This is a genomic window from Pseudomonas sp. GD03842 (assembly GCF_029841165.1).
Classification (GTDB): Bacteria; Pseudomonadota; Gammaproteobacteria; order Pseudomonadales; family Pseudomonadaceae; genus Aquipseudomonas.
In genome coordinates this window covers 1-56,072 of record NZ_JAOCEA010000011.1, presented here as the reverse complement: position 1 = coordinate 56,072, position 56,072 = coordinate 1, and the positions used below count along the sequence as shown (strand labels likewise).

The following is a 56,072-nucleotide window of genomic DNA, read 5'->3' as shown; positions in this document are numbered from 1 at the left end:
TGGCCGGGAAGAATTTGGTGGTCAGAGATATCTGATCGTAGGAGCGCGCTTGCCCGGGATAGCGTTGTGTCAGCCATGAATGCGTTGCTGACACAACGCTATCGCGGGCAAGCGCGCTCTTACAACCAGCAAATCGGATGCGTCAAACAGGCTCGATCCAGACCAACGAGGCAAACCGCCCGGTGCGTGCTCCACGGCGATAGGAGAAGAAACGCTCATCGTTGTAGGTCGACCAGCCGCCGCCGTACACCTCGGTGACGCCATGGGCAGCCAAGCGCAAGCGCGCCAAGCGGTAGATGTCAGCCATGAACTTGCCGTCATTGGCGCTGGGCACAAAGGCATCGGCAGTTTCAGGGTGCGTGCGGAGGAACGCGTCGCGCACCTCAGGCCCCACTTCGAACGCTTGCGGCCCGATGGCCGGCCCCAGCCAGACAAGCAGTTCTGAGGGTGCATCGGCAAAACTGTCGGCTGCCGCTTCAAGCACGCCTGCCGCCAGGCCCCGCCAACCCGCATGGGCCGCAGCCACCTGGGTGCCTTGACGGTTGCAGAACAACGCAGGGAGGCAGTCGGCGGTCATGATGGTGCAGGCGACGCCCGGCGTCTTGCTCCAACTGGCATCGGCCTGCATGACCTGCGCGGGCGAGGCCTCCACGACCTCTACACCGTGCACCTGCTTGAGCCAAGCGGGCCGAACGTTCAGGGCCGTCGTCAGCTTCGAACGATTTTGCGCAACCGCCCGCGGGTCGTCATCGACATGGTCGCCGAGGTTGAAACTTTCGAACGGGGCAGCGCTGACGCCCCCCGCCCGGGTGGTGACGCACGCCTTGACGCCGACCGGTGCTGGCCAGTCGGGGATCAGCCAATCCGCCACCCGCTCGCTCATCCGACGAAGGCCTCGCGGTCCTGCTTGAGCAGCGACAACAGCCACACAAAATCATCGGGCAACGGCGATTCCCAGCTCATGCGTTGGCCAGTGGTCGGATGGTCCAGCTCAAGGAAGCGCGCATGCAAGGCCTGACGCGGGAAGTGTTTCAGCGATTCAACCATGGTCGGACTCGCCGCTGGCGGAATGCGGAAGCGCCCACCGTAGGCCGGGTCGCCCACCAGCGGAAAATTGATGTGCGCCATGTGCACGCGAATCTGGTGGGTACGGCCGGTTTCCAGCTTGACCCGCACATGGGTATGAGAGCGGAAGCGCTCGAGCACACGGTAATGACTGACGGCAGGCTTGCCACCCTCCATCACTGCCATGCGCTGACGCTGCTGGCCATGACGACCGATGGGGGCGTTGATCTTGCCGCCTGCCGTCACCACGCCGATCACGATGCATTCATAGATGCGGCTGACCGTGCGTTTCTGCAGCTGGGCAACGAGCTGAGTCTGCGCCTGAATGGTTTTGGCCACCACCATCAACCCGGTGGTGTCCTTGTCCAGCCGATGGACGATGCCGGCACGCGGCACGTTCACGATATCGGGCACGTGGTGCAGCAGGGCATTGAGCAGCGTGCCATCCGCATGCCCTGCGGCGGGGTGCACCACCAGCCCCGCCGGCTTGTTGATCACCAGGATCTGGTCGTCTTCATAGACGATATCCAGCTCGATATCCTGGGCGACCCATTCACCTTGCGCCTCCTGTTCCGCCTTGAGGACCAGTTCGGCCCCGCCGTGCACGATGTCACGCGGACGCAGCACGCCGCCGTCCACCGTCAGGCGGCCGTCCTTGATCCAGGCGGAGAGGCGCGAGCGGGAGTGCTCGGCGAAGAGTTGGGCGGCGACCTGGTCGAGGCGTTGACCGCCCAATTCGGACGGCACCTCTGCGCGAAGTTCAATGATCTCAGACATGCTCAAACTAGGAGGTGGCACGGGCCTTTGGTTTCGGCTGTGCGCTTGTGGTTAAATACGGCGTCTTTTGTCCCGGGGGTTCCACGGGGCGCCCATCATAACAGGACGGTCCTGCGCAAGACAGCAGGCCGTTATAGGGACGCAAGCCGCCATGCAAGTGAAACACCTGCTGCTGATAGCCATCCTCGGACTTACCGCTGCCTGTTCTTCGAAGAAAGAAGTCATCGACGAAAACCTCAGTGAAGTCGAGCTGTACCAGCAGGCGCAGGCCGATCTGGACAACAACAGCTACAACAGCGCAACCGAAAAACTGAAGGCGCTGGAGTCCCGCTACCCGTTCGGTCGCTACGCCGATCAGGCGCAGCTGGAACTGATCTATGCCAACTACAAGAATGGCGAGCCTGAAGCGGCCAAGTCCGCTGCCGAGCGCTTCATTCGTCTGCACCCTCAGCACCCTAACGTCGACTACGCCTACTACCTCAAAGGCTTGACGTCGTTCGATCAGGACGTAGGCATCATCGCGCGCTTCCTGCCGCTGGATCAGACCAAGCGCGACCCGGGCGCCGCTCGTGACTCCTACAACGAATTCGCACAACTGACCAGCCGCTTCCCGAACAGCCGCTACGCGCCGGATGCCAAGCAGCGGATGATCTACCTGCGCAACCTGCTCGCTGCCTATGAAATTCACGTGGCTGACTATTACCTGACCCGTCAGGCCTATGTCGCTGCCGTCAACCGTGGCCGCTACGTGGTGGAAAACTTCCAGGAAACTCCATCGGTCGGCGACGGACTGGCCGTGATGGTCGAAGGCTATCAGCGTCTGCACCTGGACGATCTCGCGGACACCAGCCTTGAAGTGCTCAAAGCCAACTACCCGGATCACCCGCAACTGGCCGACGGCAAGTTCACTGCCCGCACACCTGACCCGGACAACCGCTCGTGGCTGTCGAAAGCGACACTGGGCCTGATCGAAAGCCGCCCACCGTTGCCGCCAGGAGAAACCCGCGCCAACCAGGACGTGATCAAGCAGTACCAGGACGCCAAGGAAGCCATCCCTGCTGATCTGCTGCCGGAAAACCAAAAAGAAGAAGAGAAGAACACCGACGACGACGGCACGCCGAAAAGCCGTTCGATCTTCAGTTACATGACGTTTGGTTTGTTTGACTGATTTCAAATATCGCGGTGTAAACGAAGAGAGGTCCTACGGGGCCTCTTTTTCATTTCATACGGTTTATAACCGTTCTCACGACTGTGCGCCCGACGGCCCGTTGGCTACACTGCGGCATCTTCACTCACTAAGCTGACATCCATGATTCGCTTGATTATGTGGATCGCCCTCATCGTGGCGGTGGTCTGGTTCTTCAAACGCGTAACCAAACGCCCTGCCCCATCCGCCAAGGCCGCCGCGCCTGACACCGACGCAGCTCCCATGGTCCGCTGTGCCCACTGTGGCGTGCATGTGCCCCGAGATCGCGCCTTGAGCGCGGGACAGCAGTGGTACTGCACTGAAGCGCATCGTCTCCAGGGCCCGGCTGCACGTGACCGCTGAGACCCTCTCGCTGGCGACGCCTCAGGCCCAGCGCATCCTGCGGTTGTATCACCTGTACCGTCTAAGCATCGGGATCCTGCTGGTGCTGTTGATTTCCACCAGCCTGGACGCCGAACTGCTGGAACTGGCCGACATTGAACTGTTCAGGACCGGGTGCTGGCTGTATTTGGTATTAAATATTCTGGTGGTCGTGCTGCTCGAGCGCCCTCGCCGACAGGGCCAGTTGTTCACACTGGCCCTGTCCGACGCAGTGATGCTGTGTGCATTGTTTTACGCGGGCGGGGGTGCACCCAGCGGGTTGGGCAACCTCATCGTGGCGTCCGTAGCGATCAGCAATGTACTGCTGCGTCGCAAGACGGGCTTGCTGATCGCCGCCATCTCGGCCATTGGCATCATCTACCTGACGTTCTACATCAGTTACAACAAACCCGTTGCAGTCAACCACTTCGTCCAGGCCGGTTTGCTCGGCGCGCTGTGCTTCGCGGCAGCGCTGCTGGTGCAGACCCTTGCCCGGCGGTTGCAAGCCAGTGAGGACATCGCGGAACAGCGCGCAGCCGATGTCGACAACCTTGAAGAGCTCAACGCGTTGATCCTAGAGCGCATGCGCACCGGGATTCTGGTACTGGACGCCCACCATCGCGTGTTGCTGGCCAATCACAGCGCGCTGACCCTGCTAGGTCATGAGCGCCTGCTCGGTGAGGTTATCGATCCCTATTCACCGCAACTGATCGAGCGCCTGCGGCAGTGGCAAATCAACTCCTCGATGGCGCCGCGCAGCATTACCACATCAGCCATAGGCCCCGTATTACGCCCAGGCTTCATCGCACTGACCCGGGGCAATCAGCGTCATACCCTCGTGTTCCTCGACGATCTGTCGCAGATATCGCAGCAGGCCCAGCAACTCAAACTGGCCGCTCTGGGGAGGTTGACCGCCGGCATCGCGCATGAGATCCGCAACCCCCTGGGCGCCATCAGTCATGCCGCCCAGTTGTTGCACGAATCCGAGGAACTGACCGGCGCAGACCGGCGTCTGAGTCAGATCATTCAAGATCAATCACGACGGATGAATCTGGTGATCGAGAACGTCTTGCAGTTGTCCCGCCGACGTCAGACCGAACCCCATCTGCTCGACCTGCGCCAGTGGCTCGAACAGTTCGTCCGCGACCTGCGCAGTAATCTTCCCGTCGACCAGTCCGTGCATCTGGAAATGGGCTTTGGCACATTGACCACGCGCATGGATGCCGAACAACTGCAGCAAGTGCTGACCAATCTGGTTCAGAACGGACTACGCTACAGCGGTCAATTGCACGAGCGGGCTCAAGTCTGGCTTCGGCTGTTCCATGACGCTCAGAGTGATTTGCCCAGCCTCGAAGTGCTGGATGACGGCCCGGGCGTACCTGCCGAGCACCTGACCAAAATCTTCGAGCCCTTTTTCACCACTGAAAGCAAAGGAACGGGACTGGGCTTGTACCTCTCGCGTGAGTTGTGCGAAAGCAATCAGGCGAACCTGGACCATTCTCCGCGTGAAGGTGGTGGCTGTTGCATGCGGATCACTTTCGCCCATCCGTTCAAGTTGAGTTGAAGATGAGCCAACGGCAAAAAATCCTGATCGTCGACGACGAGCCCGATATTCGCGAGTTGCTGGAAATCACGCTAGGGCGCATGCGGCTGGACACGCGCAGCGCCCGCAACGTGAAGGAAGCCGAAGAGTGGCTGGCGCGCGAGCCTTTTGACCTGTGCCTTACAGACATGCGCCTGCCCGACGGCAATGGCCTGGAGCTGGTGCAGCATATTCAGAAGCGCCACACCCAGGTGCCCGTCGCGATGATCACCGCCCACGGCAACCTGGACACGGCCATCCATGCGCTGAAGGCCGGTGCCTTCGACTTTCTGACCAAACCTGTGGACTTGGGCCGCCTGCGAGAATTGGTCGGCAGCGCCCTGCGCCTGCACCAGTCGTCCTCCAATGACAACAGCATCGACCACCGCCTGCTCGGAAAGTCGCCCCCCATGCAGGCGCTGCGCAAGCAGATCGGCAAGCTCGCCCGCAGCCAAGCCCCCATCTACATCAGCGGTGAGTCTGGGAGCGGTAAGGAACTGGTCGCTCGGCTCATTCACGAGCAAGGGCCACGCGCCGACAAGCCGTTTATTCCGGTGAACTGTGGCGCCATTCCAAATGAATTGATGGAAAGCGAATTCTTCGGCCACCGCAAAGGCAGCTTCACCGGAGCCCATGAGGACAAGCCTGGCCTGTTTCATGCGGCGAATGGGGGCACGTTGTTTCTGGACGAGGTGGCGGATCTGCCACTGGCGATGCAAGTGAAACTGCTTCGGGCGATACAGGAAAAATCCGTGCGCGCTGTCGGTGGTCAGCAGGAACAGGTGGTGGACGTTCGCGTGCTCTGCGCGACCCACAAAGACCTGAGTGTGGAAGTCGCCGCCGAACGCTTCCGGCAGGATCTCTACTACCGCCTCAACGTGATCGAACTGCGCGTCCCGCCTTTACGCGAGCGCGGCGAAGACATCGAGGAAATCGCCAACAGCGTCCTTCGTCGTCTGGCAGAAGGCAGTGGCCAGCCCCCAGCCCGTCTTACCCCTCCCGCGCTGGCCGCCCTGAAGGGCTATCGCTTCCCCGGCAACGTTCGGGAACTGGAGAACATGCTCGAGCGGGCCTACACCCTGTGCGAAAACGACCAGATCCATGGGGACGATCTGCGCTTGGTCGACCCCGTTGCGGCCAACGAGTCGGGCGGCCCGCGTCTCGCGGACATCAACAACCTGGAGGACTATCTCGAGAACATCGAGCGCAAACTGATCCTTCAGGCCCTCGAAGAAACCCGGTGGAACCGAACCGCAGCGGCGCAGCGGTTGAACCTGACGTTCAGGTCGATGCGGTATCGATTGAAAAAGTTGGGCCTGGAATAGCGGGCAGGTGACGCCCGCTCAGCCCCTTAAGCAGCCCCCCATCTACTTCGTCAATCGTCCCCGCGGGGCGTATGGCGCTGGATCGATGATCGGCGAATCCCCCACAAGCAAATCCGTCAGCAACTGGCACGACGCCGGCGCCAGCACCAGGCCATTGCGAAAATGCCCGCAGTTCAGCCACAGCCCATCGTGCCCCGGCACTGGGCCGATGTAGGGAATGCCCTCCGGGGAGCCAGGGCGCAGCCCCGCCCAGTGCGCCACGACTTCGGCGTCCGCCAACGCCGGGATCAGTTCGATCGCCGACGCTTTCAGGCTCTCCAGCGCGCTGTCGGTTGGCGTCTTGTCGTAGCCTTGGTGCTCGAGCGTGCTGCCGATCAGGATATGGCCGTCGCGCCGTGGGATGGCGTAACGGCCCTTGGCGAGAATCATGCTCGGTAAGAAATCCGACGAGCATTTGTAAAGGATCATCTGCCCTTTTACTGGCTCCACGGGTAATTCCATTTCGAGCTTCCCAAGCAGATCACCGCTCCACGCACCGGCGGCCAGCACGACGCTGTCCCCGAGCAGCTCACCCGCCGAGGTCCGTACCCCGATAATGGCGTTTCCCCTGCGCACAAAATCGTTGACCTCACAGTGTTCGTGCAGCGTCACGTTGGGCATCGCCAGCAAGGCCGCCTTGAGTGATTTGACCAACCGCGGATTGCGCACGTTAGCGACGTCAGCCATGTGAATCGCGCGCTTGTATCCCGCCCCCATGACCGGGACTGCGTCGTACACAGCGGAGATGTCCACCGAAGACAACGGCCGTTGGAAGCGCGTTGCCCACTCGAGCGCTTGGCGTTCGTCGTCGAGGTCCAGCCAGTACAGTCCGGTTTTGTGAACCTCGGGGTCGATGCCGGTTTCGGCGAACAAGCGCTCGGCCAGCTGTGGATAAAAATCCTGAGACCAATGCGCCAGCGCTGTCACTGCCGGGCTGTAGCGCCATGGGTATAACGGCGAGACAATCCCTCCCCCTGCCCATGACGACTCTTGTCCAACGCCCGACCGGTCGATCAGAACGACCCTCTGCACCTTCGGCGCGAGATTGAAGGCCGTCAATAGACCAATGACGCCACCACCGATGATCACCACCTGTTGCCTGGACATGCAAAACCCGATCATTTGATGAAAAAACCACACGCCGGAGGTGCGCGAAGGCGTCGCAAACACCCGACTCAGGAAGCTGAAAACCACGCCGATGCCGCTGATCCGGCGAATATCTCCGGACATCTACTACAGCGCGACTTTGAACCTGAGTAGTATCACCATATTTCTAACGAAAAATGGAATTTCCTTGATGGATTTCAGCTCTGGCCTTACGCGTCCGGTTTCGCGTCGCAGCTGGCAAAGTCCTATGAGGGGCAACAGCCACGGATTCACCCTGATCGAATTGATCGTGGTGGTCGTGATCGTGGGCATTTTTGCGGCGATGGCGGTACCGAACTTTACCGGCTTGATCCACCGGATGAACGTTCGGGCAGCGGCTGATGAGTTTTATGACCTGATGCAGTATGCGCGAGCGGAGGCGGTGACGCGGGGGACGACCGTGAATATCAGCGCACCGATGAACACGACCAATATCGTCGTGGCACTGGGTGCAGATGGAAAGGGAGCCCAGCTAAGACAGATTGGTGCTAACGGACTCCAGACGGGTGTCAGCATCAACTCCTCCGTGAACAGCATCAACTTCTCACCGACCGGTACGGCGTCAACAGCTGCCTGCTTTCAGGTGCTCTATCCGACGGACACGAACGTTGCCTCGCAGTACGTCACACTGCTGACCAGTGGGCGGGTCTCTGCACCTAACGCCACAAAACCGAGTGGATGCTGATGAACGTATCCGCACCGAGCACCACCCGAGGCTTCAGCATGATCGAAGTGCTGGTCAGCCTGATCATCATCGCAATTGGCGTGTTAGGCATGGTCGCGTTACAGAGCAAGGCCATTCCGTACACACAAGATTCCACGCAACGAAACACTGCCATCATGCTCGCGGACGACCTGATTGACATCATTCGTACCGCAGGCAGTTGTACCACGGCGAACGGGTGCGTTGTTGCGCCCGGGGCAAGCTTTCCAAACCCGCCCGACAACTGCAGCCCCTCACCGGCAACGCTTTCCGGCCAGATCGGTTGCTGGGCCGATCAAGCGGCTCGGGCTCTGCCGGGGGCCAAGAGCTTGCTCAGCAGCTCCTTTTACATTTGCCGCAGTGTTACGCCGGGCGACGTGACCACATCAGCCTGCGGCACGAGCAGTGCAACGAATTCGGAAATTGAAATCCAGATTGCCTGGACAGTGAAAACAGCGGCCGATTGCATGGACGCTAACGTTACAGGGACGGGCACAACGTGTACCTATCGCATCCGGACGCGCCTGCCATGAACAGTCCTTTGCGCAGCATTCATTCATCGAAACACCAGCGCGGGTTGTCGCTGATCGAGCTGATGGTGGCGATGCTGATCGGCTTGTTTCTGATTCTGGGGGTGACGCAAATCTTCATCAACAACCAGAAAAGTTACTTGTTCCAGCAGGGCCAAGTCGGCAATCAGGAGAATGGTCGCTTCGCGCTGGCAATCCTCAATCAGGAACTGTCGAAAGCGGGTTATCGCAGCAATCCGATCAAGGCATTTCCAGCAGGCACGGGTCAGGGATGTACGTTTTCGGAAGGGACTTCCGTCATTGCAGCATCAAGCACGTCGGTCTGTATCCGGTATCAGGCCGCCAACAAAGCGGACGCGAACTGTCTGGGCGGGTCATTGGCCAGCGCCGACCAAGACTCCATCGTCACGCCCTACCGTCAGACCAACCCCATCGTCGTAGAGAAAATCTGGTTTGACGCCAACTCCAGCTCGATCACTTGCAGCACCGGATCGACATCACAGCAATTGGTGACTGGAGTGGCCGCGCTCACCTTCGACTACGGCTCAGGGCCGGCCGACTCCAAGTCCGTGACCAACTTCAGCACCAGCCCGACGGGCACCGTCGGGTCGGTGCGCTACACCATCCTCATGAAAAGCCCTGGAACGGCGTCGATCAGGGATACAGACAGCACGTCGGCAGCGCTGGCGGAATGGAAAAGACGGTTTGGCACCGGCCCCGATGACAGTAATCAGATTTATCAGTTGGTGCAGGGGACCACGATGATCAGGAACCAGATGCAATGAGCGTCCTCATGCCACGTTCCTTCTCCGCTCAACATCGGCCCCAAAAAGGCGCCACACTGCTTGTGGCGATCATGATGTTGCTCGTCATAACGCTGCTTGCGCTGTCGAGCATGCGCGGCGTTTCGCTGGAGTCGCGCATTACCGGCAACCTTAAATCGCAAAAGACGTTGTTCAACGCGGCCGAGGGAGGTTTGCGAATTGCGGAGAACAGCATCAGTACCACCAAAGCCGCTTCACTCGACAGCACCTGCATCGCAACGTCATGCCTGCGCTGGGGGTTATCCGACCTGGCGACCACTGCCACCCGAGACACACCGCAACGGTTTACGACGGCCGACGGCAACAATGTCGCCAACCTGACGACCAATTACAACGTCAAGGTTCAGTGGTACGTGGTTGACCTGGGCAACCTCGTGGGCTCCAGCCAAGGTAACTGTGCTGCGACAGGGTGCGGCCCCCACCACTATGAAGTCAACGCGTGTGCATCGACCGTGCTCTGCACAAGCGATACCACCACTCCTCGCATCATTCTGCGCACCGTCATTGCCCGGTATTACTAATGAATATTTGCCAGTGCAGGAACGCTTTTCGAGCGCTCGTCATCGTAAGACGGATTGCAACCGTATCGCTCGCCTTATGCGCGTCGACACCGTTGGCGCAGGCTGCCGTAAGCCAAGTCCCCACTCAGGCCCCGTTGTTCGTCAACAACTCGGTGCCGCCGCTGAACATGCTCATCGTGGGGCGTGACCATAAGCTGTTTTTCCCCGCCTACAACGATGCTTCCGATCTGGATGGAGACGGGTCGATCGAGATCCGCTACAAACCGTCGCTGACCTATTTGGGATATTTCGATTCCAACGTGTGCTACAGCTATACCGGTTCTTATTTTGCAGCAGCCGACACTGTGCTGGCGGATACCGTTGGCAACACCAAGAAATGTACGTCGCAAGCCGGTCGATGGAGCGGTAACTACCTCAATTACCTCACGACGTCGCGAGCGGATGCATTGCGCAAGGTGCTTTACGGCGGTTATCGGAGCACCGATACCGCAACACAGACCATCCTCGAACGCGCTTATATCCCCACAGACGCTCACACTTGGGGCAAGGAGTACAACGGCCCCGGGACCGACGCCGACGGTTACAGCCTGTCGGACTACACCCCGTTCTCGAGCCCGGCCAGCGGCAACCGCGCACTCTTCGCTAACAACACCCAATCCAGTGCTCCCCTCCTGCGTGTAGTGCCCAGCATTGCCAACGTGCGCATCTACGGATGGGTTTCCCGGGAGGTAACTCAGGGCGGAGCGAAAGCCAACGACACCAGCTTCAAGGAGGTCGACCTGACCTCTCAAATCCAGGATTTCAACGTCCGGGTCGAAGTCTGTAAAAAAGATGCCAACATCCCGCTGGAGAGCAACTGCAAGCTCTATCCCAATGGCAACTACAAGCCCACTGGCATCCTTCACGACTATGGCGAAGGCAACCAGATGTACTTCGGCCTGATGACTGGCACCTACGCAAACAACCTTCAGGGCGGAGCCATTCGCAAAGCGATCAGCAGCTTTACCAACGAAGTGGATACGTCCACTGGCATATTCGGCACGAAGAACGCGACCGGCTCCGGCTACACCAAGGGCGGTATCATCGGCAGTCTCGATAGTCTGAAAATTTCCCGCGGCGCTTGCTCTACGCAAGGTAACTCGATCACGAACGGGACGTGTGCGGATTGGGGCAACCCACTGGCTGAAATGATGTTCGAGACCCTGCGCTATTTCAGTGGAGCGAACAGCGATGGCAGTAACGTGGCGCCCACCACTGCCTACCTCTCCGGAACCAGCGATACGGCATTGGGGCTTTCAGGACTCACGACTTGGACCAACCCTTATTCTTCGTCCCCAAACCCTGATGCGACCAACCCGACGTATCCCAGTTGCTCCAAGCCGTTTCAGACGCTATTCAGTGATATCAACCCAACTTATGACTCAGACCTCCCAGGCAGTGCCTATCCCACGATCAGCACCCCCACCGCGACCCCGGCACTGAAAGACTTCAACGCGGGGACGATTGGGCAAAAAATATGGACCAACGACGTTGGCTCGGGAAGTAAAAACATCAACATCGGGCAAACGCCTGCCAGTTGGAACGGCGGGGTCACTCCCAGCTACGATGATCTGGCTCCCACTGCGAAGAGCGCCTCCAGCTTCGGCAACATTCGGGGCCTACCGGAGGAGCCGGCGAAGCAAGGCACCTTTAACGCGGCCTCCGTTGCCTATTTCGGGAACACTTATCCCATTACATCGCTCGGCAGCCAGAGAGTTCAGACCTTCTCCATTGCGCTGTCCTCGACGCTTCCTCGCATTCAGATGCCTGTCGGGAGCGGCACCATCACGCTTTTGCCCTACGGCAAAGTGGTCAATACCAACGGCGTGACCGAACAGATCACGGGCTTTTACATCGATTCGCTGTACAACCTACCCGGTCAGCCTGCCAACCCCAACGTTAACAATGGGCGACCTCAGGCCGTATTCCGTGTCGTGTTCGACGACAGTGGACAGGGCGGCGATTACGACATGGACGCCATCGTGCTCTATACCGTGTCGGTGGTGAGGAAGGACGGGGTCGACACCCTGGACGTGCGTCTTGAAACGACCTACGCACAGGCGGGTTATGAATCGCACATGGGTTACACCATATCCGGTACCACTGCGGACGGCATCTATCTAGAGGTGACCGGAGGTGGTAACGGCAACCAGCACTACGCCCTTGACACACCCGGCAACCAACTTCCTAACTCCTGTAAGGACGGGTGTACAGGAAGCAGCACGTTGCTTCCGGGCATGCGCTCAGGCAGCACGGTGGTCAACGGCTCGACGTTCAAGACACGTAATTTCACGCCCTCCTCCGCGCGCTCGGTGACCAACCTTCAGGACCCACTGTGGTACGCCGCCAAATGGGGCGGTTTCGGCAACTCGAGCAACACGTCCAATAGCCTCCCTGTCAGCGGGCAATGGGATTCCAATGTTTCGGGCACGCCTGACAATTATTTTCTCGTCAGCAGTGCCTCTACGCTGAAGGCGCAACTGCAGGCTGCTTTTAGCCAGATTCTGCAGAAAAACACATCGGTTGCCGCCCCATCCGCGTCCCCGACGCCCAACACCTCCCAGTCGACGACCACCTACACCAGCAGCTTCAACGTCACGCAATGGAGCGGCGACCTCACCAAAGCCACTGAAAGTTATGACACGACAGGGACAAGCAAATCCACCACGGTCAACTGGACGGCATCCACGAACATTCCGGAGCCGGGCCGGCGAAACATCCAGATGGCAAACGCAGCGGGCAATGGGCTGCAGGATTTCACCTACGCCAATCTGAGCAACAAGACCTACGGGGGCGTCAATCTGCAGACGACACTCACCGCTGATCAAGTGGCCTTCATTCGAGGAGTGCGCTCGCTGGAGGGCACCACCTTCCGCAGACGCCTTTCCCCACTTGGAGACATCGTCGACGCTCAACCTGTACTCGTTGACTCAGCCACCTTTATTACGTCAGTAGCAGACTCGTTGAGCGGTGCGAACAAGTATGCAGAGTTCAAAACATCCGCTGCCGCACGTACTCCACTTGTGTATGTTGGCGCGAACGACGGGATGTTTCATGCGTTCGATGCAGGCACAGGTGTGGAGAAGTTCGCTTTCGTGCCCACGGCGGTCATCCCATCTCTCGCCACGTTGTCCAGTAAAACCTACAACACTGACTCGAGCCTGCATCGTTTCTACGTGGACGGCACAGCGGCGGTGTCGGATGTGTATTTCAGCAGCGATAACTTATGGCATACCGTCTTGATCGGTACGTTGGGGGCGGGAGGTAAAGAACTTTTTGCCTTGGACGTGACCAACCCGAACAGCATAAAACTGCTGTGGGAATTCACGTCGCAAACCGATACCGACTTAGGCTATACCTTTTCCACTCCTTACATCTCCAAGCTCCATTCCGGTGAATGGGGCGTGATAGTGGGGAGCGGCTATAACGGCAACAATGGTAATGCAACCCTGTTCGTCATCAACGCCGAAACGGGCGCCACCATTGCCAAACTCAAAACGCCCGATAGCAACCCCAAGGTCGACAACGGCCTTTCCACACCAGTGATTCTGGACTCAAACGCCGACGGGATAGCTGATTACGTCTACGCGGGCGACTTGCTGGGCAACCTCTGGCGCTTCGACCTCATAGGTCCAGGATCGCTGACGGCCACGGCCACGGCGAGCAATTATAAGGTTTCATTTGGCGGTAAACCGCTGTTCACGGCCACCGCACCTACCAGTGGTGCGGCCGCCCAGTCCATCACGATTTCGCCGTTGGTCATACCCCACCCAACTGGCACTGGCACACTGGTGATCTTTGGTACGGGCCGCTATTTCGCGTCTGCAGACAAGTCCAGCACGGATTTGCAGTCCTTGTATGGCATCTGGGACCCCCTTACCGCCGCGCAAACGGCGACCACACCCGCAGGCACGACAACGTCGACATCATTGAGCAGAACCAACCTGCAATCTCAAACCCTCTCAACCGTAGGTGGCAGCATTGGCACGAGCACCGGTCTCAGGACAGTGACACGAAACCCGGTCGACTGGACATCCAAGTACGGTTGGTACCTTGACCTCACCACGGGCACACCGTTGACCGGAGAGCGGGTGGTCGACGCACTGGATATTCAGGGCAGTGTTTTGGCAGTGGCAACCCGAACGCCTATCACGGGAGTATGCGAGGCAGGCGTCCAGGGCAAGCGGCTGGCATTGGACCCAAATACCGGCGGGGGCACGGCCTTCCCTGTTTTCGATTTCTCTCGAAACGGCGTAGTGGGCAGTGAGGACAATTTGAATGGCACCACGATCATCAGTGGTTTCGACTCAGTCGCCGGCGGTTTTGTGATAGTGCCGGGCAACAGCCCTTCGGGGCTTTCCACGATGTACGGAAGCGACGGCGCCAACAGTGCGATGAATATGTTTACGGGCTTCCAGTACAATGGCCGCCAGACGTGGCGCGTCATCCCCACACAATGAACGCAGAGTTGAATATGTACACTCGACCCCAACAACAACGTGGCTTCACCCTGATCGAACTGATGATCACCGTTGCCATTGTCGCGATTCTGGCAGCGATCGCGTACCCGAGTTATACCAAATACGTCCAGCGCGGCTATCGCTCGGAAGGGCTTGCGCTGTTGAATGACGCAGTCGCCCGGACCGAACGCTATTACGCACAAAACAACAGCTACAAGGTAACCCTCAAATCGATAGGCTTGGTTTCCGACGATAATGTCGCCACGGTGAACTCGGCGAATGGCAAGTACCAGTTAAGCCTCGTATCCTCGACCGACACTACATATACCTGGAAAGTTACGCCTCTGGGAGCTCAGCAAAATGATGCCTGTGGCACGTTGAGCATCGCCCAGGATGGAACGAAAACGACTTCCACCAATGCCACGGACTGCTTTAAGTAATCGATCATCGCCCCCAACACCACTCCACACTGGCATCACCCGCCATCCCTTGGTTGTCACGCCTGCCAGTATGATCGATCACAAACCCACCGCATCGGTCGCCACTCATCGATGTGCCGGCCCGGGGGAGCGCGGTCAGTGAAAACGCGCGCTGCGAACGCTCAGCCTCGATCACATAGAACGCGTTCCCCTCAGACACCTCATGCTGGCGAACAGGAGGGCCTTGGCTGTCCGAGTACTGCCCTGCTTTTGAATAAAAGCGCTCCAATCGATGGGCCTCGTCGATCAACAGCGCGGCGATCTCGGCGCGACGGACTTTGCGCACATGCTCGCTGTACGCCGGATAGGCGATGCTCGCGAGGATTGCGGCAACAGCGATGGCTATCAGCAACTCGACCAGCGTGAAGCCTCGTCCTTTCATGTGCAGCCCCTCACAAACGCTGGCGCCACATGATGCGTTGCGCTTCGGTGTGGAGGCTTTCGAGCACCGTCCGGCTCGTCCCCTGAAGGCCAATGGCAGTGACGCGATAAAGTTTCTGCGGCCGTTCCAGAGCCTGACCGCCAACGACATCTTCGATCTCGCCCAGGTATTGAATGCCTAACAAGCCGTTGGAGCGAGCAGCCCACACCACCCCGGAAGCGCCGCGCGCTGCTTCGGTCAATGTCATGGCTTCCGGTGGCGGGAGACACGCGACAGGGCTTGGACATCGCGCCTGTGAAAAGCCAGGAGATTGCACCTGCGCCTCACCCAGACGCAACGTCGACTCGGCGGCTTGGAACGTGGCGTCCCGCGCTGCCTGGCTCCCTGCCATCTTTTCCTGGAGTGTGGCGTTCTGCATCGAGGACGTGGCGAGCAAGGTCAACAGCAATAAAAAAACCAGACCGACGATCAATACGGCTCCTCGCTGCGTTGCCACTGCCCGCCCTCCTCAATGCAATCGGTTGCGAATGGCCGCAACGGCGTGAAAGGTCTGTTCCCGCGCGTGATCCATCGGGTCGAACAACACCAGGCTCATGCGCACACTTCGAACCCGTGCGGGATCAGGTTGCGAGGTGTAACGCGCGACCCTGGGGACATCGGGCCCAACCGCTTCACCGAACAACACAGTGAAGTTCCGAACATGGCTCAACAACGGCTGACCATCGAGCGTGAGTTCGTTGCGCTGCGCATTGAAGCGGTAGACATGCTGTTGAATGGGCATCGCAATTTGACCAGGCAACAGTGACGGCGCGCGTCCTCGTGACCAGGCCACCGCCGAAGAGGTGCAATCGGTGTGGATGACCCAGTCGTGCCACGTTCGGGCGGGGTCGACTGAGGCTGTGATCAGTGTCAACGATCGCTGTGCGGCGTCCCACTTCAACGGTGCGTTGAACGCCGTGGAGAAGCGCCCGGCCTGGCTCTCGTCGCGAATGCTCCGCAGGCAGCCGAACATGCCCACCAGGCGTATGTCCTCCGCCATTTTGCTCAGCACAAAGCGGGCATCTTCCTGCAGGGCCGCCGAAGCGGCCTGGCTGAGGTACGTGCGTTTCGAACCGATGAACAGTTGCGTCAACGCCAGTGTGATCACGAGCCCAAGCACCAATGCCAGCAGCGCTTCGATCAACCCGAACCCGACCATCCGGCGCATCATGGCCAATGCTCCGGCCCAATGTGGCTGCTCACCGTCAGCCGTTGCCGAGGCTGACTTTCGAGGGCGTGGGCGCGGCTGTCGTCCCACTCCAACGTAATCGTGGCCTGACTGCCCGTTAGCTGAACGGACGCCTCTACATCCTCGCCCACGGCTCGTTTCAACTGGTCCGCAAAATCGAAAAGGTCCTGATTGCGGGGCTGGTCCAGCTGCCCTACTGCAGGGGCCTGGTCCAGGGACGAGAGGGCGTAACGGGGATCTGGATTGGCGCGCATGCGCTCCAGCAAATCGTGGGCGATAAAACTCACCTGCGTGCTGCGCAACGCGCTGTCGGTCTGCTTCAATGCATTGGCCTGCAGAAGCGACACCCCCAAAACACCCACCGCCAACACCAGCACCGCCAGCAACACTTCGATCAAGGTGACGCCAGACTGCCTTGCCATCATCCGCAATTACCTTTGCGATTACCGTGCAGACACCATTGAAGACGAGGGTGAGCGCTTCGTCGGGGGTGTTGTGTTACTGGAGCTTGCGGACATATCGGCTGACAATCGGCGCCCTTGTCAGCCGTGCCGTTGAAGGGTTTGCTGATGCACTGCGATGCAGGGAAAAGGGCAAATCATGCAGAAAGGGCTGACGCTGATCGAATTGCTGATGGGGTTGGTCGTGGTCGGTATCCTGGCAGTGCTCGCCACGCCCGCCTTTCACTCACTGATCGAATCCCAACGGCGACACGACGCGGCCCGGCAACTGACCACCGGGTTGCGGATGGCGAGAGTCGAGGCGATCCAGCGTGGTTACCCTGTGATCGTGCAGGCGTCGGGTGGGCGCTGGAGTGACGGCTGGAGCGTGTTCGTTGACACCAATCGCAATCGATACAGGGATGAGAATGAAACGACACTGGCCGAGCGTAACGGGCATCGGCGCGTGAAGGTGATCGGCAACGGCGGGGTGTCCAGCCAGGTCGGCTTCGACAGCAGCGGGAGGCTGCTGAACAACGCGAACGGCACGCTGGCCGTCTGCCACAAGGACTCACCCGCCAGTCATTTTCAGATTGCGATCGCCGTGACCGGGAGGGTGACTCTGCGCAGCGAAGGATTCAGCACCGAACCCTGCGCCTGACCCGCGTTACTGAACCTGCTTGACCCGCAACTCTTTGGGCATCGAGAACGTGATGTTCTCCTCGCGACCGGCAAGTTCATCCGCCCCCGTCGCGCCCCACGCCTGCAATTGCTGAATCACACCCCGCACCAGAACTTCCGGGGCGGACGCACCCGCCGTGATGCCGATGCGCTCGACGCCATCGAACCAACTGCGCTGCATGTCTTCAGCACCATCGATCAGGTAGGCGGGGGTCGACATACGCTCGGCGAGCTCCCGCAGTCGGTTGGAGTTGGAGCTGTTGGGGCTGCCCACTACCAGCACCACATCGCACTCATCGGCAAGCTGCTTGACCGCGTCCTGGCGGTTCTGGGTGGCGTAACAGATATCATCCTTGCGCGGGCCGCCGATCGCTGGGAAACGCAGGCGCAGCGCATCGATCACCCGGCTGGTGTCATCCATCGACAGCGTCGTCTGTGTGACGAAAGCGAGCTTCTCCGGATTTTGGACCTGAAGGTTCGCAACATCCTCCTCATCCTCGACCAGATAGATCGCACCGCCATTGCTGGCGTCGTACTGCCCCATGGTGCCTTCGACTTCAGGGTGCCCCTCATGACCGATAAGAATGCACTCGCGCCCATCGCGGCTGTAACGGGCCACTTCGATATGCACCTTGGTCACCAGCGGACACGTAGCGTCGAAGACTTTAAGGCCACGGCCAGCGGCTTCGCTGCGCACTGCTTGCGAGACGCCGTGAGCGCTGAAGATCACGATGACATCGTCGGGGACCTGATCCAGCTCCTCGACGAAGACGGCGCCGCGGCTGCGCAAATCCTCGACGACGAATTTGTTATGAACCACTTCATGGCGCACGTAGATGGGCGGGCCAAACACTTCCAGCGCGCGATTGACGATTTCGATCGCGCGGTCTACCCCAGCACAGAAGCCGCGTGGGTTGGCGAGTTTGATTTGCATGATGTGCCTCGTATCTTGCGCGCAAGAAATAGCGAAAACGGTAAAGCCCGTCGTGGGCGCTGGCTCGCTCGCGATGGGGCTTGATCCTCGACAGCGTCGTCGATCGTAGCTCCCTCACCAGCAGCCGAGCGCCTACCTGTGACCCTGCTCGGTCATTTACAGCGGTTTGACCTCGAAAATCTCCACCTCGAAAGTCAATGTCTTGCCTGAAAGCGGGTGATTGAAATCGACCGTCACCTGCTCGTCGTCAAACGCTTTCACCACACCGGGCAGCTCAGTGTTGGCCGCATCGTTGAAGATCACCAGCAACCCTTCGGCCAGTTCCATACCCTGGAATTGCGAGCGGGGCATGATCTGCACGTTTTGCGGGTTGGGCTGACCGAAGGCATTCTCCGGCGGCACTTCGATCTTGCGCTTATCACCTGCCTTCAGGCCGAAGATCATCGACTCGAAGCCAGGCAGCAGGTTGCCGTCGCCGACCTTGAAGGTGGCCGGCGCCTTGTCGAAGGTGCTGTCGACCGTGTCACCGTTTTCCAGGTGCAAGGCGAAATGCAGCGTGACTTCCGTGTTCTGACCGATGCGTGTTTCCTGAGTGGCGTGTTCAGTCATGAACGGGCTCTCCGGTTTTCTTGCTCTTGAACATGTCCAACGCAAGCATGATGGCACCAACGGTGATCGCACTGTCGGCAAAGTTGAAGGCCGGGAAATACCAGCGGGTGTCCCAGTGCACCAACACGAAGTCGATGACGTGGCCGATGACGATACGGTCATACAGGTTACCCAGCGCTCCGCCCAACACCAGCGCCAATGCGATGGCGAGCCAGGTCTCGTTGCGCCCCAGACGCTTGAGCCAGACCACCAGAACCGCACTGACCACCACGGCGATCAGGGCGAACAGCCAGCGCTGCCAGCCTGAACTGTCGGCCAGGAAACTGAAGGCGGCACCGGTGTTGTAGGCCAGCGTCCAGCTGAAATAGCTGGGAATCACCACGATCTGCTGATACAGGCTCAGCGAGTGCTCGAAGTAGTACTTGCTGGCCTGATCGACGATCAAGACCAGCACGCTCAACCACAGCCAGCTCAAACGGCCCATGCGGCCAGCCGACGCGTTAGGCATAGTGACGAACCTCGCCCGCACCGCTGATGTTGGCGACGCAACGCCCGCAGATTTCCGGGTGTTCGGCATTCGCGCCGACGTCTTCGCGGAAATGCCAGCAACGACCGCACTTCGCATAGCCAGACTTGACCACTTTCAGTTTCAGTCCCGCCACTTCGGTGACGACTGCATCGGCAGGCGCGCTGGCGAATGGGGCGACATTGGCCTTGGAGGTGATCAGTACAAAACGCAGCTCGTCGCCCAGCTTGCTCAGGTCGCCGGTCAGTGCGTCTTCGGCATACAGCGTCACTTCGGCTTGCAGGTTGCCACCAATGGCCTTCTGGGTACGCTGGTTCTCCAGCTCCTTGTTGACGGCGGCCTTGACCGCCATGACCCGCTCCCAGTAGGCGCGATCCAGCTCGAAGCCTTCGGGCAGCTCACTCAGGCCGGCATACCAGGTATTGAGCATGACCGACTCGTTGCGCTCGCCCGGCATGTACTGCCACAGCTCGTCGGCGGTGAACGCCAGGATCGGTGCGATCCAGCGGACCAGCGCTTCGGAGATATGAAACAGAGCCGTCTGACACGAACGACGAGCCTTGCTGTTGGCACCCGTGGTGTACTGGCGGTCCTTGATGATGTCCAGATAGAACCCGCCCAGTTCCTGCACACAGAAGTTGTGCACTTTGGAGTAGACGTTCCAGAACCGGTATTCGCTGTAATGCTCTTCCAGCTCGCGCTGCAACAGCAGCGCGCGGTCGACGGCCCAGCGATCCAGCGCCAGCATGTCTTCGGCAGGCAACAAATCGGTGGCCGGGTTGAAACCACTGAGGTTGGAAAGCAGGAAGCGGGCGGTGTTGCGAATGCGGCGGTACGCATCGGCGCTGCGCTGCAGGATAGTTTCCGAAACGGCCATCTCACCCGAATAATCGGTCGCCGAAACCCATAGACGCAGGATATCCGCGCCCAGGGTGTCGTTGACTTTTTGCGGTGCGATGACATTGCCCAGCGATTTGGACATCTTGCGGCCGTTCTCGTCCACGGTGAAGCCATGGGTGAGCAGCTCGCGATAAGGGGCGTTGCCATCGATGGCGCACCCCGTCAGCAGCGAGGAGTGGAACCAGCCACGGTGCTGGTCCGAACCTTCCAGGTACAGGTCGGCACGAGGCCCGGCCTGATGGCCCATGGGGTGGGAACCGCGCAGCACATGCCAATGCGTGGTGCCCGAATCGAACCAGACGTCGAGCGTGTCGGTGATCTTGTCGTACTGCGAGGCTTCATCGCCCAGCAGCTCGGCAGCGTCCATCTTGAACCAGGCTTCGATACCTTCCTGCTCGACGCGTTGAGCGACGGCTTCCATCAATTCGACGGTGCGTGGGTGCAGCTCGCCGCTTTCCTTGTTCAGGAAAAACGGGATCGGCACGCCCCAGTTGCGTTGCCGCGAAATACACCAGTCGGGGCGGTTGGCGATCATCGAATGCAGACGCGCCTGGCCCCAGGCCGGTACGAACTTGGTCTCTTCGATGGCTTTGACGGCGCGCTCACGCAGGGTGTCGCCCGATGCAGGTTGCTTGTCCATGCCGACGAACCACTGGGCGGTAGCGCGGTAGATCAGCGGGGTCTTGTGACGCCAGCAATGCATGTAGCTGTGGGTGATGGTTTCGGTGTGCAGCAGCGCACCGACTTCCTGCAGCTTCTCGATGATCGCCGGGTTGGCTTTCCAGATGAACTGGCCGCCGAAGAACTCCAGCGACTGCGCGTAGACGCCGTTGCTCTGGACCGGGGTCAGGATGTCGTCGTTTTTCATGCCGTACTGTTTGCACGTCACGAAGTCGTCCTCGCCGTAGGCCGGTGCGGAGTGAACCACCCCGGTGCCTGCGCCCAGCTCGACGTACTCCGCCAGGTAGACGGGCGACAATCGGTCGTAGAAGGGATGGCGGAAGTCGATGCGTTCCAACGCTGCACCCGGCGCCGTGGCAATCACCGAACCCTCGAGGCTCCAGCGTTTAAGGCAGGCCTCGACCAGTTCTTCAGCCAATACCAGCAGGCGCGCGCCCGTGTCGACCAGCGCGTAGCTGATTTCAGGGTGAACGTTGAGTGCCTGGTTGGCCGGAATGGTCCATGGCGTGGTGGTCCAGATCACGATGGCAGCCGGTTTGTTCAGGCTCGGCACACCGAACGCCGCTGCCAGCTTGTCGGCATCGGCAATCGGGAACGCCACGTCGATGGTCGACGACTTCTTGTCCTGGTATTCGACCTCCGCCTCAGCCAGTGCCGAGCCACAATCAAAGCACCAGTTCACCGGTTTCAGGCCCTTGAACACGAAGCCGTTCTTGACCATTTCTGCCAGCGCACGGATTTCCCCGGCTTCGTTGGCGAAATCCATGGTGCGATACGGGTTGGCCCAGTCACCGAGAACACCCAGGCGAATGAACTCGGCCTTCTGGCCTTCGATCTGCTCGGCGGCGTAGGCGCGGCACAGCTCTCGGGTCTTGTCCGCAGGCAGGTTCTTGCCATGGGTGACCTCGACCTTGTGCTCGATCGGCAGGCCATGGCAATCCCAGCCCGGCACGTAAGGGGCGTCGAACCCGGCAAGGGTCTTCGAACGGACGATCATGTCCTTGAGAATCTTGTTGACCGCATGACCGATGTGAATATTGCCGTTGGCGTAGGGAGGGCCGTCGTGCAGGACGAACTTGGGACGGTCCTTGCCAATTTCACGCAGCTTCTGGTACAGGCCAATGCTGTCCCAGCGCTGCAGAGTTTGCGGCTCGCGCTGGGGCAGGCCGGCCTTCATCGGGAAGGCGGTGTCCGGAAGATTAAGCGTGGCTTTGTAGTCGGTCATTTCAGGCTCTGTAAATAGCGGTTAGCCATGCCAATGGGCACGGGCGGCAGCGACATCCGCATCGATCGCCGTCTTGAGTGCCTCGAGTGAGGCAAAACGCTGCTCATCACGCAGCTTTTGGTGGAAGACCACCGTCAGTCGCCGGCCGTAGATATCACCGGCAAAATCTAGAAGATGTATCTCGAGGTGAGGGCGTCCGTCCCCCGCCACCGTCGGGCGCACACCGATGTTCGCGACGCCCGGCCAGACCTTGCCGTCGATTTCGGCACTCACAAGGTACACACCACTGAGCGGTACGCGGCGACGCTTGAGCTGCACGTTGGCGGTGGGCGTGCCTAACTGGCGAGCCAGCTTCTGGCCATGCAACACCCGCCCAGTGATTTCGAACGGGCGGCCCAGCAGACGCTCGGCCAGCTTGAAATCGCCTGCGGCCAGCGCGTTGCGCACCTGCGTGCTGCTGACCCGCACGCCGTCGATTTCCACGGTCTGCGCCGCTTCGACGGTAAAGCCCTTCTCCGCGCCGACCCGTTGCAGGAAGTCGAAATCGCCGATCCTGTCACAGCCGAAACGGAAGTCGTCGCCGACTTCCAGATGCTTCACGCCCAGGCCATCGATCAATACCGTGTCGACGAACTCCGTCGCGCGCAGCTTGCTGAGCTGATGGTTGAACGTGAGGCAGAGCACCCTGTCGATGCCCTCGGCGGCCAGCAGGTCGAGCTTGTCGCGCAGGCGGGCCAGCCGGGCCGGAGCAGTATCCGGTGCAAAGAACTCACGGGGCTGGGGCTCGAAAATCACGACACAACTGGGCAGGCCCAATTCGAGGGCGCGCTCGCGCAACCTTGCCAGGATAGCCTGGTGGCCGCGGTGAACACCGTCGAAATTGCCAATGGTGGCGACGCACCCTCTCTGGTGGGAGTGCAGGTTGTGAAGGCCTCGAACCAGCTGCATAACGCGCTTCTTGCTCATAAAGTGGCCGATTATAACCATACACTGACGCCAACGACAGGCGACACATTCAGGCAAACCTCAACAATCGGCTTTAACCGGCAAAAACCGACGACTGATCCTACATGATTGCTTTGCGAGCGAAGTGCCGTAGGCGGAAGCCCAGCAGTATCAGCATCCCGAAATAGGCGAGCACGCCAGCGGCGACCAGCCCACCCAGGCGCAGGAAGCGCGCCAGCATCTGCCCCTCCGACCACGCAGGCATGACCTGCATCAGGCCCAGCAACACCGCAGACATGACAGCCACGGCAAGCGACAGTTTGAGCAGAAACATCGGCCACCCGGCCTGCGGCTGGTAGAGCTTCTGTTTACGTAATTGCCAGTACAGCAACAGCGCGTTCAGGCATGCCCCTACGCTGATCGCCAAGGCCAACCCGGCATGGGCCAGATGCACGCCATAAACGAACACGACGTTGAAGGCTTGGGTCACGACCAGCGTAAACATCGCGATCTTCACAGGCGTGCGAATGTTTTGCTGGGCGTAGAAGCCCGGTGCCAGGACTTTCACCACAATGATCCCCAGCAGCCCGACGGCATAGCCGATCAGCGCGCGTTGCGTCATGAGGGCATCGTGATCGTCGAACCGGCCGTATTGAAACAGCGAAACCGTCAGCGGCTCGGCCAACAGCCCAAGCGCCAGGGTGCAAGGCAGTACCAGCACGAAACACAGACGCAGCCCCCAGTCGAGGATCCTCGAATACTCCTGACGATCCTTGCTGGCGTACGTCTTGGAGAGTATGGGCAGCAGAATGGTGCCCAATGCTACCCCGAGCACACCCGACGGGAGCTCCATCAGGCGGTCGGCGTAGTACATCCAGGAAACGGAGCCAGCGACAAGAAAGGAGGCGAAGATGGTGTTGATGATCAGGGAAATCTGACTGACCGACACCCCTAGCATGGCCGGCACCATTTGCTTCATGACACGCCAGACGCCGGTGTCCTTGAGGTTCAGCCGAGGGAGCACCAGCATGCCGATTTTCTTCAAGTGCGGCAGCTGATACAGCAACTGCAACAGCCCTCCCACCAGCACTGCCCACCCCAACGCCATCACGGGCGGATGAAAATACGGGGTCAGAAACAGTGCGAAGAAAATCATCGCCAGGTTCAACAACGTGGGCACGAAGGCAGGTACCGAAAAACGGTTCCAGGTATTGAGGATGGCGCCAGCCAGCGAGGAGAGCGAGATCAGCAATATATAAGGAAAGGTCACCCGCAGAAGATCCGAGGTGAGCTGGAACTTCTCGGGCGTATCGGCGAAGCCCGGCGCGGTGGCCCAGATTACCCATGGCGCGAAGACGATGCCCAGCACCGTGACCAGTGCCAGTGCCAGGGTCAGTAGCCCCGTCACATACGCAACGAATGTGCGCGTCGCCTCCTCCCCTTGCTGGCTTTTATATTCCGCCAGGATGGGTACGAAGGCCTGAGAGAAGGCTCCCTCGGCGAAGATGCGCCGCAGCAGGTTAGGCAGTTTGAACGCGATGAAAAAGGCGTCCGTTGCCATACCTGCGCCGAATGCGCGAGCGATGATGGTGTCGCGGATGAAGCCCAACACCCGCGAAAGCATGGTGATGGAGCTGACGGCGGCAAGCGATTTGAGGAGATTCATCTAAAGTGTGTATGCCCGACCAAAGGAAGCGCCAATGCGCGTTCCATTTATGCGATACTCCGCGCCGCTGAAAACAGCGCTGAGCCAAAACCCGCGAGTTTACAGGTCGTACGCCGGAAAGAAATCACCCCGGCAGCCATTGGCGACCACTCAGCGGAGCGTATCATCCGCCCTTGACAAGCACCCAACTCATCGGCATGATTCGCGGCCTATTTTGTTCGCTATTTACCAAGTCTTTCGAGGAGCTCGACGGTGGCCAACTCACCTTCCGCCAAAAAACGTGCAAAACAGGCTGAGAAGCGTCGCAGCCACAACGCCAGCCTGCGTTCCATGGTTCGTACCTACATCAAGAACGTAGTCAAAGCCATCGACGCCAAAGACGCTGCCAAAGCACAAGCTGCTTACGTTCTGGCTGTGCCAGTTATCGACCGCATGGCCGATAAAGGCATCATCCACAAGAACAAGGCCGCTCGTCATAAGAGCCGCCTGAACGGTCACGTCAAGGCGCTGAACCAAGCTGCTGCCTAAGCGACCGCTTAAATAAAAAACCGACCTCAGGGTCGGTTTTTTATTGTCTGAACGTCAGCAGCGCATGCTAGAGACTCACTGGAAACGCCTGCGTGGGGAGGGAGGCGAGCCTTGAAGCAGCGCACCCCACGCCACGCACCCCTTCGCGCTCAAGGGGCCGGCGCAGGCGCCCAAGGCAAAATGGGAATCGCAGTGACCGCGTTTTGCGGACTCCCCTCGATCAAGCGGTCGCTGTAGACCAGATACACGAGTGTATTGCGCTTCTTGTCCAGGAAACGCACCACTTGCATGGTCTTGAATACCAGCGACGTGCGCTCCTTGAACACTTCATCACCATCCTTCAACTCACCCTTGAAGTGAATGGGGCCGACCTGACGACACGCAATGGACGCTTCGGCACGATCTTCGGCCAACCCAAGGCCGCCTTTCAGCCCGCCAGTCTTGGCGCGCGACAGGTAGCACGTCACGCCATCGACCTTGGGATCATCGAACGCCTCAACCACAATCCGATCATTCGGGCCAACGAACTTGAACACGGTCGACACCTGACCGATTTCTTCTGCCGACGCCAGCAGTGGCAACATCAGCAATGCACCCAGCATCCCTCTCACAACTCGCATAGCGATTTCCCCTCACTTCAAAAAGCGCACTCACACCAGAATCAGGTTATCGCGATGAACCAGTTCTGGCTCGGCCATATACCCCAACTCCGTGACGATGGCGTCCGATGGCTGACCGATGATCTTCTGCGCTTCCAGGGCGCTGTAGTTGCTCAAACCACGGGCGATTTCACGGCCATCAGCCGCGACACACACAACCATTTCGCCGCGACGGAAACTGCCCTGTACCACCTTGACCCCCACAGGCAGCAGGCTTTTGTTGCTTTCGGTCAGCGCTTTCACGGCGCCATCATCCAAAACCAGGGTTCCACGGGTCTGCAGATGCCCTGCCAGCCACTGTTTGCGCGCCGCCAGCATGCCGCGCTCCGGCGACAACAGCGTGCCCAACTGCTCGCCCGCCTTGAGACGCGCAAGGACGCGCTCGATGCGCCCACCCACAATGACGGTGTGAGCACCGGAACGTGCAGCCAGTCGCGCTGCGCGCAGCTTGGTCTGCATGCCACCACGCCCCAGCGCCCCCCCCGTACCACCGGCGACGGCGTCCAACGCAGGATCGTCGGCGCGGGCCTCGTAAATCAACTGCGCTTGTGGATTATTGCGAGGATCGGCATCGAACATGCCATCCCGGTCGGTCAGAATGACCAGCAGATCGGCCTCGACCAGATTAGCCACGAGGGCAGCCAGCGTATCGTTGTCGCCGAAGCGGATCTCGTCGGTGACCACGGTGTCGTTTTCGTTAATCACCGGCACCACCCCGAGCTCCACCAGGGTACGCAGTGTGCTACGGGCATTCAGGTAACGCTTGCGGTCGGAAAGGTCGTCGTGGGTCAGGAGAATCTGCGCCGTTTTGCGACCATGGTCGGCAAAACTGGATTCCCAGGCCTGCACCAACCCCATCTGACCAATCGCCGCCGCGGCTTGAAGCTCATGCATGGCACTCGGTCGTGCAGCCCAGCCCAGGCGACTCATTCCGGCAGCCACCGCGCCGGAAGACACCAGAACCAGCTCGACGCCCGCCTCGTGCAGGGCCACCATCTGCTCGACCCAAACACCCATTGCGTTGCGATCAAGACCCTTGCCGTCCGCCGTCAGCAGCGCACTTCCGATCTTCACAACCCAACGCTGGGCACCTGTCACCTTGCTCCGCATGATCTTTCAACCTTAAGCCAGAGAGTACAAATCCAAGATACTAAAACGCCGCTGATTCAGCGGCGTTGTAGTTTACTTCAGTCGATCACTCACGAACGTAAATGATTTCCGGACCGTCTTCGTCGTCCTCGAAATCATCGTCCCAATCATCATCACCCATGTCATGCACGCTCTTCACGCCACTGCGGCGCAAGGCACGCTTGTCGTCCAGCGCCTGCAACTGGGCCCGAGCCTCGTCCTCGATGCGCTGATCCAATTCGGCCAACTCTTCGGCGTATGCAGGGTCATTGGCCAGGCGGTCGGCACGATCTTCCAGGTACCGCATGATGTCGTGCCCCAGACGCTCGGTGCCCTGCTTGGCAATGGCCGAGATGACGTAGACCGGCCCCGTCCAGTTCAAACGCTCGACAATGGCTTGCTTGATTGCGTCATGCTCTTCCTCGAGCACCGTGTCGCACTTGTTCAGTACCAGCCAGCGATCGCGATCCGACAGCGCTGGGCTGAACTTGACCAACTCATTGACGATCACTTCAGCAGCATCGGCTGGATCACTGCCGTCCAGAGGCGCCATGTCGACCAGGTGCAGCAGCAGGCGAGTACGCGCCAAGTGCTTGAGGAAACGAATACCAAGGCCCGCGCCGTCCGACGCCCCTTCGATCAAACCTGGAATGTCGGCAATGACGAAGCTTTTCCAGCGATCGACACTGACCACACCCAGATTGGGCACCAGTGTGGTAAAGGGATAGTCGGCAACCTTGGGCTTGGCGGCCGAAACCGAACGAATGAAGGTACTTTTCCCGGCGTTCGGCAAGCCAAGCAGGCCAACATCGGCCAGTACTTTCATTTCCAGTTTCAGGTCACGCTGCTCCCCCGGCTTGCCAGGAGTGGTCTGGCGTGGCGCACGGTTGGTACTGGATTTGAAGCGGGTGTTGCCCAGCCCGTGCCAACCACCCTGCACCACCATCAGACGCTGGCCCGCCTTGGTCAGGTCGCCGATCACTTCCTGGGTGCTCGAATCGATCACCGTCGTGCCCACCGGCACGCGCAGCACCAGATCCTCACCCTTGCGCCCCGTGCAGTCGGTGCTGCCGCCATTCGAACCACGCTCGGCTTCGAAGTGGCGAGTGTAGCGGTAGTCGACCAGCGTGTTCAGGTTTTCGTCGGCCACCATGTACACCGACCCACCATCGCCACCGTCGCCACCATTGGGGCCGCCGTTCTCGATGAACTTTTCGCGACGGAAGCTCATGCAACCGTTGCCGCCGTCGCCGGCCTTCACTCGAATGGATACTTCATCAACAAATTTCATAACGCACGCCTCCCGTCACAAAGACGAGCAAACAACATAAATTCATAAGGCTCTTGCAAAGATGAGCGTTGCGATACCGATTGAAAACCAGCGATTGCACACCACAACGGCCCACACAAACAGCTTTGCAAGAGACTCACCAAACCAGAGCTTCTACAAACGAAAAAGCCCTGTCATCGACAGGGCCTTTCTGCTCAAGCAACGTGAAAGCTACGACGCGATCAAGTGGCTTGAAACTGCAAGATTATGCCGCGACTTCAGTCTTTGGCACGATGCTTACATAACGACGACCGAAGGCGCCTTTGACTTCGAACTTGATCACGCCTTCGACTTTAGCGAACAGGGTGTGATCCTTGCCCATGCCAACGCCGTAGCCAGCGTGGAACTGGGTGCCGCGCTGACGCACGATGATGTTGCCCGGAACGATGACCTGGCCGCCGTACATCTTCACGCCAAGTCGTTTGGCTTCTGAGTCGCGACCGTTACGGGTACTACCACCAGCTTTTTTGTGTGCCATGAGTTCAATACTCCTATAAGGGTATCAGGCTGAAAATCAGGCCTGGATACCGGTGATTTTGATCTCGGTGAACCACTGGCGGTGGCCCATACGCTTCATGTGGTGCTTACGGCGACGGAACTTGATGATGCGGACCTTATCGTGACGGCCTTGCGACACGACTTCAGCCGAAACGGTAGCACCGGCAACGACTGGAGCGCCGATATTGACGTCGTCACCGTTGCCAACCAGCAGAACGCGGTCGAAGGTAACGGTTTCGCCAGTAGCGACTTCCAGTTTTTCAATTTTCAGGTATTCACCTGGGGCGACTTTGTACTGCTTGCCACCAGTAACGATTACTGCATACGACATGGTATATCTCCGAAAATCCTGCTCACCCAGCTCTTTATAGGAAGAGTATCGGCTGGCATGGCTGCATGCGGCTGGAAAGGCTCATCATGCAATTGCGTAAGGCAGGTGCTGCCCAGGAAAGTTAGGGTGCGCGATTGTACGCAAGGCGCGCCACCCTTGCAAGCGGCCTTACGTCACGCCTTGACAGGGTGGGGCCTGCCACCTAGCATGCCGCGCAACCCTGTACGGAGCACGCCTCGCTGATGCAACCTCAAGCCTTCTATCGCGCTGTGGCAGACGACTTTACCGCCGTCGACCACATTATCAAGAAGCAGCTGACGTCGCGCGTGCCGCTGGTCTCCAAAATTGGCGACTACATTACCTCCGCTGGCGGCAAGCGCCTGCGCCCGCTGCTGGTGCTGCTGTGCGGCAAGGCCTTGGGCAGCGGCGGGGACAATCTGCGGCTGCTGGCCGCCACCATTGAATTCCTGCACACCGCCACGCTCCTGCATGACGACGTCGTCGACATGTCGGGCATGCGCCGGGGGCGTTCCACCGCCAATGCCATGTGGGGCAACGCGCCAAGCGTGCTGGTGGGTGATTTCCTCTACTCCCGGTCGTTCGAGATGATGGTCGAACTGGGCTCGATGCCGGTGATGAAGATCCTGTCCCAGGCCACACGGGTCATTGCCGAAGGGGAAGTGCTGCAACTGTCGAAGGTTCGCGACGCCAGCACCACCGAAGAGACCTACATGGAAGTGATTCGCGGCAAGACGGCCATGCTGTTCGAAGCCTCGACCCACAGCGCCGCCGCACTCGCTGAAGCCAGCCCCGACCAGCGTGAAGCCTTGCGCACGTTCGGCGATCACCTGGGCGTGGCGTTCCAGTTGGTAGACGACTTGCTCGACTACCGCGGCGATGCCGAAACTATGGGTAAGAACATCGGTGACGATCTGGCGGAAGGCAAACCGACCTTGCCACTGATCTACACCATGCGCGAAGGCACTCCCGAGCAAGCGGCGCTGGTCCGCAAAGCCATTCAGAAAGGTGGCCTGGAAGACCTCGACGCCATCCGCGAAGCTGTGGAACAGTCCGGGGCGCTGGACTACACCGCCAAACTGGCCCGCGACTACGTGGCTCGCGCCATCGCCTGCCTGGACGTCTTGCCAGCCAGCGAATACCGTGATGCGCTGATCGAGCTGAGCGAGTTCGCTGTCGCGCGCACGCACTGACACGCGCTCGTTCTGCTGAAGCCCGTCCTTGCGACGGGCTTTTTTGTAGCCGCGGGATTTACACGATCGACACGCCGCAGGGCACTATCACGACGAGAAGCCCTGAAACAGATCAACCCGGCAACAGAATGCGAATTAATCTCAAATAGATCCTTGCTATTTCAAAGATAAGAATTATTCTCATTGGAGTCTTTCAAGGAGAACGAATATGACTTATCTGATTGATGCCTGGCTGGACCGGCCGCACCCTTACTTGCGTATCCTGCACCGCGAAACCGGCGAGGTGTGCGCCGTGCTGGAGGCAGAGGCACTGGACGAACTGCGGGATCAGGGTGATCTGGACGTGCATAGCCTCAGCTCGTGCGAGCCGGGAGTGCAGAAGGAAATGGTGCGCAGCCTGTTTCTCTTCTGCTATGCCCGCGCGTTACGGCCGGCGTGTGAACTTCACTGATGGCAGAAAAAAAGCCGGGCATCGCCGTTGGGGCCCCCAAGGCCCACACGGCGATGCCCAGCTTAGGCTTGAGACGTGAAGCTTAGAGCACGTCAAGCAGTTCGACGTCGAATACCAGTACGCTGTGCGGCGGAATGCTGCCAACGCCTTGAGCGCCATACGCCAGTTCGCTCGGCACATGCAGACGCCATTTGCTACCCGCTTTCATCAGTTGCAGGGCTTCCGTCCAGCCGGCGATCACGCCGCCCACCGGAAATTCTGCCGGTTGACCGCGATCGTAGGAGCTGTCGAACACAGTGCCGTCGATCAGTGTGCCGTGGTAGTGAGTCCGCACGTTGCTTTCGCGGGTAGGCTGGGCGCCTTCACCTTGGGTAATCACTTCGAATTGCAGACCGGAGGCCAAGGTCGTCACGCCTTCACGCTTGGCGTTTTCTGCCAGGTAGGCTTTGCCCTCGCCCGCCGCGGCTTCGGCTTTGGCAGCGGCTTCGGCCTGCATGATTTCGCGGATGACTTTGAAGCTGGCGGCCATGTCTTCCTGGTTGACACGGCTTGGCTGGCCACCGAAGGCGTCCGTAAGGCCGGCCAGGATGGCGTCCAGGCTGACACCCGGCGGCGGGTTGTCGCGCAACTGGTCGCCCAACTGGCGGCCAATGCCGTAGCTGACGCGGGTCTCGTCGGTGGACAGATTGACTTCGGACATGATGCTGCTCCGCTTGAAGAACGCCCGCGGGCGCCCTGAACTAAAAGGCCGAGCAGCCTAGCACAAGCCACCATGCGCGGTCATGACCTACCACGCCGAGCGGATTGACAGCGGCACGCGCACCGTCTGCTCTTCGCTGTCGCGGATGCCGCACATTTCGTCGTGAACCACCGCATGCACCAAATTGAAAGGCAATGGTGTGATGGCACGCAGGAGTTCCCGGGCATGCTCGACAGAGCGCAGGTGCAGGGTATTGCCTTGAGCATCGATGAGCGGGTGGGCTGCGCCATGCATGCGCGCTTCAAGCAGGTAAATGCCGCCTTCGATCGAGATGAGATTGAGTTCGTCGATACGACCGGCGCTGGCGTGGTCGGTCAATTCCTGAAGATTCATGAGAACGTCCTCGCTGATCCAGGATGAAGATGAACGAGTCACAAGTCTCGCTCAGTCTGGCCAGAGTACAAGGCCGAGAGGTGGCCGCTGGTCCGTTTGACGCATTTAGAAACATCCCTTGCAGCGCCGGCCGACAGCTGCAAGGCATGCGACGACCAGGGTTCAATGCTTGGTCAGTTTGTCCAGGTAGCCCATCGCAAACGCCGACACGACGAAGGTCATGTGAATGATCACGTACCACATCAGGTACTGGGTTTCGATGTTCTTGGCGTCCATGAATACGCGCAGCAGGTGGATGGACGAAATGGCGACGATAGAGGCAGCGACTTTCATCTTCAGGGAAGAGGAGTCCATCTTGCCGAGCCAGTTGAGCTTTTCCTTGGTTTCGTCGATGTCCAACTGCGAAACGAAGTTCTCGTAGCCGGAAATCATCACCATCACCAGCAAGCCGCCCACCAGCGCCATGTCGATCAACGACAGCAGCACCAGGATCAGGTCAGACTCGGCCAGCGAAAACACATTGGGCAGAACGTGGACGATTTCCTGAAAGAACTTCAGCGCCAGCGCCAGCAGCCCCAGAGACAGACCAAAATAGATCGGCGCCAGCAACCAGCGCGATGCGTACATGGCATTTTCGATAAAACGTTCCATTGAAGCTCACAGTTAATTGAAAGCTCGCGAGTATAGGGCGAAGGCTGCAGAGCACAACCCATCGTGACAAGAGTTGAAACAATTAACCGAGAAACGCAGGCGGACACTGCACGGACACCGCGTGATAGCCCCACACAACCGGCCCACGCAGCGCCCGCCAATGCACGTCAGGTCAGTGACCAGGGGAAGGCCGATGGCCAGTTGAAGCGCCACCGTTGATCCTTCGCAGCTCACCTTGCAGATGAAGGCTCCAGATCGGAATCTCTTCTGCCGTTTGATAACCGTGCAGCGCAAGGCTTTCGGCTATCGCGTCCAAGACCGATTCTGCCGCGACCGGCCCATGAAACGGCCCTTGAGCTTTCAGTGCAGAAGGTTGTTCGCCCGACATCCCGGCGGCGAAGAGTAAGGTCCACAAGCCGTTATCACCCGAGAGGGGGCGAATCACGCATTCGATACGGGTCACCAGACCCAGGCATTGACGAGTAAGACAGAGGCTGCGCGGCATGGCGAGCTCCTCCATTGATTGCAGTATTCATTTCCTTGAAACAGCGAAGGAAACGCGTCAGTCCCTTTGACAACTGCTGTAGCCCGACAATATCGAACAAACACCCCCTAGGAAAAGAGTGAAAACAAAAAAGGGCGCCGAGTGGTCATTTAGCCATCAAACGCCCGGTTTTGTTGACGTCAAACCCTCAACTCTTCAGTTCAGGCTGTAATTGTGGCGCCTCTTTTTCGATCTCCTTGAGGTCATCCTCACTGAGCATTTCGGCGATATCGCGCAACCGGTCCACCACGCGCCCATTGACAGAGTTCTCCGGGAATTCTCCGTTTTCGTCCGCTTCGCCGACAGGCTCGCCCACCAGCAGACTCAAGGCCTCGTCGACCTGACGCACCGCGTAGACGTGGAACTGCCCCGCGCGTACGGCCTGCAGCACACGCTCATCGAGCATCAATGTCGCCACGTTGGCCTGCGGAATGATCGCCCCCTGATCGCCTGTCAGGCCGCGGGCTTCGCAAAGTCGGAAGAAACCTTCGATCTTCTCGTTCACACCGCCCACTGCTTGCACTTCACCGAACTGGTTGATAGAGCCCGTGATCGCGAAGCACTGTTTGAGCGGGGTTTTCGACAAGGCGGAAATCAGCGTGCAGACCTCCCCCAGCGACGCGCTGTCGCCGTCCACGTACCCGTAGGATTGCTCCAGCGCAATGCTGGCGGAAATGGCCAGCGGGAATTCCTGCGCATAGCGACTGCCCAGATACCCGGTCAGGATCATCACCCCCTTGGAGTGAATCGGCTGGCCGAGATTGACCTCACGCTCGATGTCGACGATGCCGCTGCCTCCGGGATAGACCGTAGCGGAAATCCGCGCCGGCACACCGAACGCCGAGTCGCCCACCTCCAACACCGTCAACCCGTTACATTTGCCAACGGCCGCGCCTGCGGTGTCGATCAGAATGATTCCAGCGAGCATGTCGTCGAGAATGCGCGCCGAAACACGGCCTGTACGCGTGGCCTTGGCCTTCAGTGCACGCTCGATGTGCCCGGCATCGGTCCGCTCATCGTTGGCGAGGCTGCGAATGAAATCGGCTTCACTGACCAGTTGAAACAGGTCGCCGATGCGCGCCGACAAACGCCCCTGGTGCTCGGCCAGGCGCGCGCTGTAGGTGGCCAGACGCGCCACGGCATCGGCGGTGAGCGGCGCCATCCCTTCCTCCGAGGTACGGGTTTTGAGCAGCTGGGCAAATTGCTCCAGGCTCTCGTCCACCATCGGAATGTCTTCATCGAAATCCACCAGCACCCGGAACATCTCCTGGAAGTCCGGATCGAGGTCTTGCAGCGTGTAGTACAAGGACCGCGCGCCGATGATGATGACTTTGACCTGCAAAGGGATGGTCTGCGGAGTCAGCGTGACCGTGGCAATCCGCCCCAGCTCGCCCAGCGGCGATTCCATTTTCAACTTGCGTGATTGCAGCGAACGCTTGAGTGCGTCCCACACGAAGGGCTCGCTGAGCATTTTCTCGGCTTCAAGAATCAGAAAGCCGCCGTTGGCGCGATGGAAAGCCCCTGGCCGCAACTGGCGGTAGGTGGTGTACAGCGCGCCCTGATCAGTGCTGTATTCGATACGTCCGAACAGGTTGTCGTAGGTCGGGTGCGGCTCGAAAACCACGGGCGCGCCACCGCTGGCCGAATGCCCCACGACCAGGCTGGGGCAGTATTGCTCTTCCAGCAACTTGCGCGCCTGAGCATCGCTCTTGCTGTCATCGACCAGTTGCTCGACGACGGTCTTCAGCAGGTTGACCTGCATCGCTTGCAGGTACGCGCACACGGCAGCATTTTCGGCGTACTGCTCCGAAAGCGGTGCCAACAAGGGCTGCAATGCCAGAATGATGGTTTCTTCGTTCAACTGGCGAAGCTGATTGCTGGATTCGCGTTTCCACTGCGGCAGGCTGGCCAGCTCTTCGTTCAGCCGCTCTTCCAGCGCTGAAATATCGCTATGGAACCGTTCACGTTCGGCATCCGGCAACTGCGAAAACTCGGCCTCGTCCAGGGCTTTACCATCGAGCATCGGGGTGAAGGCGATATTGCTGCTGTCGCGGTACAGTGCAATGTCCTTCTCTAGGGCCAGGCGCTCGATGACGTCCAGTGCACGGTCATAGCGCTGATTAAAGGCGCGGTCGATGGCGCTCTTCTTCTGCTGGTAGGACGGATGCTCGAAGACCGCAGGAAAGGTCGACAGAAGATTGTCGATCAGTCCGTTGATGTCTGCCATGAACGCACTGGCACTGCCCGGCGGCAACTCCACCGCACGCGGTTCGCGCGGCTCGTCGAAGTTATTGACGTAAACCCAGTCGGAGGGGGTCTGCAGGCGCTTGCCTTCCGCTTTGAGGTAGCGCTTGACGAAAGAGAAGCGGCCCGTGCCGGGCTCGCCCATGACGAAAACATTGTAACCGGGGCGCGGCATGGCGACCCCGAACTGTAAGGCCTCGACTGCTCGTTCCTGGCCGAGCACGCCGCGAAAGGGTTCCAGATCGTTGGTTGTCGTGAAGCTGAACTGTTCAGCGGAAAAGGGACGGGTCAGCGCCTCGGGCGCTAGTCGCAGGCTGGCAGCTACAGAATCGGGCATCGGACATCCTTACATCAGGCGGGGCAGATGGGGGCATTCTGGCGCTCGGTGCACCAGACTGGCAAGGCAAGAACTGAGGGATTCGTTTTTCGCACAGGGAAGCGACCTACATGCTCCAAATACTGGGATTACATGAATAAACTGTATTTACCCACGGAACATTCAGAACGTGCCTAAACTCCAACCTGCGCGGTCGGTAACAATTCGATAAACCGGCCCTCCCTGGCGCCATTCTGGCCAGGCTTCTGACCCTTGGTTGAAACAACAGAGACTAAAGCTATGAAACGGATTCTTCTTGGTACTCTCCTCGCCGCTGCATCCCTGAACGCTATGGCCCAAGCGCCAGGCGGTCCAGATTGTGGCTGGGGTAACATGCTGTTCGAAGGCCAACGCGGCACTCCGGCTCACTTCCTTGCGTCTACCACCAACGGCACCTCCGGTAACGCCACGTTCGGCATGACCTCGGGCACCAACGGCTGCTCCACCAATAGCGCGCTGACCTATGGCGGCAAATCCTGGTTCGCCATGAACGGCATGATGGATGAGCTCTCCAAAGACATGGCCATGGGCCAAGGTGAAGCGCTGACCACCTACGCGGTGGTACTGGGCGTCAAACCGGAAGACCGTGCGCACTTCGCTGCTGTCACCCACGAGCACTACTCGCAGATCTTCAACAAGGCAGATGCCACCGCTGAAGACGTCCACAGCAACACCCTGGACGTGCTGAAAAACGATCCAACGCTGGCCAAATACGCGACACAAGCTTAAAACGCTACACCACCTGCCCTCTTCGGAGGGCAGGCCCCTAATGCCTCTGTCCATTTCTGACTAGTTGCCACTCTATGCTCAAACGCCTTGCCTGGCTGGCGCTGTGTGTCTGCGCCCCGCTGTATGCCGCGCCTCACGTTGACAACGATCGTTTGCAGCAATTGGCCGACTCCCGTTTCTGGATCTCCATCGGCCACTACGAATCTGCCAAGCTGGGCGGTTGGCGAAGTTACGTCGATGATCCGAAATTCTTCCTCGCCACCAACGGCGCCCATGACCCAAAAGCCGAACTGGCCGCCACGCTTGAGGCGATCTATCGCCCCGTGGTGCAAGGCAAGGAAGATCTTCATCCGCAATGCGTTTACCCGTCGCGCACACGCTTTCTGCGCGACGAACTCAAGTTGACGGACCTGCCAGCCGTCGATTGCAAAGAATTCAACAAGTGGTTTTCCGATGTCGCGCCGGACAGCACGGTACTGATCTTCCCTGCCGCCTACCTCAACAGCCCCTCGTCGATGTTTGGCCACACCCTGCTGCGCATCGATCAGAAAGGCGTGCAGGAAAACCAGACAGCGCTGCTCAGTTACGCCATTAACTTTGGCGCCTATATCGAAGGTTCGGACAACAGCATTCTCTACGCCTGGAAAGGCTTGATGGGGGGCTACCCGGGCCTGTTCGCGCTGGTGCCCTATCAGGAAAAACTTTCTGAGTACCGTAGCCTGGAGAACCGCGACCTGTGGGAGTACCGCCTCAACCTGACGTCGGAAGAAACCCGGCGCATGGTCGAGCATGTGTGGGAGCTCAAACAGATTCGCTTCGGTTATTTCTTCTTCGACGAGAATTGTTCGTACCGTCTGCTGGAGCTGCTGCAAGTGGCTCGCCCGAGCTTGAACCTGACGCCGCAGTTTCGTTTGACGGCCATCCCGACGGACACAGTGCGCGCCGTGAAAGACGCAGGGCTGGTGGAGAAAATCGACTACCGCCCCTCTAAGGAGCGCGAACTGCTGAGCCGCGCCGAGCCGTTGAACCATGATGAAAAACAGTGGGTGCTCAAGGTCAGTGCAGATCAACAGCAAATGCAGAATCCGCAGTACCTGGCCTTGGCGAAAGATCGTCGCGCATTGATTCAGGATGCCGCGTATCGGCTCGAGCGGTATCGCGCCAACGGCCAGGAGCGGGACCCCGAGCGCGCCCAGCGCAGCTATGAATTGCTGCGCGCGATCAGCACCAACCCGCCACCTGCGCTGCAGATCGAGCGCCCCGGCTTGCCGGAAGATGGCCATGAATCGCGCACCTGGCAGTTGGGTGTCGGCACGCGTGATGACAAGGCATTTGCCGAATACGGCCTGCGCATGGCGTATCACGATTTGAACGACAACGCTTATGGCTTCCCGCTCGGCGCGCAGATTGAAATCCTGCAACTGAAACTGCGCCAGTATGAGAACAACACATGGCAGGTGCAGCGGCTGGATCTAGCGACCATCCGTTCGCTCACGCCACGCAACGAGCTGCTCCAGCCGTGGTCCTGGCAAGTGACGGGCGGGTTGGAGCGAGTACTGGGCAAGCATGGCGACGAGAATCTGGTCAGCCATGTCAACGGCGGCGCGGGGGGCACCTGGAAATTGGGGGACGACGCACTGGGCTTCGCATTGGGCACGGTGCGGGTCGAGCACAACAATGATTTCGATGCGTTCGTGTCACCGGCCGCGGGCTTTGACACTGGGGTACTGTGGCGCAATCCGCTGGGGAATCTGAGCGTTGAAGGTAAAGGGGACTACTTCACCAATGGCGAGGTCCGACGCACGATCAGCCTGAATCAGCAGTGGGAGTTGTCGCGCAACCTAGGGCTGCGGTTGAGTGCGCAACGTCAGTTCAGTGAGCTGACGTCGCCCGTGAATGAGGTGATGCTGGAGTTGAAGTGGTATCACTACTGATCGAGCGTACTAGGAACACTCGACTTGCCTTTGACGTTGATCGTGCCCACGCTCTGCGTGGATATGCCGCCCGTGACGCTCCGCGTCACAACGGCAGTGGACGCGGAGCGTCCTGAGCGGTGTTACCACGCCCTGCATGGGAACGATCAGAAACGCGTTGATCGTTCACGCGATTTTCGCGGTGTAGCCCTCTTCCACGATCAGACTGATGATCTGCTCGGCGGGCAATTGGCTCTGCACTGCCACTTCCCCTTTGGCCAGATCAACCTGCACATCCGCCGCCGGGTCTTCGCCCTTGATGGCGTGGGTCACTGCACGAACGCAGTGGCCACAGGTCATGCCTTGAACATTGAACACTTGCATGTCGGTGACTCCTCGGTTGAGTAAAAAACAGTGAATGACAGCATCTTTGACCTTCCCACCATGGCAAGGTCAAGTTTCTCCTGAACCTGCCGGGCTGGCATTCAGCGCCACCCTGAGCCAAAGTGTTTCATCAACGACCATCAGGAGATTCGGCCATGCGCTGGTCAGCCCCTCGTTTTTTCGGTTTTCTCGGCCTGCTGGCTTGCGCCTCCTGGGCTCAGGCCGATGAGGATTACGGCGTACTCATCATTTCTCGCGAGCGGCTGGAAGTCGGCACACCCTGCGAAATTGGAATTTACATGCAGGATCAATTGGTGGGCCGCTTATTTCAGGAAGAAACACGCTCTTTCAACCTGCCCGCGGGCGATGTTTCCGTGCGCTTGCGGGTACTGCCCACCCAGACACCGGGCTGCTCACCAGGCATCGAAGCACAGAACAATACCCGGCTGCACATCAATGCCCGTGACGTTCTCAAGTACCGCATCGCTTCCGGGCCCAATGGCATGTACCTGAAAAAAGCCGAGTTGAATTATTGATCAACTGCCTTTCGTGCTCCCGCCGCCAGTGAGTCGGGAGCCATTTCCTGCAACACATTTCCTGCTTTGTAGCCCCTTTCTTACAGCCCTCTCTCTTTCTTGTGCAGGGCATTTCCGAGACACTCTCAGCCGCTTGTGCGTCGTGATCTCGGTGTCTAATCTGCGGCCGTCGCTGAACTTCAGCGATCGGGTTTAGCAGCCTGAACACTCACGAAATCTCTGCATCTTCACCCTATGGTGACTTTGCGTGGGGCGCTTTCGAGCGCGCCGGGTTTCCCGTGGTACCGGTCTGCTAACCCGCGTCAAAGTCACCACCCAATTTCCGTTTAGCAGCGGGGAATGGGGGTTATCACCATGGGAAAACTATGATGCTCAAAGTCACCCCCGATCCACCCAACAAATCCCTCGAAGAAGCCTTGGCCCATGCCTCCGGCCTTCTGCGTTGTGCCACAGCCACTGCCTGCGAAAGCGCGGAAAACCTGATAGGTGTCAAGCGCGACCTGGCCATGTCAGTGGTTCATCTCGTCGATATGGCCAAAGCGTCAGTTGATCGGGCGTTAGATCAGATAGAAGCTCGCTAGACGACGTCGAGCCGGAAAAATCGGGACTTGACCTTACCAACGTGGCAAGGTTGATCCTTGTTGGCAATCGCCTTCAAGGAGTGCCCGGAATGTCCAGCCCCGATACCTTCGACCTGCCGATCACCGGCATGACCTGCGCCAGTTGCGCGGGCCGTGTCGAGCGTGCATTGCGCAAGGTGCCTGGCGTTAAAAACGCCACCGTCAACCTCGCCAACGAGCGTGCTCACGTCGAGATTGGCGAAAGGATCGACCCCGCCACACTGGTCGCCGCAGTCGAGAAGGCGGGCTATGGAGCCAGCCTTGAACAGGACAGCGAAGCGCAGCAGGCTGAGCAACTCAAACGTCACGACAGCGAGCGCTGGCACCTGATCCTCGCGCTCGTCCTCGCCCTGCCACTCGTCGTACCCATGTTGCTGCAACCGCTGGGCGTGCACTGGATGCTGCCCGCGTGGGCACAGTTTCTTCTGGCGACGCCGGTGCAGTTCTTCCTGGGGGCACGTTTCTACGTCGCCGCATTCAAGGCTGTGAGAGCCAAGGCCGGAAACATGGACCTGTTGGTCGCATTGGGCACCAGCGCGGGTTACGGCCTGAGCGTTTATCAGTGGCTCGTCGCGCCTTCCGGCAGCATGCCGCACTTGTATTTTGAAGCGTCCGCGGTGGTGATTGCGCTGGTGCTGCTGGGCAAATACCTGGAAAGCAGCGCCAAACGGCAGACCGCCAGCGCGATCCGGGCGCTGGAAGCGCTGAGACCGGAACGGGCGATTCAGGTCCTGGATGGGCAGGAAAAGGACGTTGCCATCAGCGCGCTCAAAATCGGCGATGTGGTGTTGGTTAAACCCGGCGAGCGCTTCCCTGTAGACGGCGAAGTCATCGAAGGGCGAAGCCATGCCGACGAAGCGCTAATCAGTGGCGAGAGCCTGCCTGTCGCCAAACAGCCTGGTGACAAGGTCACAGGAGGCGCGATCAACGGTGAGGGGCGGTTACTGGTGCGCACGCTGGCACTGGGGTCTGAAACCGTATTGGCACGCATCATCCGGCTGGTCGAAGACGCGCAATCGGCCAAGGCGCCGATCCAGAAGCTGGTCGACAAAGTGAGCCAGGTGTTCGTCCCGGTCGTCGTGCTGCTGGCACTGACCACGCTGATTGGCTGGTGGCTGGCCGGGGCATCGGTCGAACAGGCATTGATCAACGCGGTTGCCGTTCTGGTGATCGCCTGCCCCTGCGCCCTCGGCCTGGCAACCCCCACCGCAATCATGGCCGGGACCGGTGTGGCAGCGCGCCACGGCATTCTGATAAAGGACGCCGAAGCGCTGGAGCGCGCCCATGAGGTCACCGCCGTGGTGTTCGACAAGACCGGCACGCTGACGTCGGGCACCCCCCGCATCGCCCATTTGAGCGCCTTGGAGGGGGATGACGATACCCTGCTCAATCTGGCCGGCACGCTGCAACAAGGCAGCGAGCACCCACTCGCCAAAGCAGTGCTCGACGTCTGTGCCGAGCGAGGCCTGATGCTGGAAAACGTCAGCGACAGCCACTCGTTGGCCGGACGCGGCATCGCCGGATCAATAAAGGAGCGCGCACTGGCTCTGGGCAATCGCCGCTTGATGGAAGAAAACGGCCTTTCCGGCGGTGCACTGAACGAATCCGCCAAACGTTGGGAAGCCGAAGGCCGAACCCTGTCGTGGCTCATCGAACTGAGTCCGGAGCGTCGCGTGCTAGGCCTGTTCGCTTTTGGTGACACCCTCAAACCCGGCGCCGCCCAGGCCATCGACCAACTGGCCGCGCGCCACATCAGCAGCCACCTCCTGACAGGTGATAACCGAGGCAGCGCCAAGGCCGTCGCCGACGCGCTGGGCATCGACGACGTACACGCTGAAGTCCTACCCGCTGACAAAGCGGCGACGGTGATTGCCCTGAAAAAAACCAATGTGGTTGCGATGGTCGGCGACGGCATCAACGACGCCCCGGCCCTCGCCGCTGCCGACATCGGCATCGCCATGGGCGGTGGTACCGACGTCGCCATGCACGCTTCGGGGATCACGCTCATGCGCGGCGATCCCCGCTTGATCCCTGCTGCGCTGGAGATCAGCCGCAAGACCTATGGCAAAATCCGCCAGAATCTGTTCTGGGCCTTCATCTACAACCTGATCGGCATTCCGCTGGCAGCGTTCGGCTTGCTCAATCCGGTGCTCGCGGGCGCGGCCATGGCGCTGTCCAGCGTCAGCGTGGTGAGCAATGCCTTGCTGTTGAAAACCTGGAAACCCGACGACGCTGGAGATCCTTCATGAATATCGGACAAGCGGCCAAATCCAGCGGCCTGAGCGCCAAAATGATTCGTTATTACGAGTCCATCGGTCTGCTCCACCCTGCCCATCGCACTGACAGCGGCTATCGGCTCTACGGCAAAGAGGATTTGCACACGCTGGCCTTCATCAAACGCTCACGTGATCTGGGCTTTTCGCTGGAAGAAGTCGGGAAACTGCTGACACTGTGGCAGGACCGGGGCCGCGCCAGCGCCGACGTCAAGGCGCTGGCCAAGCAGCACATTGCCGACCTGAACCAGAAAATCAAGGAACTGGTCGGACTTCGGGATACGTTGCAGGATCTGGCGGCGCACTGCCAAGGAGATCACCGGCCCGACTGCCCGATCTTGAACGATCTGGCGTCAGGAAGGCAGGATGAATGAACTGTTGCGTTCACGGCACGATCGGCATGGGCTCAGTCTGATCGCTGGCGATGTAGTGGAACGTCGCGATGCCGGTCTGGGTCGGCGCAAGCCTGACGCTGATAATCGGGATAAGCACACCGTCTGTTTGCTTCAAGTCTCTCTGGTTGCGCTGTGCGACTGGCAAGCCCGCTGTGCCATAGAGATAGAAAAACGCCTCGAGCGGCAATGTTTTCCCAAGGTTATCGGACCACACTTTCACCACCAGTTCGTTGTTTTGCCCATAGCCCTCATTTCCGAGATATGAGGTGCCGCGTGCCAAAACGCTTGCCATAAAGGCCGGCCCTGCCAGGGTATTTCGACCGTCCTGAACGTCGAAACCGCACTGCGACTGATTTCGGTTAGTAGCGTGCGAGTTATAATCTGCCCACCATTGAGCAGCGGTGGTGATGCCTTTCAGATGACAGAGATCGCTGCCCGCATAGCCGGGATATTGCCCACAGCCTGCCTTATCTCGCGAGTCGGTCCAAGCATCCATAGGAAAAGAACAAAGAACCTCTGGGTGTAATTTCCCATCTGCATGAAAGTAAGTTTCAAATATAAAACCGTTGTTGTAACTAAAGGGCATACGATTAAAGTCCGTGTCGGCTCTCAAATAGACAAACGAAACTCCGCCTTTGGCAATGGCGCTAGGACTATTGTTCCAAACATGATAGGTGGGGTTGCTACTCGTGCCTCTCAGCATGATGCCTGAGCATAAAAAACTGGGTTGGGAGTCTTTGCCGCAGTTGGCGCGCGTATCCGCATAGCGGTTGGTCAGATGGCGTGCTACCTGCTCCCCCAGGTTTTCCTGGACGACAGGTGTCTGTACGGGAACTGGCGAATGGGGGGCATACGCGACCTGTGTACAACTGATCAACACCGACAGGGACGCAACCAGCAATAGCTTAATAGAAAGCAACACTCTCATGAAGAGCACCTCTTAGCGGGATATTTATAGGTGCTTGAAGCCTCCTCCCTACAACAGGGGCCGTCTACTGTCAGAAATAACAGTACACGCCCCTGATCCTAATAAAAAAAACACTGATATCGCGAAAGCTCATAAAAACCCACATCCTGAAACGCTGTTTGACAGCGTGCATCCATGCGCCTATACCTTTTAGTAACGGAGTAGCTCATACCAAGATGGTTAGACAACATGAACACTTCTTTCGCCCTCCCAGTGTGCAACTGCATTTCGCTTTCACTTATACAATGCGCTTGCGCAACTGCGGCTGTAAAACCTATGCAACCCTTGGGCAAAGTCATCCTGCGCGGAATACACAACCGCAGGACAATCGGCTTATCAAGAGTGACCACCCTTATTAGCGCTCGCCATTGCGGTCGCCAGACCGGCTCGAGCGAAAAGGCCTACGTGGGATTCTAAACCCTGATGTATACGTCGGACACGATGAGACAGTAAGCACCGAATACTACGTCACTCTCCTTGCATTTGAAGCATCACTCCATTGAGAGTTTTCTTTACTAACGTGCCGTAATCTCAACTTAAAAAGAAGTCGATCATGCCATCAAAAAAATTCAATAGTGAAACAGATGCCACCTCTATTGAGGTGTATGACGGAAGCCGTTCTCTGGGCTTCGCCACCGTGTCAGGTAATACCTGGACGTTAGATCTACCGCAACTCCCACTTGGCGAGCATGTATTTACAGCTCGGTCTGGTACCCTCACGTCAAACAACTGGAAGATCAACATGACTGCAAAGGATCCCGTGCTCAATCTCACCGCCCCGAGCGTCCAAGAGGCACATCCTGTGTCGGGAGAAAAAGAGCGCCTGAACTACTATGACGTGAACGGAGACATACACGTCGCCATTCCTGACTATGGAATGAAAACTGGAGACACGGTCAAGCTCTACTGGTTTGGTCGAAGTATTACGCTAGGCTCGCCGATAAAAGTAGTTGGCTCGCCCCCCAGTCTGCCACCGTTCATTATTTCAAAATACGAAGTCATCGACGTCATCCAGGCGAATGCAAGTCTCTGGTACACGGTCAAGCGTTCTCCAAGCGATCACACCCATGAATCTCTGTCTCGTGAACTGATCGTTGACGGGAAAGGCTTCACAATCGATGCCCCTTCTATCAATGGGTCTCATAATAATCTTCGCGTGATGCGTCAGTCCGAGTTCAATGACAATACGACCGCCGAAGTGCGTGCTATCGGAGGTGACGCAGATTCCGATATTTGGTCTTCAAACACCCTGACATTCGGAACCGCTGGGTATCTGAACTTTTCAATTGACTCAAACTGGCTGACGCGAAACCGTGGGAAGTCAGTTAAGTTCAACTGCAGCCTCAGAATTGCCCCAAGCGACGGCAATAACTACCTTTTTTCACAACTGCTCCGGGTTGGTCCGTTATAGGTGTACTCCGACCATCACCGTAATGCTGTTCAGATAGGCTTACGATCGACGGCTCTTAATTTTGCTGAGGCGAAGACCAAGCAAAACGGCGCTTACGCGAATCCAGAAAGCGCCGTTTCTTCTTAAAGAGACCGCATCGTTACCCACACTCCAACGCTTTCCTCATTGCCGGAACTCACAAAAACGTCTGAAACAACCGCTCGCCTCGCAATACTAAAATTATCATTTATTGCGAAAAAATATAAAGCTGCACATCTCCCTGACTCAACACCGACTACGCTTAGAAAAACGCAAACATCAGGCAACCGTCAACACCTCGCAGGAAAACTTATGGAAAAGGAAAATACGACAGCGACTGGAGTACAAATCTGGGACAAAGGAACGTGTCTCGGCGTAGCAGAAATTAAAGACGGCAAGTGGAAATTCACAGGTTCCGAACTGTCGCCGGGGGAGCATATCTTTCGCGCTGTAGTTTCTACAATTCAGTCCTCACCCAGGACGGTCAATATCGAAGCTGCCGTCGATCTAAAAGCTCCCCATTTTCGCAATGCCGATTCGATCGCCCCCGGTGCGGAAGCGATCAACTATTACAACCATCAAACCGATGGTGTTGTGGAAATTCCAGATTACGGCATGCAGCCCGGCGATACGGTGCGCGTCTCATGGAAGGGTAGAAATATTACTTACCACTCAGAAATACAGACCGTGGCAGACCCTCCCACACGGCTGGCATTCAAAATTTCCAAATATGAAGTAATCGACTGTATCAACAACTCCGCCGTGATTTCTTATACGCTGAAACGCCCACCGGACCCTAATACTCGAGAATCATCAGCGCTCAGGCTAAAGGTAGACGGTCACGATTTTGACCTGGGCCCCCTCACGATTTCATCCCATCACGACAACTTGCGTGCCTACAAACAGGAACAATTCAATTCCAGTAGCACGGCGCGAGTCAGAGGAGTCGGCACCACTACATGGGAGAGCGAATCGGTTCCTTTCAACCAGGATGAATACTTAAACTTCCCCATCGACCCAAACTGGATAGAGGTAAACAAAGAAAAACCGGTCATATTTAACTGGAGCCTCAGGTTAAACAAAGGTGACACCGACATTTACTTCTCTCAAATTTTGCGAATAGGTGAACTCTAGTCGACGCCACTCTGACGAAAAGCCAAAAACCATAGCCACCTGGCCAATATCGTTATCGATGCCTCGTTGACGTGTGCACGCCAGGTAGGTGTAACCCACCGGTAAAGGATAACGATGATGAATACACGGATATATTTCTGCGCACTCGCTGCGATATTAACTTGTTCCGCGCTTGGGGAAACGGCTTACGCTCAATCTGAAGATGAATCTATACAGCCTTACTGGCGACAGGCACCGAGCAGACAGCTGAAGGCCCCCATCACACCATCCTGTCCGGAATACATTCAAAAGGGCGAGTGGAAATACCGTTCTGATGAGGGCATACATGAATGGGCCATCTCCCTGACGCCAACGCCTTGCGGGCGCTACATTGACGTATCCGAAATAGGATTAATGTTTTACGAAATCGTCCTTAAGTTTGGCCAAAGTCCGTATTGGCATAACAATAGAGGCGTTATCAATCAGCTCATCTGCCACGCGAAAAATGCAAGAGAGAAGCCAGAGTGGAATCTGGAGCCGTTCAGACCTTATGTAGGTTCCGTCATTACCGAACAAGCGCGATGCAATCCTTTGACGCCTAACCCTGATCCGGACTTTCAATAAACCTCGGGCTGACAGTGGGCAGCGTGGCTTACTACCGCTCACTGGTCGGCAAGTTAAACGGAGGATCGCCACACCAAAGGGCTACTCGATACGTTGCGTTCGGATGAGCCCTATGGACACAGTGACACCCGGCCTAAGCCGGGTTTTCCAATCAATCATTGCATCCACGGCGGCGGAGGCTCTTCGCCCTTGCCCGGTGGCGCGTCATCAGCCTGTCTTGCTGCCTGGCGCCGAGCTTCGTCTCGCTGGGCCGCTTCGATTTCGCGCAGCACACCCTTCACGTCGGCAGTGCTGGTCGGCTCGTCGAAATGGCCGGTCAGCACCGTGGCGGGAGACAGAGTGCCCGCCTGATAGTGAGACCACATCTCTTTGGCGAATCGGGTTTTCTTCAGTTCAGGGGCGAAGTGCCCGAAGTAGGCCGCCATGTTCCCAACATCCCGCTCCAGCATGCTGAAGGCATGGTTGTTCCCTGCTGCGTCGACAGCTTGTGGCAGGTCGATGATGACCGGGCCGTCAGGCGACAACAGCACGTTGAACTCCGAAAGGTCACCGTGCACCAGTCCGGCACACAGCATGAGCACGATCTGCTGAATCAGGAACGCGTGGTATTCCCGGGCCTGATCCGGTTCTAGGGTGACGTCGTTCAGCCGGGGCGCCGCATCGCCATAGCCGTCCGAGACCATTTCCATCAGCAGCACGCCATCGAGAAAGTCGTAGGGTTTAGGCACCCTGACACCCGCGCTGGCCAGGCGGAACAGCGCCGAGACTTCGGCGTTCTGCCACGCGTCCTCACTTTCCTTGCGCCCGAATTTCGAGCCTTTGGCCATGGCGCGCGCCTCGCGGCTGCCACGAACCTTGCGGCCCTCCTGATATTCCGAAGCCTGCCGGAAACTGCGTTTGTTCGCCTCCTTGTAAACCTTCGCGCAGCGCAGCTCTTTGCCGCAGCGCACCACATAAACAGCTGCCTCTTTGCCACTCATCAGCGGGCGCAGCACTTCGTCTACCAGACCGTCTTCGATCAGGGGTTCAATGCGTTTGGGAGTCTTCATCAGCTTTTATTCTGGGTCCTTCGTTGCCAAACACGCGTCGTTGCTCGTTATACGGCAATCCTCCGCCAGCGAGTAGGGGCGTGTGGAATGCAGTCATGGATTCAATTCCAAACCATACGTTCCCTGAATCGAGGCAAGCACCTTTCATGCCGGAGCGCAGCATAAACCACCATACGCGCAACGCGATTGCCAGTGTGAAAGCAGATGTGCCCGCCCCACTCAAGGCCGGAACAACTCGCCAGGTGTGAAGCCGAAAAGGGTTTTGAACGCGGCGATGAAAGCAGACGTCGAGTCGTACCCGCAGTTCAGCGCAGTCATGGTCACGCTGTCGCCCTCTTCCAACGCATTGAGTGAGGCGAGCAATCGGGCTCTCTGTCGCCAGCCTCTGAAACTTAACCCGGTTTCCCGCTGAAACAGGCGCATCAAGGTTTTTTCCGACATGCTCAGGCGCTGCGCCCACCCGGTGAGCGTGACCTCTTGCCCTGGCTCCTCGACCAGTTCCTGACACAACGCCAGCAACCGGGCGTGACGTGGCAACGGCAAGGAGAACGCGACTTCCGGCAGATTGGACAGTTGATCGAGGAGAACTTGAACGAGACGCGCGGGCGGGCTGTCCCCCTCGGGATAATCGACGGGCAGCAAGCAAAAGGCTTTTATCAATTCCCGCGCCAAGGGCGTGACTTCCAGCACACGACAGCGTTCCGGCGCCCATAGCGAGTCCAGGGCTCGAACGTAGAGGCTGCGCATCTCGGCGCGGGTCGAGGTGACGACTTCATGATCGAGCCCTGCCGGAATCCAGACGCCCCACTGCGGTGGGGCAAAGAAACTACCCTGTTCGGTGTGCACGCCGAGCACACCGCTTATTGCGTAGGAAAATTGCACCCAGTCGTGGCGATGGGGTGGCGTCCAGGAGCCTGCGTTCAGGCTCTCCGCGCGGGCGTAAAGCGGGCGTGGCAGATCGTCCAGCGCCGGAATGAACCGCTCGGTTTCGGGACTGCGAGGTGGGGTATGTCCTCTGCTGGGCATAGGCATGTCTTTTGTCGTGAAACCGCAGTGTATGCGATCTGACATCCAACCGCTGCTGCCCGGAGGGGTTGAGCGTGGGGCCTTAGCCCAGTGTCAGCGCTCGAGGATCACAGTCACTCCTTGCCCACCTGCCGCGCAAATCGAAATCAACCCGCGACCCTGCCCTGCCACGCTGAGCAATTTGGCGAGGTTGGCCACGATGCGCCCGCCTGTAGCCGCGAACGGATGGCCGGCCGCGAGAGAGCTGCCGTTGACGTTGAGTTTGCTGCGATCGATCGCGCCTAGGGGCGCATCGAGGCCCAAACGGGATTTGCAATACTCAGGGTCTTCCCACGCCTTCAACGTGCACAGCACTTGCGCAGCAAAGGCCTCGTGAATTTCGTAGTAATCGAAATCCTGCAACGTCAGGCCATTTCGCGCCAGCAAGCGCGGCACGGCGTAAACCGGCGCCATGAGCAAACCTTCTTCGCCACGAACGAAATCCACGGCAGCGGCCTCGCCATCGCGCCAGTAGGCCAGCACTGGCAAGCCGCGCGCTTGCGCCCAGTCTTCGCTGGCCAACAGCACCAATGAGGCGCCGTCGGTGAGCGGCGTCGAGTTGCCAGCGGTCAGCGTGCCCTTGGCGCTGCGTTCGTACGCAGGTTTGAGGGCGGCGAGCTTTTCCAGGCTGGCATCGACGCGCAGGTTGTTGTCGCGAGTCAGGCCCCGGAATGGCGTCAGCAGATCGCTGTGCCAGCCCTCGACGTAAGACGCCGCCAGTTTCTGATGGCTTTCCAGGGCCAGTTGGTCCTGTGCGTCGCGTGGGATCTGCCAGGTTTGGGCCATCAGTTCGCAGTGCTGACCCATCGAAAGGCCAGTGCGCGGTTCGCCATTGCGTGGCAATTCGGGCTTGAGGTTGTGGGGGCGCAGTTGAGTCAGCGCTTTGAGCTTGTCGCCCGTGCTTTTTGCGCGATTGATTTGTAACAGAATCTGCCGCAAGTCTTCGTTGACGCCGATGGGCGCGTCGGAGGTCGTGTCGACGCCACCTGCGATGCCGCATTCGATCTGGCCCAACGCGATTTTGTTGGCCACCAGCAGCGCGGCTTCCAGCCCGGTTCCGCAAGCCTGCTGAACGTCATAAGCGGGCGTTTGCGCAGAGAGCCGCGAGCCGAGCACGCATTCACGGGTCAGATTGAAGTCTCGGGAGTGCTTGAGCACAGCGCCCGCTACCACCTCCCCCATCCGCTGGCCATGCAGGTTGAAGCGCTCGATCAGGCCTTCGAGCGCAGCGGTCAGCATGTCCTGATTGCTGGCAGTGGCATACGCGCCATTGGAGCGGGCAAACGGAATGCGGTTGCCGCCGATGATGGCCACGCGACGTGTCTGAGTCATTCGAATCTCCCTTTATTGATCTCTGCCGATGTTCTTCGATGTCTGCCGATGCTCTCGTAGGAGCGCGCTTGCCCGCGATGGCGGAGTGTCAGTCGCGGTAGATGTCTTTGACACTGCACGGTCGCGGGCAGGCGCGCTCCTACAATGTATGCAGCGTAGGACTTTCTTCAGCAGCATGTGGTCAACTGGTTTGAACCCCGACCCGAGGAGCGCGTTCCATGGCATCTGATCGCTACATTGACTTCGCCAATTCAGACATCGGCCGCCGCTTGGTGGGCGCCGTGGGGCTGCCGGCTCCGGTACGTCTGGAGCGTTGGCAAGCCGGGCGTCTGCGGCCGGTGGAAGGGGCGCTTCTGTTGAGCGCAGGGCCACTGGCTGAGCGAGTCAGTGGGTTCGCGCCGCGTATGACCGATCTGATGTTTACCCTTGGCGACGGCATCACCGGGGCCCACCCCTGGAGCGCGGAGCATGGCGCCAAGATCAAGGTCGTGGTGTTCGATGCGAGCATGCTGTTGCGCACCGCTCAATTGAACCAATTGCGCGAGTTCTTCCAGCCGGTGCTGCGACAACTGGAACACAGCGCTCACATCGTGATTCTTTCCCGGGCTCCGGACACACTGGCCGATCCTGTGGCAGCCAGCGCGCAGCAGGCCATCGAGGGCTTCAGCCGCTCGCTGGCCAAAGAAATGCGCAACGGTGGGACGGTGCAATTGCTGCAGGTCGACGAAGGTGCCGAAGACCAGTTGGAGGGCGCCTTACGCTTCTTCCTGTCACCCAAAAGCGCGTTCATAACCGGACAGGTGATTCGCCTGAGCCCATGCGCTGCCACGGTTCAGGACTGGAGTCGCCCATTGGCCGGACGCAAGGCATTGGTGACCGGGGCTGCACGCGGCATCGGCGCGGCCATTGCCGAAACGCTGGCCAGGGATGGCGCCGAGGTCGCGCTGGTCGACGTTCCTCAAGCCAAGTCCGACCTGGAAGCGTTGGCGGCGCGCCTCGGTGGGCAGGCCATCGTGCTGGACATTTGTGCTCCGGACGCTGCCACGCAATTGATCGGGCAGATTTCCGGCGGGGTGGACATCGTCGTGCACAACGCTGGCATCACACGAGACAAGACCCTCGCCAACATGACCGCCGATCTTTGGGACTCGGTGCTGAACGTCAACCTCGAGGCGCCTCAGGTTCTGACACAGGCTTTGATCGACGCGGGCCTCGTGCACGATAACGGCAGTGTGGTCCTCATGGCCTCGATCAGCGGCCTGGCAGGCAATCGCGGGCAGACCAACTACACCACTAGCAAGGCCGGTCTGATCGGTCTCGCCCGGGCCATGGCGCCCGCTCTCAAGGCTCGCGGCATCAGCATCAACGCCGTTGCGCCCGGTTTTATCGAGACCAGCATGACCGCGCATATGCCGTTCGCGCTGCGCGAGGCCGGCCGCCGCATGAGCTCGCTCGGCCAGGGCGGGCTGCCGCAGGATGTTGCCGAGGCCGTGGCCTGGTTGAGCCAGCCGGGCAGCGGTGCAGTGAGTGGCCAAGTGTTGCGGGTCTGTGGGCAAAGCATCATCGGCGCCTGAGGCCCTGCACCATTGGCTGTGACCGGCCGACGGGTTGGTCACGGTGTGAACTGCACCTGGGTATGAACGAGAACGGAGATTCGCGATGAACGCACACTGGCGGTATCTGGACAGCCCCCCCTCTCTGCCCGGCCTGTTTCTGCAAGCGGCCTTGCGACGGAAGGTCAGCGGCACGCACTTGCCTGACCAAGGCCTGCGCTGCTGGGTGTCGGTGGACCCGGAAAAGGTCAGAGCGTTCGCTGACGTTTGTGGCTTCGTTCCCGGCAGTCTGTTACCGCCGACCTACCCTCATGTGCTGGCGTTCCCGTTGCAGATGAAGCTGCTGACGGACCAGGATTTTCCGTTCCCGCTCCTGGGCCTGGTGCACCTGCAAAACCGGATCACCATTCGCAGGCCACTCGGCAGTGTCATCAAGGCTCAGGTCAGCGTGCGCGTGGCTGAGCTCAAACCCCATCCGAAAGGCGCCACGTTCAGCCTGATCACCCAGATCGAGGACGCGCTGGGCCTGCTTTGGGAAGAGCACAGCACCATGCTGTGCCGGGGCGTGGAGATCGAGGGCAAAACCGAGGGCGCCTATGAACCTGCGCCCCTGCCCATGGCCGAATTGGCCACGTGGTATGCGCCCTCCGACATCGGTCGGCAGTACGCCAGGGTCAGTGGTGATTACAATCCGATTCATTTGAGTGCCAGCAGCGCCAAGCTGTTCGGTTTTCCTACCGCCATCGCCCACGGCCTCTGGATCAAAAGTCGTGCGCTCGCAGCGCTGGACGACCATTTGCCCGCCTCGAATGTGGATATCTCGGTGGAGTTCCAAAAACCGGTACGGTTGCCCAGCGAAGTCACGTTGGCAGCGAGTGCGGCAGGCTCCCATGGCCAACTCAAGCTGGAAGGCAGGGAAGGCATCGTGCACATGGTAGGAAGTTGGCAGCCAGCCTCGGAGTAACGCCATAATCTCTGGATCGAACGAGCGAAATCTGCTGACTTCACTTGATTCCCCTCGCCATCCCCTTGAAGCTACGCACCTTCAGGAGACCCGGCCCCATGAACCTCGACGACCTCATCCAGCGCCTGCATCACATCCGCGATACCAACGACTGGCGGCAGTTTCACAGCCCCAAGAATCTGACGATGGCCGCCAGCGTCGAGATGGCCGAACTGGTGGAAATCTTCCAGTGGAAAACCGAAGAGCAGTCCCGCCAACTGTCCGCGGAGGAATTGGCGCATGCCGGGCAAGAAGTCGGTGACATCGTGCTGTACCTGCTGCTGATGTGCAGCGAGTTGGGCCTGGACATGAACGAGGTGGTGCGTGCCAAGCTGGCCGACAGCGAGCGACGGTTCCTGAGATGAGTGACCGCCACTTCGATCAACTGGCCACACGCTTTGCCGAAAAGATCTACGGCGGCGCGAAAGGCGCGATTCGTCTGGCGGTGTTGCAGGCTGACCTGAAGGAGAGCCTTCCAGCGCGTCCCTTGCGCGTGCTGGATGTCGGCGCGGGGTTGGGGCATATGTCGCTGTGGTTGGCCCAGCAAGGCCACGACGTCACCTTGACTGAACCTGCCGAGCCGATGCTCGAAGGCGCCCGCCAGCGTTTTGCAGAGGCCGGGCAAAGGGGCACCTTCATTCAGGCGCCTTGGCAGGATCTGCCGACATCGCTGAACGAGCCGTATGACTTGGTGATCTGCCACGCGGTGTTGGAGTGGCTCGCCGCCCCCTTCACCATTCTCCCTGTGCTGCGGCAACTGACCGCCGACAATGGCTGGTTGTCTCTGGCGTTTTACAACCGCGACGCCTTGATCTATCGGAACCTGCTCAAAGGGCACTTCCGCAAAATGCGCCGCAATACGCTGGCCGGTGAAAACCAAAGCCTGACCCCGCTAGAACCCCTTGATCCGCGCGAATTAGCGGCGCAACTTGAGGGTCTGTGGCGAGTCGAAACCCAGAGTGGTGTCCGGGTATTTCACGACTACATGCCCGTCGAGTTTCAAGCCAGGGCCGAGCTTGCGGATTTGCTGGAAATGGAACTGGCCCATCGGCGCCACCCGAGTTTCGCAGGACTGGGACGTTATCTGCACTGGATGTGCCGACCTGTCTGAGGCTATACGCGGAGACCATCATGAAACGCCGCCTCGCTTTGCTCACGTTGTTCTCGACCCTGACGCTGGCTGCCTGTCAGAGCCCAAACCCTTACACGGCCGTTTCGGCCGCGATCCCGCCAGCCCCCCCACAAGCAGCCAATGCCATCGACATGAGTGCCTACCCGGCACCTCCCAGGGACTATGGGCGTTACCGCAATTGGACCTGGCTCAATGGCCATCTGCCGCCCGGTACGCAATGGGCGGATTCCGCTCAAGTGGCCGAAGCGGTGAGCAATGGCCTGGATCAGCGCGGCCTGCGTCCGTCCCAGAACCCACAGGCAGCGGATTTGCGGGTGACGGCTGACACGCGGATCGAAACCCGGCTGCGTCAGGTGCGCGACGACTATTACGATCCGTACTACGGCGGTGCGGGTGTGGGCTATTACAACGGCTACCGGAACGGCTATGGCGGTTACGCCAGCGTACCGGTGGTACGGACTTACCAAGAGCAGGTGGTGGTAGTGAACATCAGCCTGTTCGACGCCCGCAGCGGCCAGCCCGTCTGGAGCGCCAGTGCCGAAACCGGCAGCGGCGGCGATCAGTCCGAGCGAGCCAAGGCGCTGCGTCAGGCCGTGCAGCGCGCGTTGGCCAGCTACCCCCCTGCATAGTCGAACCGCGCACTTCTGGAGAACCATCATGTTTCGCCGCATTGCTGTCGTGTGTGTTGCCCTGCTGCTCGCCGCCTGCCAAACCGATCGCGTCAATCGCGATTTCGACGCACAGCGCGATTTCGGCGGGTACAGGACCTGGGCCTGGAAAGAGCCGGCCCTGCAATACCAACCCAACGATCCGCGTATCAAGAGCGACCTGACCGAACAGCGTATTCGGCAGTCGGTGAGCGAACAGCTTGACCAGCGAGGTTTGCGCCTTGCGCCCGCTGGGGTCAAAGCCGATGTGCAGGTGCAAGCCTGGCTGATCGTGGAAAACCGTCAGCAAATGGTGACCACCAACTACGGTGGCGGTTACTGGGGCAATCCTTGGGGCGGCTACTGGGGGGGACCGATCGGCACCGAAACACGCAACGTCGATTACAAGGTGTCGACCCTGCAAATCGACATGCTCGACGGCAAGGACGGCAAGCTGGTCTGGCGTGGCAGCACTGAACAGGTCGTGAACGACGGGACCACCCCGGCGGCGCGGGAACTGGCGCTGCGTCAGACCGTGCAAAAGATCCTCCAGCAGTACCCTCCTCGCTAGAGGCCTGAGCTTCGGGTTTGAGCACAGAGCTGTGGCCGCTGCTGACGCCTGGCGGAGATGAAGCCGTCACCATGGCAGTCGTCTCTCCCCGGCCATGGGGCTCACTGTAAAACGCAAGCACCTCCATAGAGACGCTGCACACCAAGCCAACACCTAAAGATCTCTGAATAACAAACCCACTGACGCTCTACCGATATCACACCGCTGCCCCCTCACCACGAGTCATAGGGGATGCCGAATTTGTCGATGTATGCCCGCGACTCCGGCTCTAGCTCCAGTGCATATCGACCGTTTGTCCGTCCCAGGTCGGGGCCTTTCTCGACGATCCGGCCCTGCACGCGGCTGACTTCAATCGCATCAATGCAAACACCCATTAGCCAGGTTTTCACGACACCACCCGGAGCCAACCCCATGACCAA

At 59.1% G+C, this 56,072-nt stretch carries 58 protein-coding genes; 29 read left to right on the top strand and 29 right to left on the bottom strand.

Annotation, left to right across the window (positions count from 1 at the left end):
* Positions 1-142 precede the first annotated feature (142 nt).
* Together pgeF and rluD are read right to left on the bottom strand one after the other, a co-directional pair.
* On the bottom strand, positions 143-871 hold the full coding sequence (gene pgeF, locus N5D61_RS16510) for a peptidoglycan editing factor PgeF (RefSeq protein ID WP_279893647.1): 729 nt from the start codon (positions 869-871) through the stop codon (positions 143-145).
* Positions 872-879: 8 nt separating this feature from the next.
* A complete protein-coding gene (gene rluD / locus N5D61_RS16505; RefSeq protein ID WP_279893571.1) occupies positions 880-1,842 on the bottom strand; it encodes a 23S rRNA pseudouridine(1911/1915/1917) synthase RluD in 963 nt (320 codons plus the stop codon).
* Positions 1,843-1,993: 151 nt separating this feature from the next.
* Here rluD and N5D61_RS16500 point away from each other — a divergent pair, with 151 nt between their 5' ends.
* The 4 genes from N5D61_RS16500 (at position 1,994) to N5D61_RS16485 (ending at position 6,316) form a co-directional block, all read left to right on the top strand.
* Complete coding sequence (locus N5D61_RS16500) at positions 1,994-3,010, top strand: outer membrane protein assembly factor BamD (RefSeq protein ID WP_108237882.1); 1,017 nt, start codon at positions 1,994-1,996, stop codon at positions 3,008-3,010.
* Positions 3,011-3,151: 141 nt separating this feature from the next.
* A complete protein-coding gene (locus N5D61_RS16495) occupies positions 3,152-3,391 on the top strand; it encodes a PP0621 family protein (RefSeq protein WP_108237881.1) in 240 nt (79 codons plus the stop codon).
* Positions 3,381-4,973: an ATP-binding protein gene (locus N5D61_RS16490; protein ID WP_108237880.1), complete on the top strand. Its 1,593-nt coding sequence runs from the start codon at positions 3,381-3,383 to the stop codon at positions 4,971-4,973. The genes N5D61_RS16495 and N5D61_RS16490 overlap by 11 nt, the downstream gene beginning before the upstream one ends.
* Before the next feature lie 2 nt (positions 4,974-4,975).
* Entirely contained in the window at positions 4,976-6,316 is a 1,341-nt protein-coding gene (locus N5D61_RS16485; protein ID WP_279893570.1) for a sigma-54 dependent transcriptional regulator, read from the top strand.
* Positions 6,317-6,358: 42 nt separating this feature from the next.
* Here the strand turns inward: N5D61_RS16485 and thiO are convergent, their stop codons facing one another.
* Positions 6,359-7,462 (bottom strand): glycine oxidase ThiO, encoded by a 1,104-nt coding sequence (thiO, locus tag N5D61_RS16480; RefSeq protein ID WP_279893569.1) that lies wholly within the window; start codon positions 7,460-7,462, stop codon positions 6,359-6,361.
* A 190-nt stretch (positions 7,463-7,652) separates the two neighbouring features.
* On the opposite strand from thiO, the gene N5D61_RS16475 reads away from it, so the two are divergent.
* From N5D61_RS16475 to N5D61_RS16450, 6 genes are all read left to right on the top strand, one after another.
* Positions 7,653-8,186: a GspH/FimT family pseudopilin gene (locus N5D61_RS16475; RefSeq protein WP_279893568.1), complete on the top strand. Its 534-nt coding sequence runs from the start codon at positions 7,653-7,655 to the stop codon at positions 8,184-8,186.
* A complete protein-coding gene (gene pilV, locus N5D61_RS16470; RefSeq protein ID WP_347881580.1) occupies positions 8,180-8,737 on the top strand; it encodes a type IV pilus modification protein PilV in 558 nt (185 codons plus the stop codon). The genes N5D61_RS16475 and pilV (N5D61_RS16470) overlap by 7 nt, the downstream gene beginning before the upstream one ends.
* Positions 8,734-9,519: a prepilin-type N-terminal cleavage/methylation domain-containing protein gene (locus tag N5D61_RS16465; protein WP_279893567.1), complete on the top strand. Its 786-nt coding sequence runs from the start codon at positions 8,734-8,736 to the stop codon at positions 9,517-9,519. The genes pilV (N5D61_RS16470) and N5D61_RS16465 overlap by 4 nt, the downstream gene beginning before the upstream one ends.
* Before the next feature lie 8 nt (positions 9,520-9,527).
* Complete coding sequence (locus N5D61_RS16460; protein ID WP_279893566.1) at positions 9,528-10,079, top strand: PilX N-terminal domain-containing pilus assembly protein; 552 nt, start codon at positions 9,528-9,530, stop codon at positions 10,077-10,079.
* A gap of 134 nt (positions 10,080-10,213) precedes the next feature.
* A complete protein-coding gene (locus tag N5D61_RS16455) occupies positions 10,214-14,578 on the top strand; it encodes a PilC/PilY family type IV pilus protein (protein ID WP_279893565.1) in 4,365 nt (1,454 codons plus the stop codon).
* A gap of 14 nt (positions 14,579-14,592) precedes the next feature.
* Complete coding sequence (locus N5D61_RS16450; RefSeq protein ID WP_279893564.1) at positions 14,593-15,018, top strand: type IV pilin protein; 426 nt, start codon at positions 14,593-14,595, stop codon at positions 15,016-15,018.
* A 4-nt stretch (positions 15,019-15,022) separates the two neighbouring features.
* On the opposite strand, the gene N5D61_RS16445 is transcribed toward N5D61_RS16450, so the two are convergent.
* The 4 genes from N5D61_RS16445 to pilV (N5D61_RS16430) are packed head-to-tail and all read right to left on the bottom strand — an operon-like array spanning position 15,023 to position 17,092.
* Positions 15,023-15,439, bottom strand: coding sequence for a type IV pilin protein (locus N5D61_RS16445; RefSeq protein WP_279893563.1), 417 nt, complete (start codon positions 15,437-15,439; stop codon positions 15,023-15,025).
* Between the two features lie 10 nt (positions 15,440-15,449).
* Positions 15,450-15,935 carry a PilX N-terminal domain-containing pilus assembly protein gene (locus N5D61_RS16440; RefSeq protein WP_279893562.1) on the bottom strand — a complete coding sequence of 162 codons (486 nt, stop codon included), beginning with the start codon at positions 15,933-15,935 and terminating at the stop codon, positions 15,450-15,452.
* Between the two features lie 12 nt (positions 15,936-15,947).
* On the bottom strand, positions 15,948-16,649 hold the full coding sequence (locus tag N5D61_RS16435; RefSeq protein WP_279893561.1) for a pilus assembly protein PilW: 702 nt from the start codon (positions 16,647-16,649) through the stop codon (positions 15,948-15,950).
* Positions 16,646-17,092, bottom strand: coding sequence for a type IV pilus modification protein PilV (gene pilV / locus N5D61_RS16430; RefSeq protein WP_279893560.1), 447 nt, complete (start codon positions 17,090-17,092; stop codon positions 16,646-16,648). Before pilV (N5D61_RS16430) ends, N5D61_RS16435 begins: the two co-directional genes overlap by 4 nt.
* A 175-nt stretch (positions 17,093-17,267) precedes the next feature.
* Between pilV (N5D61_RS16430) and N5D61_RS16425 the strand changes: the two genes are divergently transcribed.
* Positions 17,268-17,768, top strand: coding sequence for a GspH/FimT family pseudopilin (locus N5D61_RS16425; RefSeq protein WP_279893559.1), 501 nt, complete (start codon positions 17,268-17,270; stop codon positions 17,766-17,768).
* Between the two features lie 6 nt (positions 17,769-17,774).
* Here the strand turns inward: N5D61_RS16425 and ispH are convergent, their stop codons facing one another.
* The 6 genes from ispH to murJ all read right to left on the bottom strand — a co-directional run bounded on the left by ispH (position 17,775) and on the right by murJ (position 25,274).
* Positions 17,775-18,722, bottom strand: a complete 948-nt coding sequence (gene ispH, locus N5D61_RS16420; protein ID WP_108237868.1) for a 4-hydroxy-3-methylbut-2-enyl diphosphate reductase — start codon at positions 18,720-18,722, stop codon at positions 17,775-17,777.
* Positions 18,723-18,878: 156 nt separating this feature from the next.
* Positions 18,879-19,331, bottom strand: a complete 453-nt coding sequence (gene fkpB, locus N5D61_RS16415; RefSeq protein WP_108237867.1) for an FKBP-type peptidyl-prolyl cis-trans isomerase — start codon at positions 19,329-19,331, stop codon at positions 18,879-18,881.
* On the bottom strand, positions 19,324-19,839 hold the full coding sequence (gene lspA, locus N5D61_RS16410; protein ID WP_279893558.1) for a signal peptidase II: 516 nt from the start codon (positions 19,837-19,839) through the stop codon (positions 19,324-19,326). The genes fkpB and lspA overlap by 8 nt, the downstream gene beginning before the upstream one ends.
* Positions 19,832-22,663: an isoleucine--tRNA ligase gene (gene ileS, locus N5D61_RS16405; protein ID WP_279893557.1), complete on the bottom strand. Its 2,832-nt coding sequence runs from the start codon at positions 22,661-22,663 to the stop codon at positions 19,832-19,834. The genes lspA and ileS overlap by 8 nt, the downstream gene beginning before the upstream one ends.
* 21 nt (positions 22,664-22,684) lie before the next feature.
* Complete coding sequence (gene ribF / locus N5D61_RS16400) at positions 22,685-23,611, bottom strand: bifunctional riboflavin kinase/FAD synthetase (protein ID WP_279893556.1); 927 nt, start codon at positions 23,609-23,611, stop codon at positions 22,685-22,687.
* A gap of 118 nt (positions 23,612-23,729) precedes the next feature.
* A complete protein-coding gene (gene murJ / locus N5D61_RS16395) occupies positions 23,730-25,274 on the bottom strand; it encodes a murein biosynthesis integral membrane protein MurJ (RefSeq protein WP_108237863.1) in 1,545 nt (514 codons plus the stop codon).
* Positions 25,275-25,526: 252 nt separating this feature from the next.
* On the opposite strand from murJ, the gene rpsT reads away from it, so the two are divergent.
* A complete protein-coding gene (gene rpsT, locus N5D61_RS16390) occupies positions 25,527-25,802 on the top strand; it encodes a 30S ribosomal protein S20 (protein ID WP_108237862.1) in 276 nt (91 codons plus the stop codon).
* Between the two features lie 149 nt (positions 25,803-25,951).
* Here the strand turns inward: rpsT and N5D61_RS16385 are convergent, their stop codons facing one another.
* From N5D61_RS16385 to rplU, 5 genes are all read right to left on the bottom strand, one after another.
* The gene (locus tag N5D61_RS16385; protein WP_108237861.1) at positions 25,952-26,422 is read right to left on the bottom strand and encodes a CreA family protein; all 471 of its coding nucleotides are present in this window, start codon (positions 26,420-26,422) and stop codon (positions 25,952-25,954) included.
* Positions 26,423-26,452: 30 nt separating this feature from the next.
* Positions 26,453-27,571 carry a glutamate 5-kinase gene (proB, locus tag N5D61_RS16380; RefSeq protein WP_108237860.1) on the bottom strand — a complete coding sequence of 373 codons (1,119 nt, stop codon included), beginning with the start codon at positions 27,569-27,571 and terminating at the stop codon, positions 26,453-26,455.
* Between the two features lie 85 nt (positions 27,572-27,656).
* On the bottom strand, positions 27,657-28,880 hold the full coding sequence (gene cgtA, locus N5D61_RS16375; RefSeq protein WP_279893555.1) for an Obg family GTPase CgtA: 1,224 nt from the start codon (positions 28,878-28,880) through the stop codon (positions 27,657-27,659).
* Positions 28,881-29,124: 244 nt separating this feature from the next.
* Positions 29,125-29,397, bottom strand: coding sequence for a 50S ribosomal protein L27 (rpmA, locus tag N5D61_RS16370; RefSeq protein ID WP_108237858.1), 273 nt, complete (start codon positions 29,395-29,397; stop codon positions 29,125-29,127).
* Between the two features lie 36 nt (positions 29,398-29,433).
* Entirely contained in the window at positions 29,434-29,748 is a 315-nt protein-coding gene (gene rplU, locus N5D61_RS16365; RefSeq protein WP_108237857.1) for a 50S ribosomal protein L21, read from the bottom strand.
* A 242-nt stretch (positions 29,749-29,990) separates the two neighbouring features.
* On the opposite strand from rplU, the gene N5D61_RS16360 reads away from it, so the two are divergent.
* Both N5D61_RS16360 and N5D61_RS16355 read left to right on the top strand, forming a co-directional pair.
* Entirely contained in the window at positions 29,991-30,959 is a 969-nt protein-coding gene (locus N5D61_RS16360; protein WP_279893554.1) for a polyprenyl synthetase family protein, read from the top strand.
* 208 nt (positions 30,960-31,167) lie between these two features.
* Positions 31,168-31,410: a hypothetical protein gene (locus tag N5D61_RS16355; RefSeq protein ID WP_108237855.1), complete on the top strand. Its 243-nt coding sequence runs from the start codon at positions 31,168-31,170 to the stop codon at positions 31,408-31,410.
* Between the two features lie 82 nt (positions 31,411-31,492).
* On the opposite strand, the gene N5D61_RS16350 is transcribed toward N5D61_RS16355, so the two are convergent.
* From N5D61_RS16350 to N5D61_RS16330, 5 genes are all read right to left on the bottom strand, one after another.
* Positions 31,493-32,110: an FKBP-type peptidyl-prolyl cis-trans isomerase gene (locus N5D61_RS16350; RefSeq protein ID WP_108237854.1), complete on the bottom strand. Its 618-nt coding sequence runs from the start codon at positions 32,108-32,110 to the stop codon at positions 31,493-31,495.
* 87 nt (positions 32,111-32,197) lie between these two features.
* Complete coding sequence (locus N5D61_RS16345; RefSeq protein ID WP_279893553.1) at positions 32,198-32,503, bottom strand: DUF6482 family protein; 306 nt, start codon at positions 32,501-32,503, stop codon at positions 32,198-32,200.
* A gap of 162 nt (positions 32,504-32,665) precedes the next feature.
* Entirely contained in the window at positions 32,666-33,154 is a 489-nt protein-coding gene (locus tag N5D61_RS16340; protein WP_108237852.1) for a TIGR00645 family protein, read from the bottom strand.
* 172 nt (positions 33,155-33,326) lie between these two features.
* A complete protein-coding gene (locus N5D61_RS16335) occupies positions 33,327-33,659 on the bottom strand; it encodes a hypothetical protein (RefSeq protein ID WP_108237975.1) in 333 nt (110 codons plus the stop codon).
* A 187-nt stretch (positions 33,660-33,846) separates the two neighbouring features.
* Complete coding sequence (locus N5D61_RS16330; protein ID WP_108237851.1) at positions 33,847-36,279, bottom strand: AAA family ATPase; 2,433 nt, start codon at positions 36,277-36,279, stop codon at positions 33,847-33,849.
* Between the two features lie 279 nt (positions 36,280-36,558).
* On the opposite strand from N5D61_RS16330, the gene N5D61_RS16325 reads away from it, so the two are divergent.
* Together N5D61_RS16325 and N5D61_RS16320 are read left to right on the top strand one after the other, a co-directional pair.
* A complete protein-coding gene (locus tag N5D61_RS16325) occupies positions 36,559-37,047 on the top strand; it encodes a DUF3015 domain-containing protein (RefSeq protein ID WP_108237850.1) in 489 nt (162 codons plus the stop codon).
* A 74-nt stretch (positions 37,048-37,121) separates the two neighbouring features.
* Positions 37,122-38,981 (top strand): DUF4105 domain-containing protein, encoded by a 1,860-nt coding sequence (locus N5D61_RS16320; RefSeq protein WP_108237849.1) that lies wholly within the window; start codon positions 37,122-37,124, stop codon positions 38,979-38,981.
* A 165-nt stretch (positions 38,982-39,146) separates the two neighbouring features.
* On the opposite strand, the gene N5D61_RS16315 is transcribed toward N5D61_RS16320, so the two are convergent.
* Complete coding sequence (locus tag N5D61_RS16315; RefSeq protein WP_108237848.1) at positions 39,147-39,344, bottom strand: cation transporter; 198 nt, start codon at positions 39,342-39,344, stop codon at positions 39,147-39,149.
* 155 nt (positions 39,345-39,499) lie between these two features.
* On the opposite strand from N5D61_RS16315, the gene N5D61_RS16310 reads away from it, so the two are divergent.
* The 4 genes from N5D61_RS16310 (at position 39,500) to cueR (ending at position 43,147) form a co-directional block, all read left to right on the top strand.
* On the top strand, positions 39,500-39,880 hold the full coding sequence (locus tag N5D61_RS16310) for a hypothetical protein (RefSeq protein ID WP_279893552.1): 381 nt from the start codon (positions 39,500-39,502) through the stop codon (positions 39,878-39,880).
* Positions 39,881-40,248: 368 nt separating this feature from the next.
* The gene (locus tag N5D61_RS16305; RefSeq protein ID WP_108237846.1) at positions 40,249-40,461 is read left to right on the top strand and encodes a DUF3077 domain-containing protein; all 213 of its coding nucleotides are present in this window, start codon (positions 40,249-40,251) and stop codon (positions 40,459-40,461) included.
* A gap of 89 nt (positions 40,462-40,550) precedes the next feature.
* Positions 40,551-42,749 (top strand): heavy metal translocating P-type ATPase, encoded by a 2,199-nt coding sequence (locus N5D61_RS16300; RefSeq protein ID WP_279893551.1) that lies wholly within the window; start codon positions 40,551-40,553, stop codon positions 42,747-42,749.
* Complete coding sequence (cueR, locus tag N5D61_RS16295; protein ID WP_279893550.1) at positions 42,746-43,147, top strand: Cu(I)-responsive transcriptional regulator; 402 nt, start codon at positions 42,746-42,748, stop codon at positions 43,145-43,147. The genes N5D61_RS16300 and cueR overlap by 4 nt, the downstream gene beginning before the upstream one ends.
* Before the next feature lie 10 nt (positions 43,148-43,157).
* Here the strand turns inward: cueR and N5D61_RS16290 are convergent, their stop codons facing one another.
* Positions 43,158-44,096, bottom strand: a complete 939-nt coding sequence (locus N5D61_RS16290; RefSeq protein ID WP_279893549.1) for a halovibrin HvnC — start codon at positions 44,094-44,096, stop codon at positions 43,158-43,160.
* A 592-nt stretch (positions 44,097-44,688) separates the two neighbouring features.
* Here N5D61_RS16290 and N5D61_RS16285 point away from each other — a divergent pair.
* From N5D61_RS16285 to N5D61_RS16275, 3 genes are all read left to right on the top strand, one after another.
* The gene (locus tag N5D61_RS16285; RefSeq protein ID WP_279893548.1) at positions 44,689-45,546 is read left to right on the top strand and encodes a hypothetical protein; all 858 of its coding nucleotides are present in this window, start codon (positions 44,689-44,691) and stop codon (positions 45,544-45,546) included.
* 330 nt (positions 45,547-45,876) lie between these two features.
* On the top strand, positions 45,877-46,698 hold the full coding sequence (locus tag N5D61_RS16280) for a hypothetical protein (RefSeq protein WP_279893547.1): 822 nt from the start codon (positions 45,877-45,879) through the stop codon (positions 46,696-46,698).
* Positions 46,699-46,812: 114 nt separating this feature from the next.
* Positions 46,813-47,301: a DUF2599 domain-containing protein gene (locus tag N5D61_RS16275; protein WP_279893546.1), complete on the top strand. Its 489-nt coding sequence runs from the start codon at positions 46,813-46,815 to the stop codon at positions 47,299-47,301.
* A 155-nt stretch (positions 47,302-47,456) separates the two neighbouring features.
* Here the strand turns inward: N5D61_RS16275 and N5D61_RS16270 are convergent, their stop codons facing one another.
* The 3 genes from N5D61_RS16270 to N5D61_RS16260 form a co-directional block, all read right to left on the bottom strand.
* Entirely contained in the window at positions 47,457-48,350 is an 894-nt protein-coding gene (locus tag N5D61_RS16270) for a PA4780 family RIO1-like protein kinase (RefSeq protein WP_279893545.1), read from the bottom strand.
* Positions 48,351-48,569: 219 nt separating this feature from the next.
* Complete coding sequence (locus tag N5D61_RS16265; protein WP_279893544.1) at positions 48,570-49,376, bottom strand: helix-turn-helix transcriptional regulator; 807 nt, start codon at positions 49,374-49,376, stop codon at positions 48,570-48,572.
* A 93-nt stretch (positions 49,377-49,469) separates the two neighbouring features.
* Positions 49,470-50,747 (bottom strand): acetyl-CoA C-acetyltransferase, encoded by a 1,278-nt coding sequence (locus N5D61_RS16260; protein ID WP_279893543.1) that lies wholly within the window; start codon positions 50,745-50,747, stop codon positions 49,470-49,472.
* A 218-nt stretch (positions 50,748-50,965) separates the two neighbouring features.
* Here N5D61_RS16260 and N5D61_RS16255 point away from each other — a divergent pair, with 218 nt between their 5' ends.
* From N5D61_RS16255 to N5D61_RS16230, 6 genes are all read left to right on the top strand, one after another.
* Entirely contained in the window at positions 50,966-52,321 is a 1,356-nt protein-coding gene (locus N5D61_RS16255; protein WP_279893542.1) for a 3-oxoacyl-ACP reductase, read from the top strand.
* Positions 52,322-52,406: 85 nt separating this feature from the next.
* Entirely contained in the window at positions 52,407-53,264 is an 858-nt protein-coding gene (locus N5D61_RS16250) for a MaoC/PaaZ C-terminal domain-containing protein (RefSeq protein ID WP_279893541.1), read from the top strand.
* A gap of 98 nt (positions 53,265-53,362) precedes the next feature.
* On the top strand, positions 53,363-53,668 hold the full coding sequence (locus N5D61_RS16245) for a nucleotide pyrophosphohydrolase (protein ID WP_279893540.1): 306 nt from the start codon (positions 53,363-53,365) through the stop codon (positions 53,666-53,668).
* Positions 53,665-54,414, top strand: coding sequence for a methyltransferase domain-containing protein (locus tag N5D61_RS16240; protein ID WP_279893539.1), 750 nt, complete (start codon positions 53,665-53,667; stop codon positions 54,412-54,414). The genes N5D61_RS16245 and N5D61_RS16240 overlap by 4 nt, the downstream gene beginning before the upstream one ends.
* A gap of 20 nt (positions 54,415-54,434) precedes the next feature.
* On the top strand, positions 54,435-55,064 hold the full coding sequence (locus tag N5D61_RS16235; protein ID WP_108237836.1) for a DUF4136 domain-containing protein: 630 nt from the start codon (positions 54,435-54,437) through the stop codon (positions 55,062-55,064).
* A 28-nt stretch (positions 55,065-55,092) separates the two neighbouring features.
* Positions 55,093-55,653 (top strand): DUF4136 domain-containing protein, encoded by a 561-nt coding sequence (locus tag N5D61_RS16230; RefSeq protein WP_108237835.1) that lies wholly within the window; start codon positions 55,093-55,095, stop codon positions 55,651-55,653.
* 212 nt (positions 55,654-55,865) lie between these two features.
* Here the strand turns inward: N5D61_RS16230 and N5D61_RS16225 are convergent.
* Positions 55,866-56,072, bottom strand: a 207-nt coding sequence (locus N5D61_RS16225) for a DUF2931 family protein (protein WP_279893538.1), incomplete at its 5' end; no start/stop codon positions are given.

Excerpts from the sequence above, each read along its gene's own strand:
- rluD (WP_279893571.1), bottom strand. The coding sequence starts at position 1,842 with ATGTCTGAGATCATTGAACTTCGCGCAGAGGTGCCGTCCGAATTGGGC.
- N5D61_RS16500 (WP_108237882.1), top strand. The coding sequence starts at position 1,994 with ATGCAAGTGAAACACCTGCTGCTGATAGCCATCCTCGGACTTACCGCT.
- N5D61_RS16495 (WP_108237881.1), top strand. The coding sequence starts at position 3,152 with ATGATTCGCTTGATTATGTGGATCGCCCTCATCGTGGCGGTGGTCTGG.
- N5D61_RS16485 (WP_279893570.1), top strand. The coding sequence starts at position 4,976 with ATGAGCCAACGGCAAAAAATCCTGATCGTCGACGACGAGCCCGATATT.
- thiO (WP_279893569.1), bottom strand. The coding sequence starts at position 7,462 with ATGTCCAGGCAACAGGTGGTGATCATCGGTGGTGGCGTCATTGGTCTA.
- N5D61_RS16475 (WP_279893568.1), top strand. The coding sequence starts at position 7,653 with ATGGATTTCAGCTCTGGCCTTACGCGTCCGGTTTCGCGTCGCAGCTGG.
- pilV (WP_347881580.1), top strand. The coding sequence starts at position 8,180 with ATGCTGATGAACGTATCCGCACCGAGCACCACCCGAGGCTTCAGCATG.
- N5D61_RS16465 (WP_279893567.1), top strand. The coding sequence starts at position 8,734 with ATGAACAGTCCTTTGCGCAGCATTCATTCATCGAAACACCAGCGCGGG.
- N5D61_RS16460 (WP_279893566.1), top strand. The coding sequence starts at position 9,528 with ATGCCACGTTCCTTCTCCGCTCAACATCGGCCCCAAAAAGGCGCCACA.
- N5D61_RS16450 (WP_279893564.1), top strand. The coding sequence starts at position 14,593 with ATGTACACTCGACCCCAACAACAACGTGGCTTCACCCTGATCGAACTG.
- N5D61_RS16445 (WP_279893563.1), bottom strand. The coding sequence starts at position 15,439 with ATGAAAGGACGAGGCTTCACGCTGGTCGAGTTGCTGATAGCCATCGCT.
- N5D61_RS16435 (WP_279893561.1), bottom strand. The coding sequence starts at position 16,649 with ATGATGCGCCGGATGGTCGGGTTCGGGTTGATCGAAGCGCTGCTGGCA.
- pilV (WP_279893560.1), bottom strand. The coding sequence starts at position 17,092 with ATGATGGCAAGGCAGTCTGGCGTCACCTTGATCGAAGTGTTGCTGGCG.
- N5D61_RS16425 (WP_279893559.1), top strand. The coding sequence starts at position 17,268 with ATGCAGAAAGGGCTGACGCTGATCGAATTGCTGATGGGGTTGGTCGTG.
- ispH (WP_108237868.1), bottom strand. The coding sequence starts at position 18,722 with ATGCAAATCAAACTCGCCAACCCACGCGGCTTCTGTGCTGGGGTAGAC.
- fkpB (WP_108237867.1), bottom strand. The coding sequence starts at position 19,331 with ATGACTGAACACGCCACTCAGGAAACACGCATCGGTCAGAACACGGAA.
- lspA (WP_279893558.1), bottom strand. The coding sequence starts at position 19,839 with ATGCCTAACGCGTCGGCTGGCCGCATGGGCCGTTTGAGCTGGCTGTGG.
- ileS (WP_279893557.1), bottom strand. The coding sequence starts at position 22,663 with ATGACCGACTACAAAGCCACGCTTAATCTTCCGGACACCGCCTTCCCG.
- ribF (WP_279893556.1), bottom strand. The coding sequence starts at position 23,611 with ATGCAGCTGGTTCGAGGCCTTCACAACCTGCACTCCCACCAGAGAGGG.
- murJ (WP_108237863.1), bottom strand. The coding sequence starts at position 25,274 with ATGAATCTCCTCAAATCGCTTGCCGCCGTCAGCTCCATCACCATGCTT.
- N5D61_RS16385 (WP_108237861.1), bottom strand. The coding sequence starts at position 26,422 with ATGCGAGTTGTGAGAGGGATGCTGGGTGCATTGCTGATGTTGCCACTG.
- proB (WP_108237860.1), bottom strand. The coding sequence starts at position 27,571 with ATGCGGAGCAAGGTGACAGGTGCCCAGCGTTGGGTTGTGAAGATCGGA.
- cgtA (WP_279893555.1), bottom strand. The coding sequence starts at position 28,880 with ATGAAATTTGTTGATGAAGTATCCATTCGAGTGAAGGCCGGCGACGGC.
- rpmA (WP_108237858.1), bottom strand. The coding sequence starts at position 29,397 with ATGGCACACAAAAAAGCTGGTGGTAGTACCCGTAACGGTCGCGACTCA.
- rplU (WP_108237857.1), bottom strand. The coding sequence starts at position 29,748 with ATGTCGTATGCAGTAATCGTTACTGGTGGCAAGCAGTACAAAGTCGCC.
- N5D61_RS16360 (WP_279893554.1), top strand. The coding sequence starts at position 29,991 with ATGCAACCTCAAGCCTTCTATCGCGCTGTGGCAGACGACTTTACCGCC.
- N5D61_RS16355 (WP_108237855.1), top strand. The coding sequence starts at position 31,168 with ATGACTTATCTGATTGATGCCTGGCTGGACCGGCCGCACCCTTACTTG.
- N5D61_RS16350 (WP_108237854.1), bottom strand. The coding sequence starts at position 32,110 with ATGTCCGAAGTCAATCTGTCCACCGACGAGACCCGCGTCAGCTACGGC.
- N5D61_RS16345 (WP_279893553.1), bottom strand. The coding sequence starts at position 32,503 with ATGAATCTTCAGGAATTGACCGACCACGCCAGCGCCGGTCGTATCGAC.
- N5D61_RS16340 (WP_108237852.1), bottom strand. The coding sequence starts at position 33,154 with ATGGAACGTTTTATCGAAAATGCCATGTACGCATCGCGCTGGTTGCTG.
- N5D61_RS16335 (WP_108237975.1), bottom strand. The coding sequence starts at position 33,659 with ATGCCGCGCAGCCTCTGTCTTACTCGTCAATGCCTGGGTCTGGTGACC.
- N5D61_RS16330 (WP_108237851.1), bottom strand. The coding sequence starts at position 36,279 with ATGCCCGATTCTGTAGCTGCCAGCCTGCGACTAGCGCCCGAGGCGCTG.
- N5D61_RS16325 (WP_108237850.1), top strand. The coding sequence starts at position 36,559 with ATGAAACGGATTCTTCTTGGTACTCTCCTCGCCGCTGCATCCCTGAAC.
- N5D61_RS16320 (WP_108237849.1), top strand. The coding sequence starts at position 37,122 with ATGCTCAAACGCCTTGCCTGGCTGGCGCTGTGTGTCTGCGCCCCGCTG.
- N5D61_RS16315 (WP_108237848.1), bottom strand. The coding sequence starts at position 39,344 with ATGCAAGTGTTCAATGTTCAAGGCATGACCTGTGGCCACTGCGTTCGT.
- N5D61_RS16310 (WP_279893552.1), top strand. The coding sequence starts at position 39,500 with ATGCGCTGGTCAGCCCCTCGTTTTTTCGGTTTTCTCGGCCTGCTGGCT.
- N5D61_RS16305 (WP_108237846.1), top strand. The coding sequence starts at position 40,249 with ATGCTCAAAGTCACCCCCGATCCACCCAACAAATCCCTCGAAGAAGCC.
- N5D61_RS16300 (WP_279893551.1), top strand. The coding sequence starts at position 40,551 with ATGTCCAGCCCCGATACCTTCGACCTGCCGATCACCGGCATGACCTGC.
- cueR (WP_279893550.1), top strand. The coding sequence starts at position 42,746 with ATGAATATCGGACAAGCGGCCAAATCCAGCGGCCTGAGCGCCAAAATG.
- N5D61_RS16290 (WP_279893549.1), bottom strand. The coding sequence starts at position 44,096 with ATGAGAGTGTTGCTTTCTATTAAGCTATTGCTGGTTGCGTCCCTGTCG.
- N5D61_RS16285 (WP_279893548.1), top strand. The coding sequence starts at position 44,689 with ATGCCATCAAAAAAATTCAATAGTGAAACAGATGCCACCTCTATTGAG.
- N5D61_RS16280 (WP_279893547.1), top strand. The coding sequence starts at position 45,877 with ATGGAAAAGGAAAATACGACAGCGACTGGAGTACAAATCTGGGACAAA.
- N5D61_RS16275 (WP_279893546.1), top strand. The coding sequence starts at position 46,813 with ATGATGAATACACGGATATATTTCTGCGCACTCGCTGCGATATTAACT.
- N5D61_RS16270 (WP_279893545.1), bottom strand. The coding sequence starts at position 48,350 with ATGAAGACTCCCAAACGCATTGAACCCCTGATCGAAGACGGTCTGGTA.
- N5D61_RS16265 (WP_279893544.1), bottom strand. The coding sequence starts at position 49,376 with ATGCCCAGCAGAGGACATACCCCACCTCGCAGTCCCGAAACCGAGCGG.
- N5D61_RS16260 (WP_279893543.1), bottom strand. The coding sequence starts at position 50,747 with ATGACTCAGACACGTCGCGTGGCCATCATCGGCGGCAACCGCATTCCG.
- N5D61_RS16255 (WP_279893542.1), top strand. The coding sequence starts at position 50,966 with ATGGCATCTGATCGCTACATTGACTTCGCCAATTCAGACATCGGCCGC.
- N5D61_RS16250 (WP_279893541.1), top strand. The coding sequence starts at position 52,407 with ATGAACGCACACTGGCGGTATCTGGACAGCCCCCCCTCTCTGCCCGGC.
- N5D61_RS16245 (WP_279893540.1), top strand. The coding sequence starts at position 53,363 with ATGAACCTCGACGACCTCATCCAGCGCCTGCATCACATCCGCGATACC.
- N5D61_RS16240 (WP_279893539.1), top strand. The coding sequence starts at position 53,665 with ATGAGTGACCGCCACTTCGATCAACTGGCCACACGCTTTGCCGAAAAG.
- N5D61_RS16235 (WP_108237836.1), top strand. The coding sequence starts at position 54,435 with ATGAAACGCCGCCTCGCTTTGCTCACGTTGTTCTCGACCCTGACGCTG.
- N5D61_RS16230 (WP_108237835.1), top strand. The coding sequence starts at position 55,093 with ATGTTTCGCCGCATTGCTGTCGTGTGTGTTGCCCTGCTGCTCGCCGCC.